Raw genomic sequence first — 57671 nt, forward strand, 5'->3', positions numbered from 1 at the left:
CCCACTGTAACAGTACCAAAAGTAGAAGATAACCTTTCAACATCTAAGGTGATATGTACAAGTTGGATTGATGGAATAAAAATAAGTAATAAAGATGAGCTTATTGCAAATAGCATTGAACCCTCTTCAATTATTAGGACTGGTGTGATAAGTGGAATAAGGCAGCTTCTTGAATTTGGATATTTTCATGCTGATCCACATCCAGGAAACATGTTTGCATTGACGGGGAATACTGGCGACTCAGGGCACCTTGCTTATGTAGATTTTGGTATGATGGATACTATTTCCGAGAAAGACCGGCTAACATTAACAGAAGCAATTGTTAATTTAATAAATGCAGATTTCTATTCAGTTGCATTAAATTTTCAACAACTTGGATTCTTAAATAGCTCACAGGATTTAGAACCTATTGTTCCAGTTCTCAAGGAAGTCCTTGGGGGAGCGATGGATAAAGATGTGTTTTCTTTTAATTTTAAAGAAATTACAAATAAGTTTTCAGAGCTTATGTTTGATTACCCTTTTAGAGTACCCGCAAGATTTGCCTTAATTATTAGAGCAGTTATAAGCCAAGAAGGTCTTGCCCTAAAGTTAGATTCTAATTTTCAAATAGTTAGCCTTGCCTATCCTTATGTTGCAAAAAGATTATTAACATCAGATGAAACCGAGATGTTAGAAATACTGCTTCAGGTAATCTTTAATAAAGACGGATCTCTAAGAGTAAGCAGGCTAGAAAATCTTTTTGATGTTCTAATAAAAGACTCAGATTCATCTAACGAAGAACTTCTACCTGTAGCCAGTGCAAGTTTAAAGTTAATACTTGGATCAAGGGGTTCACAGATTAGAAAAAATCTTTTACTAAGCCTAATTAAAGATGAAAAAATAAATATAAGTGAAATAAAAGAACTGATTAAGCTAGTTAAGAAAACATTTAATCCTAAAGCTATTACAAGTAGTGTGATAAAAAGAATAAATCCATTATACTTATAGTTTTGAAACTTTTTCTACCCCCGGTAGGCTTAATTAAGCTTATATATATTGATAAAGCATCAAATATATATCTTTTCAACTAATCTAAGAATGAGAGAAAGAATTCAAAAGTTAATAGCTAGAGCTGGAGTATCCTCAAGAAGGAATGCAGAAATCCTAATAAAGAAAGGCCTGGTCGAGATAAATGGGATCAAGGCTGTTCTCGGTGATAAAGCCGATCCAGAGTTAGATGAATTAATTGTTAATGGGCGGATTATTAATTTAAAAGTTGATGATAAAGTTATTTTATTAAATAAGCCAAAGGGAATAATCTGTACTTCTTTTGACCAGAAAGGCAGGATAACAATTATGGACTTATTCCCCAAGCATTTAAGGAACACTCTTCATTCTGTCGGCAGATTAGATCAATATAGTAGAGGAGCAATTCTTTTGACGAATAAAGGAAAATTAACCCTTAAGTTAACTCATCCTAGATTCTCACATATAAAAAAATATAAAGTATTAATTAAAGGTTTAATATCTGAAACTCTTATAGAAGAATGGAGAAATGGGGTTCTACTAGATGATAAATATACAATGCCTGCAGATGTTAACTTGATATATCATTTCAAAAATAAGAATCAAAGCTTAATTAAAGTAGCTTTAAAAGAAGGAAGGAATCGGCAGATAAGGCGGATTGGAGATAAAATAGGTCATCAAATAATAGACATACAAAGAGTAGCAATTGCAAATATACATTTAAATAATCTTAAAGAAGGTGATTGGAGACATCTCGAAAGAAGAGAATGGGAGCATTTGCTTCTTTGAGAAGAGCAGTGATTATGAGAATTTCAAATCTTGTTAAATCAGAAGAAGAGTCTGAAGATAGACCAAGATCTAATTCAGATGAATCTGATTTTCTAAATGCTTGTAAATTAATTACAGCGCAAAGAGAAAAGTATGGATATAGCATAAATGCTTTATCTAAAAAAACTAGAATCTCAATATACGTTCTAAATTCTTTAGAGAAAGGTCGTAAAAATGGTTTTCCTGAGAAAACTTTTCTCAGGAAAATGTTACAAGAGATAGAGACTGAGTTGTTTTTGCCAAAACTAAGCTTGAATCCAATTCTAAAAAATTCAGAATCGCCAAAAAGAATCATAAAATCAATTGAATTTAACCCACTTAATATTTCTTTATTAAGTTCATGGAAAGGAAGCCTTGCATATTTATTGTTAATTTTCATAGCTATATTTAGCCTGAATAAACAACAACAATTTCTTCTTAAGATAAATAGTAAAACGATTGAGCCTTTAGATAGCTCTTCCCTTTCAAATGATGCTAATATTAAAATTTTAGAAGAAAATGATCTGAATAATAATTAGCTTTTAAATTAAATCCAAAGCATCTTCAAATGATCTATTAAATGCTCTTGAGCTTTCTCCAAACTTAAAAATTGAATTATTAGTAACTGAATCAAAAGACTTCAACCTCCATTGCCAATTGTTTTCTATAGTCCCAGGCGTATTCAACCTTGATTTATCATCCAAATTAAGCAAGTCTTGCATTGGTGCGACAAAGAGCCTGGCTTCAGTAGATAGGCCTATTTTTATAATCTTCCAGCATAGTGATTCTCCATCTTCTGATACTCTCTGCAAAATACGGGTCTTAATTTCTTGATCAATGTTTTGTAACCAACCAAATGTTGTGGAATTATCATGAGTTCCACTATATACAATCCAATTATTTCCTTTTATGTTTTCAGGTAAATATGGATTATCCAAATTGCCATCAAATGCAAATTGAAGGATCTTCATTCCAGGTAATTTAAAATAATCTCTTAGGCACTCAACCTTTGGAGTAATCAAACCTAAATCTTCTGCGACTAAAGGTAATTTACCTCTACAATCTTTCTCAAGAAGACTTAATAGTTTCAACCCAGGAGAAGACCTCCAATATCCTTTCTGAGCAGTTTCATTATTACCTGGAACAGCCCAATATGAATCAAGAGCTCGAAAATGATCTACCCGTAATAAATCAACTTGTTTTAGATGTCGACTAACTCTATTTCTCCACCATGCAAATCTAGATGACCTGTGTTTAGCCCATCTATATACAGGAGTCCCCCACAACTGACCTGTATCAGAGAAATAATCGGGAGGGACTCCACTCTGCAGACTAAGATCTCCATTCTTAAACGTTGAGAAGAGAGATTTATTACTCCAGACATCTGCACTGTCCCTTGAAACATAAAAAGGCAAATCGCCAAAGAGTACTACTCCTAGTTCATTTGCTAATTTTCTTAATGCATTCCATTGCCTGTCTAAATGCCATTGAAGTAAGCAATGTTCCAATAATTTATGACTAGTCATCAAGTCTTCATTTTTATAATCATTCTTACTAAAAGATGATTCCCATTCCCACCATGCAAGTCCATTATTTTCTCGACGAATTTGCATGTAGATGGCATGGTCTTTTAACCAAAACTGACCTTGAGTCCAATACTTAAACTCATTGTGCCTTTCTATACTTTGGTTATTCCAACAATCTCGTAGATGCTCTCCGATCTTATTACTTCTTAAATCAGCTAAAGCAAAATCTACTTTGCTATTAGTCTCTCCAGCTCCAGGTAATTCATTGACTATAGAAGAAGGAAGGAACCCTTCTTCTACCAAATCGTTAACATCAATAAACCAAGGGTTGTAGGCAAAACTTGAGGGAGAACTATAAGGGGAACCAAGCGCATCTGGAGGAGCTAAGGGCAAGAACTGCCAAACCCCTATTCCATTCCCCGCAAGTAATCGCAACCACTGTCTAGCAGCTAAGCCAAATGTTCCGCAAACAGGGCTATTGGGCAAAGAAGATGGATGCAATAAAACACCAGAGGACCTTGGCTTTTTTAAATTATCTTGTTTCATTAATAGTCATAATAAAAAGAAATGAGCTTTCCTATAATTATTAAAAACATAAATATTTAAAAAAGAAGTATTTATCTCTAATGCGACAACTTTTAGGAAAATTCCCAGGAAAAACAATACATATATTTGGAGTTGCCATAGGAGGTTTTTGGTTAACAGGAGTAGTCCTTAACTTTTTCCCACTTGAACCTAAGCAATCAATAAATCGAGATGTTCAAGAAGATATAAGTGTTTTATATGATAATAATTAAATTATGACACGTTTATAATGTTTGGAAAGATATTCCTATAGTTTAAATTGATAACAAGCTAATTCTTTGCATTAATTTATTTACTATTAATTTAGTCTCTAATGAATATAAATTCTGATCTTTATCTTTATTAACTGGAAGTAGTCCACACCAAGGAAGACCATCTAAAGATCTACTATGACTATTCCAATTCCCGCCTAATTGGATAATACCAATTAATGGTACAGATAGTTGCTTACATAAAGCTACATATGCAGCTGATTGACCAGAGATATGACCATCTTCGGAAGGGGAAGAGAAAAGAATAGTAGGCATTCTCCATGCTCCTAAGGCCTCTATCCAGCTCTCACCATTTTCATTAGTAAAAGCTATATCTCCTATCAACTGAAAAAGTCCTTGCTTTTTATGTATTGAACTGATGATCTTATTAGGCGACTCTTTGCAAAGATATTTTTCAAATTCCCCTCCCCAAAAGGCTGACAGGGATTGAGATCCTACAGAAAAATCAGAATCAATTACTTCTCCGGCTCCTGCCAAAAAAGGCATAAAACAAATCACAGTCCAAAGATAAGGTTATTAATTAATCTGGATAGTGGCAAGGAGAGGCCTACGATAAGATATAACTTTTTCATATGCGGCGTGACCGTGACTAGTTTTCTCACAGCTGCTTCTACTGAAAAAGACAAAGTCAAGCTCGACACTAGAAGGCTAAGGCTTATAAGTGGATCTTCGAACCCTGATTTAGCAAAAGAAATCGCCTCATATCTTGGAATAAATGACGTACCTCTTGTTTCAAAACGATTCGCGGATGGTGAGTTATATGTTCAAATTCAACAGTCCATAAGAGGCTGTAATGTATTTCTAATACAGCCAACATGCGCTCCAGTAAATGACAGCTTAATGGAGCTAATGATTATGGTTGATGCCTGCAAAAGGGCATCAGCGAGCCAAATAACAGCTGTAATTCCATATTTTGGATATGCGAGAGCAGATAGAAAGACAGCCGGAAGAGAGTCCATAACAGCAAAATTAACTGCCAACCTACTTGTGCAGTCTGGAGTAGACAGAGTGCTTGCAATGGACCTTCATTCTGCGCAAATACAAGGATATTTTGATATTCCCTGCGATCACATTTATGGTTCGCCTGTTCTGGTCGATCACCTATCAAAAAAAGACCTTGGAGAAGTTGTTGTTGTTTCTCCTGATGTTGGAGGAGTTGCAAGAGCAAGAGCTTTTGCTAAGCAAATGAAAGATGCACCTCTCGCAATAATTGATAAAAGAAGATCAGGGCATAATGTTGCTGAGAGTCTTACTGTTATAGGAGAAGTTTCTAACAGAACGGCAATATTAATAGACGATATGATTGATACTGGAGGAACTATTTTCGCTGGCGCAGAACTACTAAGGAAAGAAGGAGCTAATAGAGTTATAGCCTGTGCATCTCATGCTGTTTTCTCTCCACCTGCATATGAAAGGTTATCCAAGGAAAATCTTTTCGAACAAGTCATTGTAACCAATAGTATTCCAGTCCCTTCTGACTCACATTTTTCACAATTAGAGATCCTATCAGTAGCTAATATGCTAGGTGAAGCTATATGGAGAATTCATAAAGAAAGCTCTGTAAGTTCTATGTTTAGATAACAAATTAAAGGTGTATTTTATTTCTTACTCTTTTTCTGCTTTTTTATAAATTCCTTAAATTGCTTTTTAGATTTATCAGGTACTTGTTTTGGGCAAAACTTTATAGCACCTTCAACAATTTGAATCTCAGCGCTCATGTATAACTGCTTTGGTGTTAATTTACTATCAGGGATTTCACTAACAAGACCACCATGCTTCTGGTCAATTACATCTGCAAAAGTTGCTGAAGATATCCCTAACGCTTTCGGGAATTCTATTTCTGCCATTCTTGCTCTACAAAAATAATTAATGCTTATCTGTCTATACAAAAAAGTATCTTCTTGTGTAGCCGGATTAACTTGAATCTCTACGTCGTTTTTGTTTTTAGAAGATCTTTCTCTTGCTGTCCCTGAGATGGTTAGCCCCAAAAACGTGATTGGTACAATTGTTAAGGCTATTAAAAAAGCCTTAAAAGAAGGAATAAAAGTTTTTCTCAAAGGTTCTAGTAGAAGCAATATGCCAAAGATTCTAGTTGGATGATCTATGACTCAACTAATAATTACACGATCTATGCAATGTAGTAAATGATCGATGAATACTTATTAGGCGATCAAGAAATTGTTTCATAATCTCTTAAGGTGAATAGAGACAGCAAGACTTTTTAACTCCTTGACTTGGCGCGAAGAAAAAACAAAGGAGCTAAACCTTCTTCTAGTGGCTAGCCGCCATCACCTCTCCAGAGGTGATTTAAAATCATTAATTCAATTTCTAGAAAGCGAAGATACAGGTTTTCAAATCAATTTAAAAATCTTAGAACCCAGTGATAATCCTGAAATACTCGAATTACATAAAATTATCGCTGTTCCAGCTCTAGTAAAAATTGCACCTTATCCAAAACAAATATTTGCGGGAAGTTCACTTTTTGAACAATTAAAGACTTGGCTTCCAAGATGGAAACAAGAAGGATTTGTTACGGCCAATGATCTTGCTTCTAATTCGATAGAGATAAATAGCGAAAGTCGCACACAAAAGGAACTTCAACTAGAGGATGAAGTTTTATTCCTAAGACAAGAAAACGAAACTCTCACGGACAGAGTTCAATCTCAAGAACGCTTACTAAGAATGGTTGCCCATGAATTAAGAACTCCACTAACGGTTGCGACCTTAGCTGCTCAAAGTCAGAAACTTGGGCAAATATCTATTTCAAAATTTCAAGATGTCCTGAAAAGGCGCTTAGAAGAAATTGAACTACTTTCCAAAGATCTTCTTGAAGTAGGAAGTACCCGATGGGAAGCATTATTTAATCCTCAAAAGATAAAGCTAGCAAGCATATCTGCTGAAATAATTCTTGAGCTAGAAAAGCTTTGGCTAAAAAGAAATATAGAGATCCATACAGATATCCCCTCTGATCTTCCAAATGTTTTTGCTGATCAAAGAAGAATTGGCCAAGTCCTCTTAAACCTTATTGAAAATGCTCTTAAATATTCAGAGGATGGTGGAAAAATTTCTATAACAATGCTTCATAGAACCAATCAATGGGTTGAAATAAGTATTTGTGACAATGGACTAGGAATTCCTCAAGAAGAGCAAAAACGTATTTTTCTAGATCGCGTACGACTACCACAAACTTCAGAGAGGACTTCAGGTTTTGGAATTGGTTTATCAGTTTGCAGAAGAATTGTTGAAGTACATGGTGGAAGAATTTGGGTCGTTTCTGAAATAGGAAAAGGAGCTTGCTTCTTTTTTACTCTTCCTGTCTGGCAAGGAGCAGATAAGACAGAAGGAACCTTGACGAGTGGTGATGTTGGAACTTAGTTTTCAGGTGTGATCATTGTCACAAGTAGAATGGTTAACAGTCTTGGCCCCATCGTCTAGAGGCCTAGGACACCTCCCTTTCACGGAGGCGACAGGGGTTCGAATCCCCTTGGGGCTACTTAGTTTTTCAGTTTAAACTCAGAAGGAATTTTAAAAGTTTGTTTCTTTTGTAGATACAGCTTTATTCCGTATAACTATTAATTTCACCTTCTGTTTTTATTTGAAAAGTCTTTAATGCGCAAAAAAATCTAGAAATTCTGACTTTTATAAAATATAGAAACAAAAGCTTCCTTCTTAGAAAGAACTAGTTGATTTACCAAAGTCCACCTAAGAATATGAATTATTTTCATAGGAGAAAAAATGCCCAAAAAGATGTAAAAAGACTAAATGAAAGAAAATTATCAAGTTGTGCCAATCTCAAAAGGTGAACTTTCGAATGAGCTTTTCTACTAAAGGATCAAAAAAATTGGTATCCTCTCTATCTAATATCAGTTATTGATGGCTTACTCTGAAATAAAAGTAATTGCAGGTGGTCTTGCTCACATACCAATAATAATTGGTTTTTTTTATTTCATACAGAACAAAGTATTCGCTAGGAAAACTGAAATTTCAAAAGCCTCAAACACAAAAACTGAAAGGACTACCACCACTAGTAAAAAGGATTTAAATTCATCACCAACGACCTCTAACTCTTCAAAGAAGTTAGAAAAATCTAAGCCCGCAGAAATCTCAAAGAAGTCTGTTGAAAAACCTTTAAATCCAAAGACTTCTAATGAAAACTCAAGCTCTCCTAGCCAGGAATCTTCCTACAAGGAATCTCCATCTTCAAACAAGTTGGATCAATAGGCATTATTTAAGTTAACTTCATTTAAAAAATCCCATGTATATCACTTTCGCATCATTGCTAAGCACTCCAGCTCCTACAGCAGTTTTAGCTGGTATTGGTTCTATTTTACTTTTTGCAATTGTAGGGCTCGTTGTTGGTCCTGACTATGATGGAATGAATGCTCCAGCCATAAAAACAAAAAAACAAGTAAATAAATCTCAAGAGAAAGAAACAGTTTCCAAAAATTCATTATCCAAAGAAGATTCAGTATCTAAGCCAATCAAGAAAAAACCACATGCTGACGTACCCATAAATACTTACAAACCAAAAGCACCTTTCTTAGGTACTGTCACTGAGAACTACACAGCCCTAAAAGAAGGAGCAATTGGAAAAGTCCAACACATTACATTTGATCTATCAGATTCAGATCCTTTTCTAAATTATGTGGAAGGTCAAAGCATTGGAATAATTCCTGCAGGTGAAGATAATAAAGGTAAACCGCATAAACCAAGGCTATATTCAATAGCCAGTACAAGGCATGGTGATAATTTCGCTGGCAATACAGTTTCCTTGTGTGTTCGCCAACTTCAATATGAAAAAGATGGTGAAACTATTAACGGGGTTTGTTCTACTTATCTTTGCAATCTTTCAAAAGGAGACAAAGTAAAGATCAGTGGTCCAGTTGGGAAGGAGATGCTTCTTCCTGAAGAAGAAGATTCGAACATTATTATGTTTGCCACTGGAACAGGCATTGCTCCAATGAGAGCCTATCTACGTAAAATGTTTGAACCAATGGAAAGAGAAAAAAATAATTGGAACTTCAAAGGTAAAGCCTGGTTATTTATGGGAGCACCAAAAACAGCAAATCTTCTATACAACGATGACTTTGAACATTACAAAAAGCAATTCCCTGAAAACTTAATTTATACAAAAGCTATAAGCAGAGAGCAAAACAATTCGAAGGGGGGAAGGATGTATATACAAGACAGGGTGTTAGAGCACTCTGAAGAAATATTCAATATGATTGAAAATCCAAAAACACATATTTACTTATGTGGATTGAAAGGTATGGAACCTGGAATAGATGAAGCCATGACTACTGCTGCAGCGGCCAAAGGACTTAACTGGTCAGAACTAAGGCCTCAACTAAGGAAAGCTGGTAGATGGCATGCTGAGACTTACTAAAGAAGCAATGAATTTAGGAAGAATTTGATTTCAATCAACCAAAATTAAATTTTGGGCATCCGAGAATAAAATGTAGCTATATAGCCAATAGCTCTTTGAATTGTTAGAAAGATAGGTTCCATCGGCTGATGGTTAATTACTAAATGAATACGCCGATAACAAATCCTCTTAGAGTTGGGCTAAGGCAAGAAAGAGTTATTTCTCCACAATGCCTAGTTATTTTTGGAGCAAGCGGAGATCTAACCCATAGGAAATTAGTGCCGGCCTTATTCGAGCTTTATAAACAACGCAGATTGCCCAGTGAATTTGCAGTGCTTGGTTGTGCACGCAGACCATGGACTGATAATGAATTTAGATTAAAAATGGCAATTACTTTAAAAGAAAAGATTGAAGAAAGTCCATTAGATTGGGAAGAATTCTCCTCTAAGCTCTTTTATGAACCTGTAGATCTACAAAAACCAGAGGATGTTGTAAATCTTGGGCAAAGACTAGAAGGAATAGACAGATTGCAAGCCACACATGGAAATAGAACTTTCTATCTTTCAGTAGCTCCTAAGTTTTATGGGCCTGGATGTAAAGCACTTTCTTCTGCAGGCCTATTAAATGATCCCAAGAGGAGCAGAGTCGTTATCGAGAAACCTTTTGGAAGAGACTACAGCAGTGCTAGAGCTCTTAATCAACTAGTACAAGGCTGCTGCCAAGAAAGCCAAGTTTTTAGAATCGATCACTATCTAGGCAAGGAAACAGTTCAAAATATTCTTGTAATGAGATTTGCTAACACAATTTTTGAGCCCATTTGGAATCGAAATTATATTTCAAGTGTTCAAATTACAAGTTCAGAGACGGTTGGAGTTGAAGATAGAGCTGGGTATTACGAAAGCTCAGGAGCCTTGAGAGATATGGTTCAAAATCATATGACTCAAATGCTCGCTCTTACCGCTATGGAACCACCTGGACATTTTGACCCGGAGGCCATTCGAAATGAAAAAGCAAAAGTACTACATGCAACAAGATTGGCTGATGAGTTAAAGCCTTGGAATTGCTGTGTTCGAGGTCAATATGCAAAGGGTGGCAATCAAAAAAACCCTTTACGTGGATATAGAGAAGAGCCTGGAGTAGATCCAAGCAGCACAACAGAGACTTATGTTGCAATGAAAGTCTTTATTAATAATTGGAGATGGCAAGGAGTACCTTTTTTTATACGCACAGGGAAGAGACTCGCAAAGCGATTAAGTGAAGTTGTGCTTACTTTTAGGGAAGCACCAGTACATCTATTCGACTCCGCAGGAGGAAGTCCTACTTCAAATCAATTAATTCTGAGAATTCAACCTAATGAAGGTGCTGAATTTAAATTCGAAGTAAAATCTCCTGGATCTGGAATGAAAAGCAGGCCAGTTGAAATGGAATTTTCATATGATCAGTCCTTTGGAGAGCCTTCCGATGAAGGTTATGTAAGGCTTTTAGCGGACGCAATGCTTGGAGACCCAACTCTTTTTACCAGAAGTGATGAAGTAGAAGCTGCATGGCGACTCTATACGCCTCTATTGGAATTAATTGAAGATGTTCCATGGCAATTGCCTGTTCACCAATATGAATCACGAACTTGGGGACCAGCAGAAGCAGATGCTCTTCTTGCTAGAGACCGACTTCTTTGGCGAAGGCCATAACTCAAAGCCTTATTCATAATTTCATAAATCCATGTCACCACAATTAACTGTCCAAACTCCACTTCAACTACCGCCTTCAGAAATCCCGAGTTATCTAGATCAACTTTGGTCACATGATGAGATTGGGAAACAAGGAGCCAATACTTTTACGTTACTCGTATGGCAACCTGCATGGATGGAGCAAAAACTAATTAGGAGCGGAAAAGTTAAAGGACCTATCCTTGGCAATCAACGTATTGAGATAATAGAAGCAGCACGAAACATAATAATTAAAGAAAATCTTCCTCATAGCACCTGTCCCTTAGATATAAGCGTTTATAACTCACTCTCAAAAAATGAATCAAAAGAAAAAGCAGAAGATTTAAGAGGACAATATATTGACAAAGCTATTAGCGAGTTACAACCAAGAAGATTAATTACTCTTGCTCCAACATTAGATAATGACATAGCATTAGAAACTCTTGTTGCAGCTTATTGTCCACTCCCTGAAGATGGTGATGGAAACTCTGCTTGTGGAGATGTTGTTGTTCTTCGTGGTAACAATAAATCTTTAAATAATGGACTTGGAATTCTCAAAGACTTAATACCAGAGGAACTGCCATCATGGCTTTGGTGGAACGGAAGTCTTGATGAAGCACCAGATCTTCTACAGAAATTAGCTTTATCAAACCGTAGACTAATAATTGATAGTGCTCTTGGTAAACCCACAAGATGCCTTGAGTTACTTAATCAGAAATTAAATAATGGTCAGGCCGTTAATGATTTAAATTGGCTAAGGTTAAGGGGGTGGAGAGAAACTTTAGCAATGGTATTTGACCCTCTCGATCGGAGGGCATCTCTTACAGGAGTAGTTAATTTAGATATTGATATCGAAGGCAAGCATCCGGTTCAAGGTCTCTTGTTAGCCTCATGGATATCTGATCGTCTTGGATGGGAACTAAAGGATTGCACTACAAATAACAACAATCTAATTGAAGCAAGCTTTTCGAGAAAAGATGGTAATACAGTTAATTTTCGCCTCATGCCTTTACCTATTGGGAATCCAAGCATTCATCCAGGTCAAATAGTTGGATTAAGGCTGATTTGCAAGAGCGAGCAAAACAGTCAAAAAGACATTTGTGTAATACTTGCATCCGAATCTGGTGAGTGCATGAGATTAGAAGCCGGTGGGATGGCTAGCATGGAACTCATTGAAGAAGTAGTGCCAAATCAACATGATTCTGTCGAGATGGATGTTGCTCGTCTACTTGGTAGTAGTCGTGGAACATCAAGTCCACTTCTTGAAGCAGCAACACCCATCGCCTTTAACATGCTGAAATCAAGTAAGTTATGTAAATAGATTATTTAAGATTTCTGAAATAATAGAAAGAATATGGCATGTATTATCTCTGCTCCATCTACCGGAAGTGGAAAAACCATTCTTAGTCTCCTTCTTTCTGCTTGGGCAACACATAATGGACATAAAATTCAAACATTTAAGGTTGGACCAGATTATTTAGATTCTCAACTCCTTACAGCAGTATCTAAGCAGCCTTGTAGGAACCTAGATCCAATTCTATGTAACAGGTCATGGGTAAATCAAAGCTTCTATAATTTTGCAGGGCTATCCCAGCTATCCCTGATTGAAGGAGTTATGGGATTATTTGACGGAATTGGATCTACCAAAAATGGCAGTACCGCAGATGTAGCAAAACAACTTAACCTACCAATAGTCTTAACAATTAATGCAAATGGGCAAGCCGCTTCTATAGCTGCGTTAATAAAAGGATTTAGAGATGAAGACCCCAATATAAAATTAGCAGGAGTTGTACTCAATAAAGTAAATACTGAACGACATAAGGATTTATTAATAGAAGTTTTAGACTCAATAAACGTAAAAATGCTGGGACATCTTCCTGACTCTCAACATCTCAACTTACCTAGTAGACATTTAGGTCTTAAACCTGCACATGAAATACAAGATTTAGAGGCACGCATTAATTATTGGGTAAAACTAGCAGATGAATATTTAGATATAAGAGCCTTTGAAGAAATCCTTAAAGCACCTAGACAAATTAATAACAATTCTTTTTTCGAGCAATCACTCAATAGAATTAGCAAAACAGCTATAAAACAATATCCAATAGCCATAGCCAATGATAAAGCTTTTCACTTTCGATATCCTGAGACAATTGAATTTTTAGAAGCTTCAGGGATACAGATACTTAATTGGATGCCAACAGAAGATCAACCCCTGCCCAAGGAAGCCAAAGGGTTAATTATTCCAGGAGGATTTCCTGAAAAATATGCTGAACAAATAAGTAAAGCAAAGCAAAGCAAAGGTTCTATTAAATCAATTTTCGGGAAATATCCTATTTATGCCGAGTGTGGTGGCATGCTACTTCTGGGAGATTCTCTTTCAGATATAAACGGAAAGAATCATCCTATGACAGGTTTATTGCCTTTCAATGCGCAAAAAGGTCATCTAAGTATTGGATATAGAAAGATCCATAGCCTTAGAGATACGATAATACTCAAGGGAAAAGATCATTTAATTGGTCACGAATTTCATTATTGGCAGATCAAACAAACTCTTCGCAAAGCAAGTAATATGTCCACTTTCGATTTCCCATGGGAGCTTGAAGGCTGGAATATGGCCAGAAGGAAAGAAGGCTGGTGCAATGAATATTTGCATGCAAGTTGGATACATTTGCATTGGCCGAGTTCACCTAATGTGCTAACTCACTGGTTAAACTCTATAATCAGAGCCGATTCCAACCCTTAATCCAATTTAATTGGAACTATTAGCTTTAGCAAAATAGTCTGTTATTAGGAAAGATAAGATTTAAATTGTGTTTCCCAAGTAGACCTAGACGCATTGTTTTGAGAATCTCCAACAAGCCATACTTGATTACTTGCCCTACTTATGGCGACGTAAGTCAATTGTTTCCTTAAGCAAAGGTCTTGTGGCCAAAATACATCTGAAGCAACAAAAACATTCTCAAAAGTGCTCCCTTGGCTTCTATGTACGGTTAAGACAGAAGCTGGGCCAACTGAGGCAAAAGCATCTCTTATAAAAAAGAATTTTCGCCAATATTTTTTGCCTTCTTTACTACCAAGCTCTTTTGCTATTTTACTTAGTCTCTTTAAAAGAAAATCAAGTTTTTGTCTTGAGTTCGTCCCCATATGGGGAAGTAGACGTAAAGAAAGTTCTCGTTCTCCACATTTAACTTTTGCAATTTGAGTATTTACCAGAGAGGTTTCAAATAAATCATCATTATCTAATCCGAAATTCTTAAGATCACAATCTTCAGGAGTAATATCAAGAACAATCATCTCTCTATTAGAGCTAATAAGCATATCTGGATCTTCCCCTTCATCTTGGCCATCAGAAGATGCTGATGCGGCTGCCATTATAGCCTTCCTAGTAATCAAAACCTCACCTGGCAAAACTGGCATTTGATCAGCCATGTCACCATGAATAGCACGTCTTGCATGAGGGATCAATCTTTCTAGGACTCTGTTGGTATAGCACAAAATTCTAGCTTCATCTGGATTGTCATTTTCTGAAGCTGATCTTAATGACGATTTAGCATGATCCAACCAACTGATTTTATTCAAAATTCTTACTAAGCTTTTAGACGATTTAACAGGGGGTATAAGAGGAGGAATCTGACACGGTATTGTGCCATCTCTAACACAATTAGCCAATCGTAAAATAGGGCCTTGATGACGAACTACTTGAGATAATTGTACAGAGGTACTTCTCTTCATTGAAAATACTGAGCTATGAGATTCTCCAACAGGAGGTAACTGCTCTGGATCTCCTACAAAAACAAGGCGTGTACCAGATGAGTGTGCACATCTAAGGACTATCTCAAGAAGATTCTGATCAATCATTGAGGACTCATCAATAATGACTAAGGCTAATTCGTTCAAAGAAGTCAATGTCTGATCTGTCTCTTCACAAAGTTCGATATCACCCTTTCTTTTAAGTTTAAGACGAAGAAGTCTATGAATAGTAGAAGGATACCAAGTAGGTCGTAGCCCCTCTTCATCCAGAGCTTTTTTCAAGACCCCAACTGCCTTATGAGTTGGAGCAGCAACAGTCCAACAAAGATTTTTATTTTCCACTAATTGTAAGAACTTCATAGAAAGAAAAGTTTTACCACTTCCAGCAAAACCACTCATCACGAATGGTTTATCTCCTACTGATTCAGTGAGCCATGAACTGAATAGTAATAAGCCCTCCTTTTGATCGCTAGTTAAATTAGCCCCCAAGTCACCATCTATATGAGTTTTCAAGCTAAAGCAAATTTTAGAGTCTGAAATAGGTCAACAGGTGATCCTATATAGACAATTCCTATTAAAGCTACAGTTGGTCCAAAGATACTTCCTACTAGTACTTCTAGTCGAGTATGCCCCAAGCTTTCTTTTAATGGGTTTAAAGGATCCTGGTCAGTTTCTTTAACCAACTTATTAACTGTTGCAGCCGTTATACCAGCCGATCTTCTAATGCCACTAGCATCGTACATAACAATAAAAGCAATTACCGCTGCGAGTGAAAAGACTGGATCATTAAAACCTAATTTTAGACCAATTCCAGCAGCCGTACCTGAAACCAACGCAGAGTGACTTGATGGCATACCTCCTGTTTCGATAAGAACAGCAGGTCTCCATTTGCCATTTTTGAATACTTCAAAAAAAAGTTTCGAAACTTGAGCTAATCCGCAAGCAATCAACGCCCAAACTAAAACTTCATTAGTTAATAAGTCATAAAACATAGATATCGAAGATTCAATAAAATTCATCTATCTCTATTTGTTATGTAATCAGCTAATGCTAGAAGGGGTGCTGATTTCTCTTTCCAAGGATTCAGCGCGTCTTTCGCCGCCTGAACTAGCTCATTTGCTCTTTCTTTAGATTTTTCTAGTCCTATTAGCTTGGGATAAGTTGTCTTGTCTGCAATTAAGTCTTTGCCAGCAGTCTTTCCTAGGACCTCGCTACTAGCAGTGACATCTAAGATGTCATCAATAATCTGAAAAGCAAGTCCAATTCCTTTTGCATAAACGTCAAGAGCATCTAAAAGATCTTGCTTTGCTCCCCCAATCAATGCTCCACAAATGAGACATGCTCTTAATAATGCTCCGGTTTTATGAAGATGTATATATTCCAAAGTATCTAAATCAACTTCTTTCCCCTCACTTTCTAAGTCCACAACCTGACCGCCAACCAATCCCGGAGCACCAGCAGCCAAAGACAGCTCTCCAACAACCATTAAAAGTCTATCTGCTGGAACATCTGAAGTGCGAATTGCAACCATCTCAAAAGCTCTTGTAAGCAAGGCATCTCCTGCAAGAATTGCTATTGCATCACCATAAACTTTGTGATTAGTAGGTCTTCCTCTTCGAAGATCATCATTGTCCATAGAAGGAAGATCATCGTGAATTAATGACATCGTATGAATCATTTCTAAAGCCACTGCTGTGGGCATAGCTTTCTCTGAATCTCCACAAGCAAGCTCGCAAGCAGCCAAACAAAGGATTGGGCGAAGTCTCTTACCTCCTGCAAGCAATGAGTATCTCATGGCATCTCTTAGTAACTCTGGGTTCTCTGGGCCCAGAGAATCATCCAAAGCTGCTTCTATAAGATTCTTCGAATTTGCCAAATAATCAGCAAAGTCAAAAGAGGAAATGACCGCCTTAGGCATATTGCAAATTAATTTTGATAAATTCTCTCAGGACTTGTACCTTATGGGAGAAGATCACTAAGAGTAAATGACAAACCGCAATGTTCTTGCCAAAGACTGACTGTATTTACTAAAAGCATTGAAACCGTCATAGGACCTACGCCCCCAGGGACAGGAGTAATAGCGCTTACTTTAGATTCAACCTTCTCAAAATCAACATCTCCACAGAGTTTTGTTCCCGATTGGTTTTCCATTAAATGGTTTTTCACTCTATGGATTCCCACATCAATCACAACAGCATTATTCCTAACATGTTTATCAGTAATTAAATTGGGTTTACCTGCTGCTACTACAAGTATTTCAGCTTGACTTGTTAATTCAATTAAGTTTTTTGTACGTGAATGAGCTACAGACACAGTTGCATTAGCTTCCTGCAGCATTATTGCCATAGGCTTTCCCACTAAAATACTTCTTCCCACTACTACTGCTCTTTTACCTTCAATGGTTATTTCATTACTTGAAAGCAAAGCCATTATTCCAGCAGGAGTACATGATCTTGGTCCAATTTCACCTTTCAACAATTTGCCTAAATTTAAAGGGTGTAAACCATCAGCATCTTTACTTGGGCTAATAGCTTTCAAGACTAAGTCTTCATTTAATCCTGCAGGTAAAGGCAATTGAATCAGAATTCCGTCTACATTTTGATTTTGATTTAATAAATCAATTTCTGATATTAATTGATCTATTGTGGTTTTCTTATCAAGGTGTAAGACAAAGCTCTTAACTCCAATCCGAGAACAAGCTTTTTCTTTATTCCTTACGTAAACTCCACTTGCAGGATCATCACCAACACGAATGACTGCTAGACCAGGGGGCCTTCCAGCATGATCTATCTCAACATCAATCTCATGAACAAGTCTCTGCTCAATATCTTTGGCGAGTGCTTTACCATCAATTTTAATTCCCATACAACTCAAATAAGCTTAATAACAGCATGTATCGAATAAATAGCTAGCTTTATGTTCTGCTTCCAAGCTCTGTGGCAAAACTTCTCAGAATGAAAAGGTTTCGGAGACATTGGCTACGCAGCCAATCTCCCAGACGTTCTGTACTTCTATGGAACCCTGCAGAGAAGGTTGGATTGTTTTTGGTATGCATTTTTATCGCAATTATCTCAAGCTATAAATTATTAGCTGTTCCTGAATTGAGGCCTGGAGATTTATCTCCATTCGATGCAATAGCACCAAGAGAAGATGTAATTACAGACAGTTCTGCATTGAAAAAGAAACGCTCGGAACTACAAGCTTTAACATTTGTAAAAGTTATAGATAAAAAGGAGACTGAAAATCTTTTAAGTAAATTAAATAATAATCTAAAAAATCTTCAACTTCTAATTGAAAATAATGAGGTTGAAAGAAGTGAAATCAAATTAAAAGCAAAAGAAAGGTATTGGCTTTATAACCAATATAAAGAAAATAAAGAAAAATGGCAGAAAGAAATTATTTTTGTTTCCAAAAATATGCTTAGCCAAGGCTTAGTTAAGAATCTTGCAATAGACCAACTGAAAGACTCAGCTGCACTTCAATTGTCGTTATTTAACCCTGTTAATTCAACCTCCAACTCTATTGGGAGTAAATTAATTGCAAAAACATTCGAAGGCAAAACAAATCTCAAGCATGATCCAACAAGAAGTCAAAAGCTTTTTGAGGAGCAAATAAGTAAGCAAGGTATACCTAAGCATCCTTTAATTAAAAAAGGAGATTTAATCATTCAAAAAGGCGATGTTATAAACCAAAAGGACTTTGATTTTCTGGCTCATTTTGGATTAATAAAAATAACGCCAAGACCCACTGAATGGTTTTATAAATTCACAGAAGCACTAGCAAGTTGTGGGGTTTTGATATTAATAATGAGAAGAGAAAAACCAAGGTTAAAGACACGACAAGCACTTCTTTCATTAGGATTGATATCAATTGTTCAAGTAAGCAAGATTTGGTTTGGAGCAGCAATAAGTCCTCTTGCAATAATCGTGCCACCTACTCTTTTATTATCGCAAGGGATTGGAACTGCTTCGGCTTTAGCTTGGATGTCAATAGCATGCTTCATATGGCCTGCACCTGTAACTGGTATTGAAGAAGGCAGATTAATAATTGCAGCCATCTCAGCTGCTTTGGTTGCATTCCTAGGAAGAAGAATGAGAAGTCGTGCAGAACTACTACAAATTGCAATTTTATTGCCTTGTCTTGCTTTAGGAGGAGAATGGTTTTTTCTTAGAAGTCAATTTTCTTATATAAAAATAAATTCAGTAAATCTATCCTCAGGAGCAGAAAGCTTGATATCAGAGGCATTTGTAGTTGGAGCAATAATAATGTTTACAATCCTTCTTTTACCAATAATAGAAAACACTTTTGGTCTATTAACAAGTGCTCGATTAATGGAACTTGCAGACCAAGAAAGACCTTTACTAAGGAGACTTTCAAAAGAAGCTCCTGGTACATTTGAGCATACGTTAATGATTTGCGGACTAGCTGAAGAAGGAGCCAGAAGCATAGGAGCAGATATTGACCTAATCAGAACAGGAGCTTTATATCATGACGTAGGGAAACTGCATGCTCCCGAATGGTTTATAGAGAATCAAGAAGATGGTGTTAATCCACATGATGCGATAAAAGATCCATTTAAAAGTGCAGATATTTTGCAAGCCCATGTTGATGAAGGATTAAAACTTGCTAGGAGATATCGTCTCCCTGGAGCAATTGCTGATTTTATTCCAGAACATCAAGGGACATTAAAGATGGGATATTTCCTCCATCAAGCAAGACAAAAAGATCCTTCTACATCTGAAAAAAGGTTTCGTTATAGAGGACCTAATCCACAATCTAAGGAAACTGCGATCCTTATGTTGGCAGATGGTTGTGAAGCTGCTCTAAGATCTCTTGAAGCAAAAACCACTGATAATGAAGCCTGCGATACTGTTAGAAAAATAATAAAGTCCCGTCAAACAGATGGCCAACTTTTAGAGAGCAGCTTAACTAGATCAGAAATGGAATTAGTTATACAAGGCTTCGTAAGAGTATGGAGAAGAATGCGTCATAGACGTTTGAAATATCCAGTTAGTACACAAAAGAAATTAATAAATTAACCTCAATAAAAAAAATAACTCAAAAATAACTTTTAAAGTCTTATTTTTCTATGTCCAGGCCTACACCAATAAATTAATGCAATCAAATTAAAGATAGCAATTAATAATGATAATCCACTTAATCCAAATATATCGCCCTCATCAATTAGTCGATATATTCCATATGGCAAAGTTCCTGATACAGCCATTGACAAGGCAACAATTGACATAATTACCCCCCACTGCCTTTCAGCAAAAAGTCCAGAAGCAGCTACTATTCCAACAACTGCGGCTGGCCAACCAAGAAAAATAGCAACCCATAAGTTTGCCCATTGCAAAGGTGGGCCAGAACTTACTACGAAAGCAATAAAAGGAATTGCTGCAATATTTGCCAGTAAGCCTAACCAGGCAAATATCCAGTATCCACTTAAGCTGCTTCTCATTAATAAATGCTTTACTTATACCAAGTTAGTCAAATATCAAGCAAATAATCAATGACGTCAAAAGGTTTTAGTGATTGAAATAACTGTCAGAATTCTAAGTAAAGTCTACAAAGAAGTATTTATTACAAATACTAATAATTACGATAAAGTCATTTATTAAAAATTCTTTAATAGCAAACAGCTGAGGACTAGCTAGTTCTATTAGTAGATATTAATTAAATTGAATTGTTGGGATAGCAAACTGTTCTCCAAGAACCGTTACTAGTCATAACTTCAATTCCTATAGATCTATCATCTAATGAACCACTAAGACCTTGCCCATTACACCAATTCTTTGCAGCCCCCAAAGCCGCATCCATAGAATCATATGGAGCATCTAAAACCTTATGAGGCCTCCCATCTAACCCTATAAGCCTATAAATACTTTGCTTAAACGCCATAAGCCTCAAACAAGTTAACCGATTTATTTTATATGGAAGGCTATGTAGATAGACAAGAGTAAAAACTACCTTCCATCCAAATTCAGCTAGATAGCTTGAGCTGATTGAGATTCAATCAGGTCAAGCTGGGGATGAATAGGAGCTTTCTTATTAACAGAGACCAAACGGTTAAGTGCATTCACATATGCCTGTGCAGCAGCAACAACAACATCAGTATCTGCGGAATGACCAGAAAAAAGATTATTTTTATACCTAACTCTAATTGTCACTTCTCCTAAAGCATCAATACCTTCAGTAACAGACTTAACGGAAAACTCAGTAAGTTCATTTGGAATACCAACTAGTGAATCTAAAGCCCTAACAACAGCGTCAACAGGTCCAGTACCCAAGGATACAGAAGTTTTCTCATCACCTTCTGGATCCATCAAAGTTACTGTAGCAGTAGGCTTCAAGCTAGTTCCACAGCTGACCTGAACTAACCGTAATTCATAAAAAGCATCTGGCTGCTGAACTTGTTCACTCACGATTGCTTCTAAATCCCTATCAGTTATTTCTCTTTTCCTATCAGCTAAATCCTTGAATCTTGCAAAGGCATCATTTAAATCTTCTCTACTTAAATCATACCCAAGCTCTTCGAGTCTTGCCCTAACAGCATTCCTTCCACTTAGTTTCCCAAGTGAGATTTTACTATCTGTCAATCCTATTGTTTTGGCATCGACTATTTCGTAAGTAAGCCTATTCTTAAGTACACCATCTTGATGAATTCCAGACTCGTGAGCAAAAGCATTTGCTCCCACTATTGCTTTATTAGGTTGGACAATCATACCCGTTAAGTTAGAAACTAGTCTAGAAGTTTTAGTAATCTCCTCAGTCCTAATAGCAGTTAATGGTGTAGGGCTTTCAGGCTGTCTTCCAAAGAAGGGATTATAAAAACCTCTCCTAACATGTAATGCCATAACCAATTCTTCTAAAGCAGCATTACCTGCTCTTTCCCCAATTCCATTAATTGTGCACTCTAGTTGTCTAGCTCCATTCTTAATAGCTTCCAAGAAATTAGCTACAGCCAAACCTAAATCATTATGTCCGTGAACGGATAAAATAGCCTCGTCAATATTATTAACATTTTTATTAATACCTGAAATTAAATTTCCAAATTCTGTAGGTGTTGTATATCCAACAGTATCAGGAATATTTATAGTTCCTGCTCCTGCAGAAATCGCAAGTTCGATTACTTGGTATAAAAATTCCGGATCACTTCTGGCTGCATCCTCACATGAGAATTCAACATCATCAACCAAGCATTTAGCATATCTAACCATCTCCGGAACAATTCCCAAGACATCAGATCTCGATTTGCGAAGTTTATGCTCAAGATGAATATCGCTTGTGGCAATAAATGTATGAATTCTTTTTTTAGGAGCAGGTTCAACCGCATCAGCACATGCTTTGATATCAGATTTTGAAGCTCGAGACAATCCACAAATAATTGGGCCTTCTTCTCCTCCTACTACTTCAGCAATTTTTTGTACGGCAGCAAAGTCTCCCTGACTAGCAAAAGGGAAACCAGCCTCAATAATATCTACTCCCAATCTTGCAAGCTGTTGAGCTATAGCAAGTTTTTCCTCCAAATTGAGGCTTGCGCCAGGAGATTGCTCTCCATCTCTAAGGGTAGTATCAAAAATTAAAACGCGGCCGGGATCCTTAGCCATAAATCCATTCCTAATGGTTATTGGTCGGATTGAAGATTAATAATATAAGTCTAATTGATTTCTTCCTTAAGGATAATATCTATTTAAACAAAATAACTTTAGTCAATTTATTTATTTAATTTGAATAAATAAGATAATTGTAAAAAAATCACTTCAAGAACCATTAATAAAAAGTCTTTTCTTTTAAAGAAATTAATTAAACCCCAATAAACAACTCATTAGCATTCTAAAGTGAGGCAAATGGTGTGGTGAAATTTGTCCAACGGTAAATTAGCACTAGTACTCCATGCACATCTACCTTACGTCAGGTCAGCCGCATCAGGTTCTCTTGAAGAAGACTGGTTTTTCCAAGCCCTGATGGAATGCTATCTACCTCTTTTAAAAACCTTAGAAGATGCATCAGCATCAAAAACACAGCAACCGAAAATAACTATTAGCCTTTCACCAACTCTTTTATCCTTGCTAAATGACAAAGAACTAAAAAATCGCTTCCCAACTTGGCTTAAAGCGAGAATAAAACTTCTAGATAATCTTCCAGATATTTATCAAAGCGCAGCAAATAATCTTAAGCAAACTATTTCAACTCAATTAAATGAATGGCAAAATTGTAATGGAGATATAATTAATCGTTTTGCAGAACTTCAAAAACTAAGAGTTATTGATCTTCTAACTTGCGCTGCTACTCATGGATATCTGCCTTTACTTCGGGAAAATCCACAAGCAGTATTAGGTCAATTAAAAACTGCAATAAGAGAACATACTCGTTTAATTGGTTCTCCTCCTCTAGGAATATGGCTCCCGGAATGTGCTTATTACGAAGGTCTTGACTATTTAATGGCCAAAACTGGATTGAAATATGCAATTTTAGACGGGCATGGAGTATTGCATGCAAATCCAAGGCCTAGATATGGGCTTTATGCTCCAATTTGTAGCAAAAATGGAATCGCATTTTTTGGTAGAGATAGTAAATCAACTCTCCCTGTATGGTCATCAATTGAAGGATATCCTGGTCATCCTGAATACAGAGAATTCCATAGAGATTTAGGATGGGACTTATCTATTGAGAAACTAAACGAAATAGGAATTCAAGATCAAAGACCTTTAGGAATAAAACTACATAAAGTTACAGGGCAAAAAATCTCATTAGATCAAAAGAAAGTATATGAACCGGGTAAAGCAAAAAAAATGATAAAGGCTCATGCGAAAGAATATCTACAAGGAAGGAAAAGACAATTATTAGAATTAAATAAGACCATGGGAATTGAGCCTTTGTTAGTAGCACCATTTGATGCAGAACTTTTTGGCCATTGGTGGTTTGAAGGACCTAGTTTCCTTTCCGAACTTTTTCAACAAGCTAAAAAAGAAGGAATAAAATTTACTCGATTAATAGATCAATTATCTAAGACACCAAAGCTCCAATTATGTGATCCTTCGCCATCAAGTTGGGGGCAAGGCGGATATCATAATTATTGGATAAATGAAAGTAATTCCTGGATAGTGCCAGAATGGAATAAAGCATCAATTGCCATGATTAAAAGATCTTCAATTGGTGTTTCAAATGAATCAGATATCAAACTCCTCCAACAAGCCGCAAGAGAACTTTTATTAGCTCAATCATCAGATTGGAGTTTTATATTGAGAGCGGGTACTACAACTCAACTAGCAAAAGATCGGATCAATAAGCACTTGAATAGATTTTGGAAATTAATAAATGCAATAGAAGGGAAAGAAGCTTTATCTTTTAAACACTTATCTGAAATAGAAAAGGAAGATTCTTTATTTCCTTTAATACAAGCAAGTGATTGGAGTGAAATTTAATATTATCCAACTAAAGACCAATCATCCCAAGCCTTACTTTCAAGGGTGCCATATAAAATAATCTAAGCATTACAACTATTAATTTAGGCAAAGGCAAAGTGTTTGCAAGAAAAGCTGACCAATCTTTTTTGGGTAATTTAAAGAAGGCAACAAAAAAATTTCTCAGTAAAGACTCATCAAAGCTCATTAATCTTTTGAGACCAAATTGGTACAAGCGATGTCTTTGGACTAATTCTGGGGTCCAAAGAACTTTCCATCCTTCTTTCGCTAAATCAAGAGAACTAAGGCTTGGGTTTAAATCTATAGCTTCAGCTATAGATTTTGCCAGAGCCGGTGCTCTCCTCAAAAGAGCACCAACCATGTACCCAGAAGCTGGGTGGACCATGCTGGCAGAGCCACCAAATGCTAAGAGAGGTTGATCAAGATAAGGCAATGGCAAGTTCATAGGAAAAAGACAATTTTCCTCATGAAGTATTTCTTTTACTTCTATTCCTCTATGAGAAAGTCTTTCATACAATCTTTTTTCTAAAATATTTTTCGATAGTGGGGGAGCACAAGCTAATGAAGTCTCTTCTACAAAAAAAACATTTTCACCAAAGTCCATAGCATATAAAAATGAAGGGGGTTCTTTTAATTGTTTTTCACTTAAATGATCTGGACGAAAATCCATAAGCACAAATTGATTTTCACCAACCGGAGGAGAACTAAATTTCCCAACTATTCCATAAGCAGCTTGTTGTGCCACTGGTCCTTTATTTGGTCTTTGAATAAAAGGACTTTTATGCCCAATCGCATCAATAACAATTCTCGCTGAATATTTTTCTCCTGAATGACAAATAACTTCAGTTTCTGTTTGAGAAAAAACTATTTTCTCTACAGTTTCTAATCTCCATAGCAGTCCATTACATTTCTCAAGTAACGCTTTTTGTAAAGACAAAGAATCAAACAAGCCATAATCAAAATTATGTTTTATAGGTTCTAAGCCAACTAAATCCTTACCATCCCCAAAATAACTAAGTGTATCTGTCCATCTATAACCTAAAAGAGATTCCATTCCTAATGACTCAAGTTCCTCGGCCCATATCCCATACGTATTAGGCCAAGGTGCCTCTGGCGAATTACTTGCCAAAGCTTCAACTTTTAATCCTTGTTGAACTAATTCCGAAGCAATACACAAAGCCGCCGGCCCTGCTCCCATTACTAAAACATCAGCAAAGTTTTTCAATTTCAGTCAGATGAAGCCTTATTTCCTAGTTCAGCTTCTGTATTTGATTCAACTTCATTTGAATTTTCATTAATCTGTTCTAATTCATGAGGTACTAATACAACCTCTGATAATCGATCTCCAGAGTCAAGTTTTTGTAACCTAACTCCAGTTGCCGCTCTCGATTGCTGTGATATTTGATCAGCACTTGTTCTAACAATTACCCCTTTCTCACTTACTAACAAAAGTTCTTCACCTTTTCCTAAGACCCTTAATCCAACTAACTCATCTCCTTCTATTCTAAATTTGATTGCTCTCAATCCCATACCTGCTCTTTTCTGAAGACGGAATTGAGTAACGGGAACCCTTTTACCAAGGCCATTTGCTGATGCAACCAAAACCCAAGGACCTTCAGAGGAATTTAAATTTGTATTAATTTCAATGTTTTCATCTGAACTGGAATCAATTTGATCAGCAAGTTCTACAGGAAGAACATCCATGCTTACTAGAGAATCCCCGGAACGAAGATTCATTGATCTAACCCCTCTTGCGGTTCGACCTAGTGGTCTTAATTCACTTTCATTTAAACGAAAGTGAATAGTCATACCAGCTTTAGAACCGATCAATACACTATCTCCTGAAACTGCTAAGCGAACCCAAGTCAAAGCATCTCCTTCCTCTAGGCCAATAGCTATTAAGCCATTAGCTCTTATCTTGCTAAAAGCTGATATAGGTGTTCTTTTTATGAACCCACCTTTCGTAAGCATTAAAAGATGCGCATCATCATCAAAGGAAGAAACAGAAAGCAAAGACGTAATAGCCTCTTCTCTTGGGATAGGAAGAAGTTGAACTATAGGAGTGCCTTTAGCTGATCTACTGCACTGTGGGACTCTATAAGCAGGAAGAGCATAAGAAACTCCTCTATCACTAAAAAGTAAAAGGGTATCGTGATCATTACAACTAATAAATAGCTTGACCTCTTCTTCTCCCTGGCTTCGTGTTCCAGCCTTACCACGAGTGCCTCTACTTGTTGCTTCAAATTCACTCACAGGCATACGTTTTAGATAACCTGTTTCTGTTAATAAAACAACTGATCTTTCATTAGCTATTAAGTCAATATCTTCAAGACCTGCACCAAGGTTTAATATCTCAGTACAACGTGGTTTATTAAATTTATCATATAACTTAGACAATTCTTCTTCTATAATGCCAAACACTCTTTCTTCTCGATTTAAAATATCTTTAAAATCTTCTATTTTAATCAATAATTCTTCATGTTCTAACCGTATTTTATCTGACTCTAAAGCTGTTAATCTCCTTAATTGCATTTGTAGTATTGCATCTGATTGTATTTCAGTTAATCCATGATTCTCTTGTAATTTACCTTTAGCTGTTGCTGTATCTGGAGCAGATCTAATTAAATCTATTATCGAGTCTAAATTATCTAAAGCCAAAAGAAGTCCCAAAAGTATATGATCTCTTTCTTCTGCTTTGTTTAATAAATATCTGGTTCTTTTCTTAATAGTTTCTACTCTAAAATCTAAAAAGACTGTAAGCATTCTCCTTAGAGAAAGTGTTAAGGGTTCTCCATTAACAAGTGCAAGCATATTGGCACTAAAGTTACTTTGCAGTGGCGTAAGTTTGAAAAGATTATTTAAGACAACTTGCGGGTAAGCATCTCTTCTTAATTCCACTACTATTCTCATTCCGTCTCTATCACTTTCATCTCTGATATCAGATATTCCCTCAAGTTTCTTGTCATTAACCATGTCAGCAATACGTTCTATAAGCGCAGCTTTATTTGTTTGATATGGCAATTCAGTAATAATTACAGCATCCCTATCAGGCCTACCAGTTACTTCAATTGTTTCAATTTCGGCGACTCCTCTCATTGTTATGGAGCCTCTTCCCGTGGAATATGTTTCATTGATTCCATTCCTTCCAAGTATTTGTCCTCCTGTAGGAAAATCTGGGCCAGTGATGATTTTCAATAAATCCTCTTCTGGTAAATCTGGATTTGATATAAGTGCTTTTAACCCTTCAATTAACTCACCTAGATTATGTGGAGGAATATTTGTCGCCATTCCTACAGCAATCCCAGAAGAACCATTTAGCAAAAGCTGTGGGATCCTTGCTGGTAAAACCGTTGGTTCTTGCTGTGATCCATCAAAATTGTCTATAAATTCAACCGTTTCAGATTCAATATCTTCTAAAAGACTTTCTGTAGTTAATGATTGAAGTCTGGATTCGGTATATCTCATTGCTGCTGGCGGATCATTGTCAACAGAACCAAAATTTCCATGTCCATCAATTAAAGGCATTCGCATGGAAAAGTCCTGAGCCATGCGTACTAATGCGTCATACACAGCAGTATCTCCATGGGGGTGATACTTACCAAGTACTTCTCCAACTACTCGAGCACATTTTCTATAAGGTCTATCACTCGTCAAACCAAGTTCGTACATCGCATAGAGAATTCTTCTATGAACTGGCTTTAAACCATCTCTTGCATCTGGCAATGCTCTACCAACGATGACACTCATCGCATATTCCAAATAGGAACGCGACATTTCGTTACGCAAATCTGTCTGGATGATCCGAGTGTCGGAATCTTGGGGACCAGTGTTATTAGGCCCCATAGGATCAGCCATGAAATAGGGTTTTACCAGACCTAAGAATATCTCGAGAACTCACAACTGGATATGAATTTTGTCCAAACAAGCGCACTATTCTCACTTAATACAAATCAACTGCGGCCTACCAGAGACTTTGCAAAAGTGAAATCACCTTTTCATGTAACTAATGTGGCTTAAAAATCACGATTATTGCGCAAAACGTCATCAGCTTTTATTTATTATTTATCCAGGCTTCCACATAAAAAGCTATCAGTTCACTAGAAAGATCCCATTTAGCATGAAATCAAAATAATGATTTAAATCATATATTCAGAACAAACAATACATTTTACTCATCAGTTGGTAGTTTTACTTGAATTATTTGAGCCAAATGTGAATATTCAACTTGGACATTCAAAACTCGTTAGACGAGCATACGGAATAGATGAGATCGCTCTAGTTCCAGGAGGGCGAACTGTCGATCCGGAAATAACTGACACAAGCTGGGCAATTGGAGGAGTCAAAAGAAATATCCCCATTATTGCCAGTGCTATGGATGGGGTAGTAGATGTTGACATGGCAGTCTCTCTCTCTAATTTAGGCGCCTTAGGCGTTTTAAATCTCGAAGGTGTTCAAACAAGATATGATGAACCTCGTTCTGTATTAGAACAGATAACTGCTGTTAGCAAAGAGGGTTTTGTTCCTCTTATGCAAAAAATTTATAGTCAGCCAATTAAAGAAGAATTAGTAAAGAAGAGAATAAAAGAAATCAAAGATAAAGGCGGTATTGCTTGTGTTAGTGGGACTCCAATAGCAGCTTTACGCTTCAAGGAAATTATTAAAGAAGCTGGTGCAGATATATTTTTTCTACAAGCAACTGTCGTATCTACTGAACATATAGGCCCGGAAGGAAGTGAAAAGCTTGACATCAAAAAACTATGTGCAGGCATGGGAATACCTGTCGCTGTAGGCAATTGTGTGACTCATGAAGTATCTCTAAACCTCATGAGAGCCGGAGCGGCCGCCATACTTGTAGGAATTGGTCCTGGAGCTGCATGTACTTCAAGAGGGGTACTAGGCGTAGGGATTCCTCAAGCGACTGCAATTGCAGACTGTGCATCTGCTAGAGATGAATATCAGAAAGAGACTGGGAAATATATTCCTATAGTTGCTGATGGAGGAATTATTACGGGAGGGGATATTTGCAAATGTATTGCCTGTGGAGCCGATTCAGTAATGATTGGATCACCTATTGCAAGAGCAGAAGAAGCTCCAGGGAGGGGTTTTCATTGGGGAATGGCTACACCAAGCCCAGTACTTCCAAGAGGTACTCGAATTAAAGTTGGTTCCACTGGAACACTTGAAAGAATACTTTTAGGCCCTGCTCTTTTAGATGATGGAACGCATAATCTCTTAGGAGCAATCAAAACATCTATGGGTACACTTGGTGCTCAATCTATAAAAGAGATGCAACAAGTAGAAGTTGTTGTAGCACCTTCTCTTTTAACTGAAGGAAAGGTTTATCAGAAAGCTCAACAATTAGGAATGGGTAAATAAATCTTTTTCAGGATTAAAAGATTTCTCTTTTAGAATTAGGAGTATTATTAATTTGTGTTGGCTCTTGCCCACACACTCCTCACACACCCTTGCCCGACGAGTTCGGGCTTTTTGTTTTTGCCTTGTAACCGTCAAAGTTCACATAACTAATGGCAGCATTCAGATTTTCAGGCAAAATACTATTTATAAATTCACTTCTATAAAACTCAAACGGTATGTCAAGCGCTCCTGCAGTTACTGATTCCTCTTTCGAACAGGAAGTTCTCAAGAGCGACGTACCTGTCCTTGTTGATTTCTGGGCTCCTTGGTGTGGCCCTTGCCGAATGGTTGCACCAATTGTTGAAGAAATATCGAAAGACTTCGATGGAAAAATCAAGGTGTTCAAGCTAAATACTGATGAGAACCCAAATGTTGCAAGCCAATACGGCATTAGAAGTATTCCAACCTTAATGATTTTCAAAGGCGGGCAAAAAGTAGATACAGTTGTTGGAGCTGTTCCAAAAGCAACTCTTTCAGGAACAATCTCTAAGCACCTTTAAATCAAATATTTTCTTTGAAGAAATTCAGTGGGCAAAACATAACCAGATTAGGCTTAATAGATTACGGAATGGGAAATCTCCATTCCGTAGAAAAAGCCTTTAACAGATTAAATCAATCTGTAGTTATCGTTAATAAACCAGCTGATTTAGAGAATTGTACTGCATTAATTTTGCCTGGGGTAGGAGCATTTGACCCTGCGATGGAGAATCTCGCAAAAACCAAATTAATTCCCTATATAAATAATTGGGTGATTGATGGGAAGCCTCTATTAGGAATATGTCTGGGATTACAACTCCTTTTCGAATCAAGTGAAGAGGGATCTTCAAAAGGTCTTGGATTATTTAAAGGAAAAGTAAAAAAATTGCCCAAACAAAAGAATCAAAGGATTCCTCATATGGGTTGGTCAAAACTAAATAAGAAAAAAGAGTGTCCTTTGCTTAAGACAGAAGATGAGCAAAACTGGATGTATTTCGTACATTCATATTCTGCTGATGTTTTACAAGAAGAAGAACTTGCAGCGACAGTCTCTTTTGGAAGCTTTAATATTGCCGCTGTAGTTTGTAAAAATAATATTAGTGCTTGTCAATTTCATCCTGAGAAATCTGGGGTCGCAGGGGAAAGAATGCTCCTTTCATGGCTCAATTGGGTTGAAAGTTATGCCATACGTTGAAAGTGAAAAATCATTTAAAATTAATTGCAGGCCAAAGGATAAAAAGCCCTAAAGGATTAAGAACTAGACCTACAACTTCAAGAGTAAGGGAAGCAATAAATAATATCCTTAGAGAAAAGATTGACTCATGTCATTGGCTTGATATATGTAGTGGAAGTGGTGTAGTTGCGTGTGAAGCGTTACAGCATGGTGCCAGAAGAGTTTTATCTATTGAATCGAATAAAAAAACTGCTGAAATTTGTAAATCAAATTTAATATCAATCTCAGAAGATGTAACACATCCAAATTCGTTAGATGTGATCTGCGATGAAGTTATCTCCACGCTCAAACAAGGGTGCAGAAATAAATCTATTAATTTTATTAAGAGGTTCCCTAAATATGACTACCGTTTTGATTTTGCTTATATAGACCCACCTTATGATTCAAATATTTACTCAGAAATTCTAGACAACTTGTTAGAGGGGAATTGGATGAAGGAAAGATCTATCGCTATTTGCGAGTGCTCAGCTAAAAACATTCCAGAATATTCAAACAAATGGTCAAAACAAAAAATGAGAAGATACGGGAGCAGCGTACTTTTATTTCTTATTCCCAATCTGGCATTGCATTACCCCGTCGATACTGATTCCATGCAGCAACAAATAAACCAAGGATAGTAATGGGCACCAATCCCAATACAATTCCACAAAGAAGTGGTTCAATCATTTCTCGCGATTTCGCAAACTATTAACCACAATTGTTTCATGCCAAAGACGATTTCGTGACAGCTCCGTCATCAACCGCTGCAGTTAATTCATACCTCAAAGCAGGTTTCGTTAGATTTTTGTTGCCATTAATAGTAATTGCATCCATTTCTAGCTTCTTCTGGTTTTTTGGAAGCTATCATTCAGACCCTTTTATTCAGGAAACACTTAAGTCAAAAGGCTCTGTTGATAAAGGAAATAAAATATTTCGCATGAACTGCGTTGGATGTCATGGGATTTCGGCACAAGGCCTGGTAGGTCCGGACTTAAATGAAGCGACCTCAAGACTCAGCGACGGCAAAATAATTAATCAAGTTACTAAAGGTTTAACTCCTCCAATGCCAAGCTTTGAGATTGACTCCGAATCAATGGCAGATCTTTTGGCTTATATGCACTCTTTAAATTAAAAGTATCTATATGGAATTAAAAAATATAAGAGTAGTACTTGTTGAACCTAGCGGTGCAATAAATATTGGGAGCATTGCCAGACTTTGTAAAAATTTCGGAATAAAAGACCTAAGGATGGTCTCACCAAAATGCGACCCAAGCAATCCAGAAGCCATAAGAATGGCAGTCAAAGGAAGAGATCTCCTAATCAACGCAAAAGCACATTTATCGCTTATAAGCGCTATTTCTGACTGTCAAAGAGTGATAGCAACTTGTGGACGTATTGACCATGGAGATATACCTATTCACACAATCAGAGAAGCTTCGGAATGGCTGAGTGAAGCATCCTCTGAGACTTCTATAGCAATTGTTTTTGGGAGAGAAGATAGAGGCCTTACAAACCAAGAACTTTTATTAGCCAACAAGGTTGTCTCAATAGAAACATCTCCTTTGTATCCTTCTCTAAATCTCTCTCATTCAGTCGCAATTATTCTCCACCAATTTTTCTACTCAAATTTCAATAAAAATAAAGTTTTCATAAATCCAGCTTTTCCAATAGAAATTGAAGATTTACTTAAGGATGCAAGGAAGCTTTTATTAGAGATAGGTTTTTTACTAGAACACACATCTAAAGCTCGTATGAGTAAATTGAGAAAGCTCCTTAACAGAGCAGAAATAAAGCCTGAGGAAGTTTCTCTTATAAGAGGTATTTTAAGACAAGTTAGATGGGCTATTAAAAACATGGATGATATTTAAATTTTGTTTTGATTAAATAGTATATTTGTAAAATCATTCTTCAAAGAAACATCAATTGAAAAAAGAAGTAAGAACATTTTTTAATATCTTAATTACCGGAATTGGCATTGGAGTGATTATGGGTACATCCCTTAAACTATATTTAACAACAACAATAAAAAACAATAACTCTATAGATTTAACAAATAAAGAAAACCTAATTTCAAGAAGCAATCTAATTAATAAATATAACAATTACAACAAGGAGATTAAAGAATTATCAGAGAAATGGAATTTGTTGATTAGGGAAGAAAGTTCATTGGAAGGAGGTGCATTCCTTTTGTTAATTGATAATTTTAAATATGCTGGAGCCAATGAAGATAATGCCTATCCGGCTTCAAGCACAATTAAAATTCCACTTTTAGTTTTAGCGATGAAAAAAATAGATAATGGTGAGTTATCTTTAAATTCTCCCGTAAAGCTTGAGAAAGATTTAGTTCAAGGAGATGATAAATGGAAAATCAATAGACCAGCAAATAATATTTATTCAATCCATCAACTATTAATTGAAATGATAAGAGGAAAGAATGATACTGCAACAAATCTAATAGTTGAGAAACTAGGGGGGAGAAAATCTATCAATGAAAAGTTAAAACTAATTGGACTTAAAAATACAGAAATAAACAATCTTTTACCAGACGTAAATCTAAAAAATAAAACTTCTGCAAAAGATCTAGTACTTGCAATTTCATTAGTCGAATCTGGTGATTTTATTAGTTCAAGATCAAGAGATTTATTTAGAGAAATTTTGTTTAAATCTAGCTCCAACAAATTACTTCCTTTAGGGCTTCTCGAGGGACTTAGTGACAAAACAGAAAGTATCGACTCTCAATTACTGTTTAACGGATTTAGGGTATACAACCATTCTGGAGAGATAGGGGGCCTAGCAGGAGATGCTGGGACAATAGAAATGCCAGATTCAAAGAGGGCTGTAGCAGCTTTTCTTGTAAAAGGATCAATCAACAACTCAAGCCCTCAAAGACTTATAAGAAATATGTCAGCGGCAATAGTTGAAATCATTAAACCTATTCGTATCTTAGATTTTGATTAATGCCTAAATAATTTATAATCTTAATTTATCTCCTTTTTTGAAACGAAATAAGGTCTAAGCTACATGCTTATGAAACAATCCAAAACTACACAAAATTTTATCCAGTGAGTTCAACTAGGAAACGAAGGGTCTTTCCTTTCACAGCAGTGATTGGACAGGAAGAAATGAAATTGGCGCTCCTTCTCAATGTCATAGATCCTCGAATAGGAGGTGTAATGATTATGGGAGATAGAGGAACTGGAAAAACTACAACCATTAGAGCTTTAGCAGATCTCCTGCCTGAGATTTCAATTGTTGAAGGAGATCCATATAACAGCTGCCCATCTGACCCTGACCTTCAAAGCAGTGAAGTTCGTCAGAAATTAAGCGATGGAGAAAGCCTTTCAACTGATAGCAAAAAGGTGCCTATGGTCGATTTACCTCTAGGAGCAACAGAAGATCGATTATGTGGAACTATTGATATTGAGAAAGCATTAAGTGAAGGGGTTAGAGCCTTTGAGCCTGGTCTTTTAGCTAAAGCAAATAGAGGCTTGCTTTATGTGGATGAAGTAAACCTTCTAGATGATCACTTAGTTGATGTTCTTCTGGATTCTGCAGCTTCTGGATGGAACACAGTTGAAAGAGAAGGTATTTCAGTTAGGCACCCTGCAAGATTTGTACTTATAGGATCAGGCAATCCTGAAGAAGGAGAATTAAGGCCTCAACTTCTTGACCGTTTTGGTATGAGCGTAGAGGTTTCTACAGTTAGAGAAGCAGAGCTTAGGGTTCAGGTTGTTGATCAAAGAACAGCCTTTGATACAGATCCAGAATTATTTTCCTCAGATAAGCAATCCAAACAAGACGAGCTTCAGAACAAGGTTGTTGATGCTCAAAATAGACTACAAGCTGTAAGCATCGATGATGATCTCCGTCTAAGGATTTCTGCAGTTTGCGGTGAATTAGATGTTGACGGACTTAGAGGAGACATTGTTACGAATAGAGCCTCTAGAGCCTTAGCCGCTTTTGAAGGAAGAGATGAAGTAACAGAAGAAGATATTGCAAGAGTTATTTCTTGCTCATTAAGACATCGACTGCGCAAAGATCCTTTAGAACAAATAGACTCAGGAGATAGAGTAATAAAAGCATTTTGCAAAATTTTTGAGAGGAAAGAAGACAGTAATCTGGAAGATTTTGCATTATCTTTTTCTGACTAAATTTGAGAGTATTAGGAATAGATCCAGGTCTTGCTCGTGTTGGATATGGAGTAATTGACTCGATCCAACATCAACAAAAAATGCTTGATTGTGGAATTATTCAGACAAATAAGGGCGTAAAAGAAGGAGATAGGATGGTTGAGATATGTGATGATCTAACTGAACTAATAAGAAAATGGAAACCTGATATTGCTTCTGTAGAAAAATTCTTCTTTTACCGTTCAAGTACAACTATTAGCGTAGTTCAAGCAAGAGGGGTAGTTATTATGACTCTTGCTCGCCTAAAGATTCCAATAGTTGAATTTCCTCCTATGCAAATAAAGTTAGCAGTTGCAGGTTCTGGGAAAGCGAACAAGTCAGAAGTAATCGAAGCTGTTATGCAAGAACTTAATCTAGAAAAAAAACCCAAGCCTGATGACGCGGCAGATGCTCTTGCTATTGCTTTAACTTACTTAGCATATAAGTAACTTTTCTTCTTGAATTTTAAAAGAGATATGAATATTAAAAAGAGTAAATTGATTAGCAGGAAAAATTTTTCTGCCATAAGAGAAAAGTCATTAAAAAGAAATGAACTAAAAATTTATAATAATGTTGAATACTATCTTAAAAAGAATTTTAGAGATAATAGTTCTAATCTTAAAAAATATATAGGAATTTATTGGCCACTAGCAGGAGAAGTCGATCTTAGGGAACTGAAAGACACAATTAACGCATCTTTTGCTTTACCTTGTTGTGAATTCAAAGGGGAAATGCAATATAGAGATTGGACAAACGAAAAATTAAATAAAGATGCTTGTGGTATTCCAGCACCTTGCAAGGGGAAATTAATTAAACCAGAAGAAATGAGAATCATCTTTGTCCCAGCTTTAGCTATAGACAAAAAAGGCTTTCGGCTAGGTTATGGAGGTGGTTATTTTGATCGTCTAAGAGAAAATAAGTCTTGGAGATCAATTCTTTCATTTGCCGTTCTGCCTGGAGAGTGTGTCTCAAAGGCCCCACTTCCGTTAGACCCATGGGATATTCCATTTGATGGATGGATAACAGAAGACGGAGAACACCAAATAAAAACCTGACCTCTAGTTAGGCTCTTAAAAAAGAATTATTTATGGTAAGGCCTATGAATGAGACCACTAACCCGACAGAGAAAAGCTTTGGAAGCCCATCCCTTGATGGAATTATCCAAAGACTTAAATCAACTTCCGACCCAAAAAGAAAATATGAATATGTGCTTTGGCTTGCAAAAAAATTGCCAGTACTTTCAGAGGAAGAACTTTCTGAATCAATAAAAGTAAAAGGATGCGTATCGCAAGTATATGTTCTTGGTGAGCTAAAAGAAGGGATTATTAAATGGAAAGGATATTCTGACGCTCTTATTACAAAGGGGTTGCTAAGCTTACTAATACAAGGGCTAAATAATCTTTCTCCTAAAGAAGTTATAAATATAGATAATGACTTCATATTAGAAACCGGTCTTAATACAAGCCTTACGCCCTCAAGAGCCAATGGCTTCTTAAATATCCTACTAAACATGAAAAAACAAGCAATCTCTCTTTCTCAAAACCCCTCCTCTTTACTAAATAAAATCTAATCTCCAAAATCTGAATAAGAAAAAAATGAATAAGAAAATTGGGATAGGCCTTCTTGGACTTGGGACAGTAGGAACTGGGGTAGTAAAGATTTTGCAATCCCCTCAAGGAAGAAATCCTTTAGTTTCACAACTCGAGTTAATAAAAATATCCGTAAGGAATAAAGAAAAACATCGCAAAACTACTATTAATTCAACGAACCTAACTGAAGATCCATTTGAAGTCGTTAATGACCCATTAGTTAACGTCATTGTAGAAGTAATGGGCGGACTGGAACCTGCCAGATCATTAATTTTAGAAGCAATCTCCTTGGGAAAGTCAGTTGTAACAGCCAACAAAGCAGTAATAGCTAGACATGGGGAAGAGATTGCAGAAGCGGCTAATAAAGCAGGTGTTTACGTACTTATTGAGGCCGCTGTTGGAGGGGGTATTCCAATTATTGAACCTTTGAAACAATCTCTTGGAGGCAACAAAATCAGGAAAGTAAGCGGAATTATAAACGGAACAACAAATTACATTCTGAGCCAAATGTCTAAAGATGGTTCTGCCTATAAAGATGTTCTATCAGAAGCACAAAAACTAGGATATGCAGAGTCTGATCCAGCTGCCGATGTAGAGGGATTTGATGCTGCTGATAAGATTTCAATCTTAAGTGGTCTTGCTTTTGGCGGGCCTATAAATCGCTCAGAGGTCCCTACAAAAGGCATAAACAATTTAGAAACAAGAGACCTTGACTATGCTTCAAGGCTTGGTTACTCCATAAAACTACTTGCTATTGCAGAAAACTTAAGCCATCAGAATGTCACAAAAAATCTTTATGACCCAGCCCATCTAGCAGCATGGGTTGAACCAACATTAGTTCCCACAGAACACCCTCTTGCAGGCGTAAACGGGGTTAACAATGCAATTCTCATAGAAGGCGATCCCATTGGAGAAGTCATGTTTTATGGACCTGGTGCCGGCTCAGGGCCAACTGCCTCTGCAGTAGTTGCCGACATATTAAATATTGCAGGCATCAAGACAATGAGCACAAAGGATGAACCTTTGGACCCATTACTCCAAGCAGCAAGCTGGAGAGAATGTCATTTAGTCGATTCAACAAGAATTTCCCAGAAAAATTATGTCCGTCTAATAACTGAAGACTCTCCCGGAGTTATTGGTCGAATAGGTAATCTTTTTGGTGATAATAAAGTCTCAATACAATCAATAGTTCAATTTGATGCAAGCGCTGATGGAGCAGAGATAGTTGTAATCACTCATAAAGTTAACAAAGGCGCTATGGAATGCTCTCTTTCAAAGATAAGGGAATTAAAAGAAGTGAAAAGTTTAGGAGCCCATTTAGGTTGTTTGTAAATGAGGTTAAATGTGGCATAGATATGTAAGTATTGCTATCAATAACTTTAAGGAAAGATCATATTGATCTGCTTAGCTTCTTGTTGTTCCTTCAGAACAGTTTATGGCTATACAAAACAAACCTATTGCAAAAAATATTAGTATGACTAGATGTAATATTAACCAGGGAGATTGTGTAAAGATACTAAATGAGAAGGATTTATTTCAAGTTATTGGAATTGATAATTCACATGAGAAGTGTTGGATAAGAAGATTCCCTTTACTTTCAAATGGATCGCCCGTTTTCGAAATACCTACCAGTGAAATAATTAAAAACTAAGAAATAATTATCATCTTGAAATCCTTTTTAAAAAAAATAACTAAGACAAAGAACGGTAATTTATATAAATATTTTATCATATCATTAATTGCATTTATCCAATTATCGTGCACATCTAAAGTCGAGAATAAACGCATAATAGTAGCAAGTGCTGGCAAGATAGAATCTTTAGATCCAGCGCAGGCTAGCACTTTAAGATCTTTGCAATTAATAAGTAGCTTAGGAGATAGGCTTTATATAATTAACTCTGATGGCTTACTCCAATCACAACTAGCAAAAACACTCCCAATAATATCTAATAATGGTCTTACTATAGATATACCAATAAAAAAGGGAATATTATTTCATGATGGGAGTTCATTTGATGCAAATGCAATGGCATTTAGTATAAGGCGCTTCATGAATATAGGAACTCAGAATTATGTTATTGGTGGAAGGATAAAAAATATTCAAACACCTGATAAATATCTTCTTAGAATAAATCTGAATAGACCCTCGAGTTCTATTAAAGGATTGCTTACTTCTATTAACCTTACTCCTATTTCTCCAAAAGCCTACTTAAATCACAAAGATAAATTTTTAAACAATCAATTTATCGGAACAGGACCCTACAAATTAGTACATTTTCAACCAGAGAAACAACGATTGGAACCCTTTCAAAAATATTGGGGAACAAAGCCAAAAAACGAAGGAGTTGATTATATAAATTTTAGAAATTCATCTTCACTTTTTGGAGCCATAAGAAGTGGTGAAGTAGATATACTCTTATCTAATTCGGTGGAAGACGGACAAAGACTTGCATTGCACCGATTAGCAAAAGCGGGGAAGTTAAAAGAATCTATTGGGCCAGCACTTGAAATAGGCTATATAACTTTAAGGAGTGATACCAATCCTTTCAATAGAAAAGTTCTAAGAAAAGCTATTTCCTACAGTATAAATAGAGATTTGATAACACAAAAAGCAAGTTATGGTTTAAGAGAACCTCTATATTCAATTGTTCCACCTGTACTAAAAATAAAAAAATCTTCGCCCTGGCCTAAATATAATCCAGATATTGCTAGGAGTTTATTAACTCAAGAAGGCTTTTGCCTTGGGACACAATTAACTGTTCCATTAACTTTCCGATCTAATGTTCCCGCTGATAAGCTTCTTGCCCTTACTTGGAAAGAACAAATAAATCAAGATCTTTCAGACTGCCTTAATATTGAGATAATCGGAGTCGAAGCTACAACAATTTATAAACAACTTTCTGATGGGACTTTTACATCTGTGATTCTTGATTGGACAGGAGCATACCCAGATCCTGAAGCTTATCTTTTTCCTCTTTTAAGTTGTGAAAGAATTGAAGAAGGAAACTGCAAGAAAGGAGAAGCCGTTTTCAGCGGAAGTTTCTGGGGGGAAAGTGAAGTCCAATCCAAATTGAAGGCATCTGAAAAACTTCAAAAACAAGAAAGATTAGAGAAACTAGATGAAATTGAAAAAATTGCTGCCAACGGATCAGCTTATATACCTGTTTGGCTTGTAAAGCCAAGAGTCTGGGCGCAATCAAATATAAATCAACCACAATTTGATGGGAGCGGTCTAGTTCTTTTAAACCAGCTTAAGAAAAATACTCAGTGAATCGACAAAACGCACTATTTAAATACATTCTTTCAAGAATAGCTATAACACCTCTGATGATTTGGATAATTGCAACTATGGTATTTGCGTTATTGAGAATTGCACCTGGTGATCCTGTTGATGCAATACTTGGAAATCGCGCAAATGAAACAGCGAGGGAATTACTAAGGTCAAGGCTAGGATTAGATCAACCTTTATTAAATCAATATTTGAGTTTTCTAAATAATATCTTACATGGGAACTTAGGCGAATCATTAAATACTCAACAGCCCGTTACTGAAATCATTTCAAAGGCACTACCTGCAAGTCTTGAATTATGTTTTACATCATTATTTATTGCATTATTAATTGGTCTGACAATTGGATTTAGTGGGATTGCAAAACCAGAGGGCAAAACAGATTTCATTGGAAGATTTTATGGTATCAGTACGTATGCTCTCCCTCCTTTTTGGGCCGCAATGATTATGCAAATTGTTTTTGCAGTCATTCTAGGTTGGCTACCTATAGGCGGAAGATTTCCAGCGAGCTTAATAGAACCTGAAGGAACAGGTTTCCTAATTCTGGACAGCATTCTATCGGGTAATTGGTTGGCATTTAATGGTGCAATAAGACATATTATTTTACCTTCCTCTACTCTAGGGATTCTATTAAGTGGAATATTTAGTCGCTCATTAAGACTTAACTTAGGGAAAACAATTCAAACAAATTATGTTGAAGCAGCAATGAGTAGAGGGTTAAGTTTTAGAAAAATAGTTATTAATCATGCTTTACCAAATGCATTGCTTCCAGTGTTGACGATTGCAGGACTAACAATTGCATCGCTAGTTGGAGGAGCCTTACTTATAGAAGTAACTTTCTCATGGCCTGGAATGGCCTTAGGTCTCCAAGAAGCTATTAGTCAACGTGACTACCCTGTTGTCCAAGGAATTGTTGTTACTGTAGCAGCCTTAGTTGTATTAATAGGTATTATTGTAGACATATTAATTGCATTCATAGACCCTAGAATTCGCTATTAACTTTTCAATAGTTCCTTAACTAAGGGTCTATCTAATAAATGAAATCGAGTTCCATTATAAATTATATTTAATTCTGCTGGTACAGCTTCTTCCTCTTCTAGATTATCAAGAAATTTAATTATCTCATTAGCTATTAAGCTCTGAACTGATAAGGGATGCAATCCTACTAAAGAACCTTTTAACTTAAAGATATCATCGCCAATCTCATTATTAATTTGACCTTTTACTCTTACCGGAGAAAAATGACTTGCTCCTTCAATTAACAAAACACGATTTAATGGATTAGGTTTTATCGACAGCAGAAGGCCTAGTTGTTCTGAAATAGCTGGGGTAACCAAATCAAAAGTTCCACCAACTAGGAAAACAGGAACATCTATTGAGTTAGTTGAATATTTAGGCCAAAGCAAACTTCCAAAGCTATTGATACCGACTATCGCCCTAAGATTTTTGATTGGCTTCTGAGAAGGTATTGCAAAATCCGTAAATTGACACTGCAGTAACTCTGAAAGATTTGTCAAAGAGAAGTCATTAAGTGCTTTAGAGCAGCTTTCTTTAAGACTTCTTTGAGGCTCTGCTCCTGATGCTAGAAACGCTGTTAAAGATCCAAGTGAATGCCCCATTAATACAATGTTTTTCCCAGGTACTTTTAGAATTCCTTGCTCAATTCCAGAAAGGACTCCTTGCAGATCTGCTAATCGTTCGGGAATGACTTCAAGACCAGGCACAGGCAGTGATCCATCTAAAAGAGCTTTAATAGCTTCCGAGTCACTTCCTGGGTGCTCAATTAAAACAGTAGGCCAACCATGGTAACTAAGTATTCGAGAAAGCCATCTGAAATGATCTTGATCACCTCCTAGGCCAGGCATAAATACAATCAAATTTGATCTTGTCAAAGAATTATTCGCAGGCTTCCAAATTTCTATGTTTAAAGGTTTATCTCGATGAGAGACTTCTAAAGGAATATTCCTTAAAAAAGATTCTTTTAAGTCCTTTTTAAAGAGTTTAGGACCAATTGAATTAACGGATTCAGAGGGTTTTTCGGATATTGAGGAAAGATCAGCTACTAGCTTCTGCTGCAACTTCAATTCTCTTCTCCATCTATTAGCTACTTTTACAACGCCATCAAGGTCTAGATGAATAACCTCGGCAGGAAGAGATTGAAAAAGATACAACACATTTAATTGACGAGAAGATTCAAGCATCTTCTCAAGGGTATTAAATATCTCTATACCTGATTTATCTTCATCAAGGCGGACCAATTGGCCTATTTCTTCAAACAACTTTCTGCCATACCAACTTCGTAATAGCTGTAATGCAACTTCTTTTTCTACAGAAAAAGGTGTTTGAAGAAAATTGGCTAAAGAAGTTCTACTTTCAAACCCAAGCAAGTTCAACCAAGTAGCAAGTTCAGAATTATTTTCACCTTGATGGATAGCCCAATCATTCAGTTCTTTTATTGAAATAGGTATAGACATATCCTCAAAATGAACTTCAAACCGTTCCGCGGCTTTAAAAGAAATTCCCCGATCAATACCCGTCAAAAGGATACTTATACTCCCTAGAAATATTATTCTTGTAATTAAGCGAACTAAAACCAACGCTAAATCTCAAAGAATGGTGGAACCAATTTCCTCCTAAGCTTCGACTAATAGCCAGAGGAAGGCTTTTTGCATCAATAGGTGCAGGAGGTGTTCTTTATTTAAGCCCTTTGCTTTTCAATGAGCTAGGTTTTTCTTCCTCTCAAATTGGAGGAGGAATAACAATTGCGGCAACCTCAGGCACAATTGCAAGATTAATAGCAGGGTTTTGTCTTGATGAAGGTGTTCATTTCTCTAACTTATTAAAAATTGCTGCCTTATTTGCAATCTCTGCAGATATTTTCTTATTTAATTCATACGACATTAACAAATACTTCCAAGGCCAAATTCTTTTAGGGGCTGCTGCTGGAATCTATTGGCCAGCAGCAGAATTAGCGATTCCCATAAGTTGCAATGACTTTCCATCCGCCAAGGGCTTTGCTCTAGCAAGAACAGCAGACGCCTTAGGGATAAGCTTAGGTTCTACTATTGGAACAATTTTCTCATGGATTTCAAATATTAGATTTATTTATTTAATAGATATATTCTGTATGATATTACTTATAAATATTGTCTCACTAAATTTACTAAGGAAAAGGTCTTTAACCTTAGAGAGTAATATTTTTTTAGTTAAAAATAATACATTATCAGAGCAATTATATAGAGTGAGGGAAGTCATATCAGATCTTGGGCCAATACTTTTTTTAAGCATTTTTTGCACATCTATATTCGCGTTATTACAAAGCGGGCTTCCACTTGATTTAGCAGAAGGCGGTATATATAGACTTCCTTTAAGCAAAACATCAAGTGGTGTACTTCTATCTACCCAATTAATCTTTATACTCTTTTTTCAATGGCCTATAGGAAACTGGTTGAGCAAAAAAAGTACTAGATATGGACTGAAATTCAGCTTGATATGTTTAAGTTTCGGAAGTTTTTTACTTGCATTCTCTAGTTTTTTTACAAATTCAATAATCTTAATTGTATTTGCTCTTGTATTCATTGCTTTAGGTCTAACAGCTTTCCTTCCAACAGCAACAGAAGGTGTTATCAGAGCATCTTCCACTTCAAACAGAGGAATTGCCATGTCACTGTTTTCTCAGTGTTTTGGTTTAAGTGCTGTATTGGCACCAATCTCTGCTGGCCATATTATTGATAAGCAAGGAAATGGAATGCTACTCTGGCTTTTATTATCATTTATTGCTCTTTTATTGATACCATCAACTAATCTGATAAATAAATTAAAAGTTGACAGCACTAATTAAATAGTAAAATAAAAATTATGCTTTTTCAATTTCAATAAGACGTCTCTCTCTGAGGAAAAGAAATAATGGGGCTGCAAATGCAAAAGCAATTAGAAAAGAAGCTATAACAATCCATAGATTCTTCATAGATAGTCTTTTTGCCTCACTAAAGATCCATACAGTCACCGCACCAGCTCCTACCAATAGATCTCTACTTAATGATTGTGCTGCTGGATTTATATTGGCTAGTGAAAAGAAGTTAACAATGTCGAAAGCTCCATAGGTGATAACAAAGTCAATATTTGCAAGTGTAGGTAAAATAAAACCTAATATCGCAAAAAACAAATAAACATAGCTTAGAAAATGACGAGATGAGAAATTCATTGTTGAACCTTTTAGTTATATAAAGATAATTGCTATAATCAAAAAGTGTTGAATAAAGTAAGAATGATTTTATTCTTAAACACACAAACTAGAGATACTTTGCTATATGAAAATTTGGGAATTAGATAAATTAAAAAACTTGCCAAGTTTAAAACTAGCAGTAGTTGGACATGTTGAGTTTGTAAGATTTCTTTCAGTCGATCAATTGCCAAAAGCCGGTTCAATTAGTCATTCAAGAAGTTACATAGAGGAACCAGCTGGCGGTGGAGCTATTGCTGCGGTTCAAATGCAAAATCTAACCCAAGCGCAAGTACATTTTTTTACTTCTCTTGGCAAGGATTCAATAGGAGAAAGATGCTATGAACGCTTAAAAGAATTTGGCCTAACACTCAGAGTGGCTTGGAGGGAGAAAGCAACTAGACAAGGAATTAGTTTTGTCGATTCAAGCGGAGAAAGAGGTATCACCGTAATAGGAGAAAGACTTCAGCCAAACTCAAGAGATGATCTTCCTTGGGACGAACTTTCTGGATTTGATGGAATATTTTTCACAGCAGGTGATGCAAATGCAATGAAGCTATCTAGAAAAGCTAAATTTCTATCGGCCACTCCAAGAGTAGGCATAGATGAAATAAATAAATCAGCTGTACAATTAGATGTTCTAATTGGAAGTGGGCTCGACATAGGTGAAAAATATAATATCGATGAGATAAAAATAAGACCAAAGATGAGGATTTCCACAGAAGGAAGTAAAGGTGGAGAAGTATGGCCAGGAGGACGTTATAAAGCAGTTAATTTAAAGTCAAAAGTAATTGACACTTATGGGTGTGGAGATAGGTTTGCGGCAGGTGTAACTACTGGAATGGCAGCAGGATGGAACGTTAAAAAAGCTTTAAGTCTTGGAGCCCATTGTGGAGCAAATTGCACTTCTTACTTTGGTCCTTACATAAATGAAATTTAATTAATAATATTCTCTATGAACAAAACAAACCATCAGAAAAAATTAACCAAAGAGAAAACGAATAACTTAATTCAAGTTAAAACCAGGAAGGGGGAATCAATGGCGAATATAATATTAATATATTTAACCATAATAATATTATTTATTGAATCTGTATATATCCTAATTAAAGGAATAAAGAGAGGTATATTCAGAAAAGAAGTACTTACACAAAAAAGTAAACTGGGTTTTGATATAATAATAAAAGGTTAACCTAGATTAACACGAGCTACTAGTTACTTCTTGTTAAAAACTATATAATTACTCACGCTAGAGTTGTAATTGAAATAAGTTAATGCTTTAATTGATAGAGGTCTTAATAATAAAAGTGAAGGAAATCATCATTATTATTATTTTATTTACAATAATAATGCTTATCTCTCAATCAAGCAAAAATCAATACATACTTAAAAAGAATTTATTTTTAAAAAGATTCAAGAATAAAGGTAATTTGAGAGAAAAGTTATCAGAAAGATTTTCATATTCACTTATGGGAGATCCAGATTCAGATATAAAAATTGGATCTTGGTATAGTGAAATAGAGCTAAGAGAAAAAGCTGATATTCACCGCGCAAGGCTAAGTAAATACGGCAGGTCAAAGATGAATGGAGAAATGCTTTATGTTGGTCCCAAAGGAGGAGTATATAAATACAATTCAGATGGCAAGAAAAAATATTTGTAATTAAAGATTTATATAAATCAGCGCACTTAAAATCTATTTAATATTTTGCGCTATCTCCTTATATTCTATAAAATCACGATTTGCCCAATGATTAAAATCAGCAAAACTTAGTTTTTGTTTTTTACCTTCTTTAAGTAATCCATCTCGGTCAGAACTAGAGTTTATCTCAAAGAAAGAGCCTTTTGATATCTTTTGTCTATAGCGCTTAGCAAGCTTTTCTATAGAGAAACCTTTTGGAGAAGGTCGAGGAGGCCAGAAATTATCCAAATAATTTCGATAAATTACTTATTTATAGGAATAGCAATTAAATAAAACAAATGCAATAGCTTTTTGTAAGTAATCGCTAAAAAAGATGACTATTAAAAAGATATTTATTATTTAAGATTAGGCTCCGGGCATAGCAGGTTTGTAACCCCCACTGGAATCTGCCGCACACTCTAGGCTTTCTCTAGTGCCAACTCCTGTTATGGGGTTTATGCCCTCAGCTATTTTGCATAGATTTTTCTGGTCATCACTATCAAGGATTGCAAAAGTAAAGTCTGCACCCTCAATTCTTGCACCAGCAAAACTGCTCCCTGAGGCAATCATATTTACAAGAATCGCATCTCTTAGATCTGTTTTTTGAAAGTTGACCCTATCAGAAAGTGTATCTGTAAGATTTATTCCTTTTAAATTTGCTCCTTTCAGATCAGAAAGGGTTAAAACTGTTCCATGCAAATCTACGTCACTAAAATTTGCATCACGCGCAACTGCTCCAGCAATAGAAGATTTAGATAAATCTTGGCCGTGCAAATCAAAGCCTGTTATATCAGCACGGACATAATTAGGAACTTCATCTCCTGCTCCAGTTTTCTCAAAGGATGCAAGGGCATAAGAGGTCAATGGAATACTGAATAAAATCAGTAAAGCCATGACTAATGAAAGAAAGCTTTTTATTTTTAGTTCAAAAAACATTTTAATTAAGCCTTTAATTAACTCTGCCTAAAACAGATCATAAGAAGACAAATAAAAAATATAAAGGTAAATGGAGTTACTTTTGCAAAAGGTAAAACAATTATTTCTTAAACCCAGTCTCTTACTAGAGGGGCCTTCCTGAAAGATATTGATGTATTGAAGGGTTCGTCCAATAAAGGCTTACGCATACCATCAGCAAAAGATTCAAACCAATCAATATTGAACCCATCATCACTACTTGCTGGTTACTTGGTTCAAGCTCATCAAGCTGTTCTGCTACTAAGGTATTTATCTTGTCTTTCATTAAATGATATTGTTTCATTGAATACTAATCTAACGAACATATATTTTTTTTGTGGCTAAGGCTGGGAAATCTACTGCAATTCACCCCGCTATCAGTTTATAGGCGCAATTTTCATAGATATTGATTGATATACCAAGTATATTTCTAAGAGAAGTCCTGCAATAGACAAGAAATGCCATTAATTAAAATTCAGACCTCGCTAAAGTCAATAGATGATTCTGATAAATTTTTAACGGCTCTCTCATCCGAACTAGCAAAATCAACTGGAAAGCCAGAGAGTTATGTGATGACAATTCTGCAAACAAATATTCCCATGACATTTGGAGGATCTAATGATCCTTCTTGTTTTATTGAAATAAAATCAATTGGATCATTAAAGCCTGCAGAAATGTCTAAATCCTTTTGCAGTTTAGTTTCTAGAGCCACAAATATTCCTTCAAATAGAATATACATTGCCTTTGAAGACGTAAGTCCAAGTAAATGGGGATTTAATGGAAATACCTTTGGATAATTAATAGAGAATTATTTTTCGATTTAATAAGGCAACTCATCAAATAAAAAAAAATTCTTGATCTTAAAGAAAAGATAGAAGAATGTTGCTAACTACTTGATTAAAGCTAATTAGGTGTGATCTTTGGAAAAGATTAAAACTTCAAATTAATGGGCTATCTATTTCTCCTTATCCTTATCTCCTTAGGAGTGAGTTTCGCTCTTTTAAAACTTAACAAAGGTGAAACCGCCTCAGAGATAAAAAGCCTCCTCATTGAAATATATAAGCGTGCAAAAGAACTTTTCATTAGTATAAAAAATCTTTTTACCTATATAAAAAAATTAATTGATAAAGAGTCCAATTCCTCAGAAAAAATTTCTATTCCTGAAGATAGTTTAAACAGAAAAGAGAAGAGTGTTGCCACTCCAGTACAAGTCGAACTAGATAAGGAAACTGATGCCACTCCAGTACAAGTCGAACTAGATAAGGAAACTGATGCCACTCCAGTACAAGTCGAACTAGATAAGGAAACTGATGCCACTCCAGTACAAGTCGAGCTAGATAAGGAAACTGATGCCACTCCAGTGCAAGTCGAACTAGATAAGGAAACTGATGCCACTCCAGTACAAGTCGAACTAGATAAGGAAACTGATGCCACTCCAGTACAAGTCGAACTAGATAAGGAAAATATCAATAATTCAATTGAATCAACCGAAAAATCAGAAAGTAATGATGACAGTCTTTCAAGTTCTAATAATGCAAAAGAAGGGATTAGTGAAACTGAAAGATATAATGATTAAAAGTTAAAACCAGGAATTAAAGTAGATGGTTGAACTAACATTAATCGCCTTACTGAATACAATAGGTGATAATTTTTGCAAATATCGCTCCGAAGGAAACGATAACTACAAATCATTACTACTATCATACAGTGATGCAAGTGAAAAGCATGGCCTCAAAGAGGTTAGAAAAGTAATAAAAGAATCTAGCAATATCTCAATAGCTGCAGTAGCAGTAGCAGTTAGCAAATGCCCACAACATTTATAATAAATGCATTATATATCTCTAAATAATTTTCATTCTTTTTTTTAAATACTCTCGATAAGTCTACTCTATAATATATCTTCTTCTAAGCAGGATTTCAAAGAGGTCTGAAAGAAGTTTATTTATTTTTTCTAGTTAAAAAAATCTTGGCTAAACAATCTTTATGCTTATAAATTTTCTTTCTGATTAATATATTTTCACTTTCCTCCTCTAAGTTTGGACTTAATTCTGATTAAATTTCGGAGTCAATATTTTACTGTTTTGATTCATCTATTTTTCTGGCTTACAAAAGCCTAATTAATATTACAAACATAAAAAATTAGTTTTAGCATTAGTAGGTTTCCAATTTTGATTTTTATAGCTATAAATAGAAGTAGTGAAAAGACTATGGATTGGACATATCTTCTGGTTCCCTTCTTAGGAGTTTTGTTTTGCCCCTTTGCATTACTTTATTTTTGGGAGATTCTTAAAAGCAAAAGAAGAAAACTTATTTAAAATTTTACCAACCAAAACTATAAAGATATTTCCATAATTGACAAGGTAAAAATTAAATAAATAGTCTCTAACTATCGTCATAAAATTCATATAAGACCTTTCTCATGTCTAGTTCTTCTTAGCTGAATTCCATTCTCTAAGCATCTTGCTCAATTTCATTTCTATATTCAACTGCTTCATTTGATTTATTATTGTTGGAGGCAGGTACACCATATAAGACATTAAAGATAGTCTTCCTTAGTCAGCTCCATTAATGATAAAAAGTCCCATCTTAGGAAAAAATCAACTTAATTACATTCTTGCTATTTCTATAAAAGATAACAAAAATGTATTGATTAAAATATCTTTTACTAAATAAAAAAAGCCTCGTCTTCTCTACCAAAGACGAGGCTTTTTTATTTAGTAAATTAAATATCTATCGATATTTAAAACTAGGTCTATGCAGTTTTAGTGCCTGTCACATTACCAACCGCATTGGCTATCCGCCTAAAGTCGAAGCCCATTGCTCTTAAAGCATGCCAAATATGACCTTGGATAAAGAAGAATCCAAAATAATAATGGACATTGGATAGAGCAGCTCTAGTTGAGTGTCCAAAGAAAGCATTCCCATCAGAAAGGTCTCCTGTATCAATCCAATAAGGAGATATTCCAAATTTGAAAGCTAATGGCTCTCCATAAAAAGCTTCTGGATAAACTGTTGTATTTGTTGCACACCAGAATGCTGCAACAATTGCCATCCAACCAATTCCTGCTAATGACCAAGACAATACAGCTTCAGCTCCTAAGAGACCTGCTCCTTTGAATTTGTCATAATTACCTAATTGACGAGTAGCTATGTGCCAAGCACCACCACTTATTTCTAGAAAAGCCAAGAAAGCATGCCCTTCCATTACTTCTTCTAGACTGTCAATCTTAAGGAAGTCGTATTGGTGGCTCCAAATTCGACCAAAATCCCCATAACCAGGAAAAACCTGTCTTACTTCACCAATAGCTGGATCATAAATCCCATGCCATCTAGCCCATTCAACAAACCAGATGCAAGCAACACCTAAGAAAATCAAATGATGTCCAAGAATAAAAGTCAATTTATCTGGATTGTCCCACTTAATTTGAAATTTCTTAGTAGTAGGAATTGGTCCACTCTCTAGATCTGCATCAAAAAAGAGTGAATGAGATAAAGCTCCTCCCGCATAAACCAAAGAAGCGATCAGATGGACAATTGCGATAGAAGCAACGTTTTCTCCAGTCCATATGCCTGACTCATCGAAACCAACACCAATTGAAGCCAAGTGAGCAAGAAAAATCGAGCTCTGATGGCCCATTGCAACAGAGGGGTCAAAACGAGCAAGCTCCCAAAGGGTGCTAGCTCCAGCAGCAAAGGAAATCAAGCCAGTGTGCGCAGCATGGGCTGAAATGAATTTTCCTGAGCGGTTGGTGACCCGAGAATTACCAGCCCACCATCCATAGGTGACGTCTGGATTTCCGTAGGTCTGCATAGTTTAAGAGTTCAAGACTACAAATACGTAGAGCAGACTACACGCAATTTGCCTTAGAAAGGCAAAGCTGTGAATAACCGTAATTGACTGCGGCATAAGGGTTTTGCCATGTGCCCCTTATTAGGCTTTCAAAGCAAGGCAAATAAGGCCAATTAAGATAGTCTTTTCAACTGTTTTCAACTAATTTGCAAGATGTTTTTTTTTTTTTGGAAGCTTCGAATTACAACAAAAAAGCCCCGTCAATATGACGAGGCTTTGAAATATTAGGAGTTTTTTTTAGAGATAAATTCTCTAAGAATTATCCGTTAAGAGTCACAGTTGAACTTCCTGCATTAGAAATCGCTGAGCTAACTCTCTTGAAGTCAAAACCCATTGAGCGAATTGCGTGCCAAAGATGTCCTTGGATAAAGAAGAATCCAAAGTAATAATGGACATTTACTAAGGCGGCTCTAGTTGTGTGTCCCCAGAACGCTGCTCCTCCTTCAACGGTATCAACCCAATAAGGAGCTACTCCAAATTTAAAACTCAATACCTCTCCATAAAAAGCTTCTGGATAGACGGTTGTATTTGTAGCCGCCCAAAAAGCCGCAACAATTGCCATCCAACCAATTCCAGCACAAGAGAAGGAAAGAACTGACTCTGCCGATAAAACGTTCTTACCTTTGAACTCAGTGTATTGACCTAGCAATCCAGAGCCCATTTTGGTAGCGATATGGTGAGCACCTCCAGCAATTTGGGCAAATGCAAGGAAGGCATGGCCACCCATTACGTCTTCAAGACTATTAATGCTAATGAAATCAAATTGATGATTCCAAATAGAGGCTAAGTTCAAGTTGTATTCAACCTGGCGAACTGCTCCCAAAACTGGATCGTAGATTCCATGAATTCTGGCCCATTCAACAAACCAGATATTCGCTATTCCAAAAAGAATTAAGTGATGACCAAGAATAAAAGTCAAATTGTCTGGGTTATCCCATTCCAACTTGAATTTTCTTGCTTGCTTAAATGAGCTGTCCTGCATATCCCCCTCAAATTTGACGGAGTGCAATAGACCACCTGCTCCATAAACCATGGAGCCAATTAAATGAACTACCGCAATTGAGACAACACCAGCTCCTGTCCAAGCTCCTGCTTCGTCGAAGCCAATTCCTATAGAAGCTAAATGAGCAAGGAATAAAGAGCTCTGATGCCCCATTGGCATAGAAGGATCAAAACGTGCCAGCTCCCACAGAGTGGCTGCACCAGCAGCGAAAGCAATCAGGCCAGTATGTGCAGCATGTGCAGCAATAAATTTGCCTGAGCGATAAGTGACCCCAGCATTTCCAGCCCACCACCCATAGGTGACGTCTGGATTTCCATAGGTCTGCATAATTTAAGAGAACGAGCAACGAAACCTCCTGCAGATTACAAGCGTCTCAATTCATATGCTTGGAATAGTTAAAGGTCTTTATTTAGTTCTTATTAAATATTTCTAAGCCTTCGAGAAGATCGATCTAAAAACAAGCTTAAGTTGAAGTTGACGAATTAAAAGAATAATTCTTACAAACAGCCGAGAAAGCTTACTGTATAAGGGTTTAGCAAAATCATCGTCTCAGATAGTGATAAAAAAACTGCCCCTCTAAAAATAAAATTAAGGATTATTTGCCTTGAGAAATTTTTAAAGGAGTCGTCTAAAAAAAAAAAAAAAATCTGAAATTGAAACAAAATCAATCTTTTTTCCAATAAAAAAGCCTCGTCTAAGACGAGGCTTTTTTTATTTCTAAAAGGATTTTCTTAAAAAACTTATCGTTTATAAGAAAAGACTAAGAACTTAGGCGGAACTCTTCAGAACTAGAATCGTTGACTATAGCTCCACGTACCTTACTGAAATCAAAACCTAATGCACGAAGAGAATGCCAAAGATGACCTTGAATAAAGAAGAATCCAAGATAATAATGGACATTTGTCAAAGCAGCTCGGGTTGTATGGCCCCAAAAAGCAGCATTTGTTCCAGAAAGGTCAACAGTGTCTACCCAATAAGGGGATATAGAGAACTTGAGTTGAAGTGGTTCTCCATAAAAAGCCTCTGGATAAACTGTTGTATTTGTTGCACACCAGAAGGCCGCAACAATTGCCATCCAGCCTATTCCTGCTAGGGAAAAAGAAAGAATTGCTTCGGCAGATAGCAATTCAGCACCCTTGAATTTACTCCAAGAACCGAGTCTCTTTTTCTCCCAAGGAGTTGATCCTGCAACTACATGCAAGGCTCCTCCTGTGATCTCAACAAAGGCTAAAAACGCATGGCCGCCCATGACATCTTCAAGACTATCTATTGCAAGGAAGTCAAATTGACGCTGCCAGATCATAGACAAGTCCAAGTTGTAATTGACCTGACGGACCGCACCCAATGCTGGATCATAGATTCCATGGACTCTGGCCCATTCAACAAACCATGCACAAGCAACACCAAAAAGAATTAAATGGTGGCCAAGAATAAAGGTTTGATTGTCAGGATTATCCCATTCCAACTTGAACTTTCTTGCTTGAGCAACGCTTGATTCCTGCATGTCGCCTGGGAATAAAAGCGAGTGCAAGAGGCCACCTCCTCCATAAACCATGGAAGCCACCAAGTGAACAATGGCAATAGAGGCAACTCCAACACCTGTCCAAGTTCCAGCATCATCGAACCCAATACCAATTGAGGCCAAATGTGCAAGGAATATTGAACTTTGATGTCCCATAGGCACAGTGGGATCAAACCGTGCGAGCTCCCAAAGGGTTGCTCCACCAGCCGCAAATGAAATCAGGCCTGTATGAGCTGCATGTGCTGCAATGAATTTGCCTGAGCGGTTGGTGACCCCAGAATTACCAGCCCACCATCCATAGGTGACGTCTGGATTTCCATAGGTCTGCATATTGTTTAGGTGAGAAAGTGCAAATACCTCTCTGACTCTACTAGCGCCTCAATTCAATTGGTCAGAATAGTTAAAGGTCTTTATTTGTTTTCAATTTAAATAACAAACTCCTTTACTTTTGAAGCTGATGTAAAATCTGTTTGCGCGGGTTTGGCATAGTGGTCACCTGGGTTATCTATTGCAATCCAACTAAATGATTGATTTATCACACATACTTGATTTCGCAACACAACTTCCTCATCCTTCAGACATTGGCTTAATAAAGCCATCAGGAGGCTTCAATATAGGAGCTGCATTATGCGGATTAGGAGCTGTTTTTGGAATGATTCAATTTTTTTACTATTCCGATGACTCAAAGCGGATAGACCCTTGGGCGAAACAAGATAAATAAAAAAAAGCGGGGTTTTAAACCCCGCTTTTTTTTATTTAATACCAAATTGAAATATCAGAATTGTTTCTTGCTTTTCAGCAAAGGTACCAAATCTAAAATTCAGTCAGTTATATAGGACTAATGATTAGTCTTTTGTTGGATCGTTTGCATCCAAGCCGTAATAAACGAATTGGGACACCTGAACAAGGGCCAGCACACCAAAGGCTGCTGCAACTCCGTTAAAGCCTCCAATTGTGATTGTTCCCAATAAGGTTGTTGCGTGAATCATTGGCACATGAGAATACGACTATAAATAAAACCTAAAAGAAACCAAAAAAGTTAAAAAAAGGAAATCTCGTAGCACGTTGAAAAAATTAGATAACAATATCCTCAAAAAAACTGTTTTAAATTGTTAGGAATTCTTCTATGTGATTATCTTCTTAAATTTAAAAACCAGACAAAAAGGCTTCTAACTCAATAAAATTTCAATCAAGGCCTTGAAACAGTTCCTTATGTACAACCAAGGTGTCATAAGGAGAAGTTCCCGCCTCTGGAGTCAAAGGATCTCCATCTACATTCCATGCGGAACTGCACAAAAGATCTCCATCCCAGCGAACACCAAAAGGATTAATGGATTTTGACCATATCCGAACCGCTTCAAAATGAGAGGGCATATATCCTCCGATTTTCCTACAGCATTCACAAATAATTGATAAAACAGGAGGTTTAGGCTTAAGTCTTAAATCTTTGACCAAACTTGGTTGATTAAATACTCCAATATAACGAATATATTCAATCAATTCAAGATCAGATTCTGACAGGTTTGCCTTAAATAAGGCTCTTTCAAACTCCTCCAAAGGAGTGATAGGTCTAGGCAAGATTTCTCGCATAATTAATTACATGTAAAATTGACAAATCATTTTGACAACAAGGATTTTCAAAGATTGATAGTTTTAATTAAAGAAACATTATTAATATTATTCCTTACCTTTAGTTTCAGTACCTTTAGATTCATTCATAATAACTTCCTTTTTAATCGGCCATCTTGCCTTAAGGTTCATGGGATTCCTGAGGTTTAGCTCAAATTTCTTTCCCTGCATAAGTGAAATACATGCTTTAAATATTGTTCCTCCAATTAAAAGTATCAGAAAAAGCCTTAAAAAGGCTAATAAATTAGAGATGTTATCCATTACAGTAATTCAATAAGGTTTGCAATGTTAGTATTATTTTTCATTTTCATCAATAGTTGATTTAGTCTTAATATTTGATTCTGGCCTTACCCATCTTTTCTCTGTTGGTACTTTTTTCGTAAATCTTCTTAAACCAACAATAATCAGAGAAGCAAAGACGACTGTCCAGAAAAGAGGGATTAAGAGTTCATTTTCCATTTATGAGCCTTTTATTGATTTAGCAACATTTGTAGTTTTACCCTCTAACTCTGATGGTATTTCTAGACCGAACCCCTCAAGCAATTGCTTCAGAAGCACTTTGTCTGACTTATCCTTGCTTTGCAATATTGACTTACTTTTAACACTAAATGCAGAAATCATTAATAAAGATACAACCAAAGCAAGCACAAAAGAAAATAAAATGAGTTTGTCGTAAAACAATTGTTCCAAAGACGCTTATTATCAAAACCATACATCAATCTTTCCATTAATTGCAAAAAAAAACAATAGAGTTTAATAAATTTAGGAAAACCAAAAACTAAGTTTAATTACCTATAAATAAATAATAAATTTAATGATTTTTATTCATCAAGTTTAGTCCTCTGTAATTAGACTAAGCAAGATTAATTAGTTTTTTCACTAAGAATATTTTCTTCTATAGAAAGTTGAAAACAAGAGAAGGGAAGCAAAGCCTAAGGATATAATCATAAAAAGTACTCCTATGAGTGCTCCAAGCGAATAACCGACATTAAAGTATTCTGAACCCTTGATAAGTGATTCAGTGATAGGAGTTTCCATATTAGGATCTTTATAATTATTCAATTTTAAAGCCTTTTTTTATTTCTAATAAGATATTTTTATCTTGGCAGAATATAGAATAAATCATAAAGGTATCTCATTTATCACGAAGATATGTGCCCTAACAAAGCTTTACTAAGTACATTTTAGTAGTAATATCTTCAATTAGATTTCTAAAAAATATCACTAATCTTATATCTTTTCTAAGAATGGATTAACTGGATCAATAATAAGTTATTAAATTATTATTTACTCTATTAATATCATAAGGCTTCCTAAAGGCAAATTAACTACAGCAAAAGAATTAAAGCTATTTTTACGTCTAATTAATAATTTTACTTTTATTTCTAAATTTTCATACATTTTCTTCACTAAAAAGACATAAAAAGCATAAGCTTAATAAAGCTATTAAAAGCAAAGTGAGAAATCCTTCTCAAAATAAAATTCTTGCAGAATCTTCTGCTTGGGTAGCTGTCTTGCTTAATTTTATTCCAGGACTAGGCACAGGGTACATATACCAAAGAAGATGGAAAGCATATTGGATAACTAATTTTGTTTTCGCGGCATGGATTGGACTAAACCTTTTCAGAGATGTTGGTATAGATCCAAATGACCCAATAATTATGAATAGTGGAGGAGGTAATTTGTATGGGATAATTATTTTCGCGACTATTACATCTGCAGAAGCTTGGATGGCTGTAAAGAAGGCAAAAGATAACTTAAGTAATGTTTAGAATATATATAACTAGAGATTCACTATTAAGGTAAATACTCAAGATCAAAGAACGAGAAAATTTGTTTGTCTGAAATAGGCTTGTCTTCTACTATTGATTCAATTGTCCTACTAGTTAAAACCCAGGGACCATTATGATCTAATGCTTTAAACTCATCTAAAAATATATTTTTCTCTTTATAGGGCTTAGCAGTTAAAGGGTCGAGGTATTGACTTGTATATTTCTTGCTTAAATAACCATTAGTTGTATTTGTTACTTCCTTGGTGAAAATATTAATTAATTTAGAATGAATATGTCGATAAACCATAGTGACAATATTATTTTTTATTCTATAAATATCCCCTTCATTTTTCCCACCAACAATAACTTCCATTCCTACTTCATCAAAATCACCTACAGTAAAAGTATTTTCTCCATGTATTAATTCAAAAGGTCGATAAACTCTATGTATAGAGACTTCCCAAAGTTGTGAGCGAATAGACTTTTCAACTAAATCTTCTTTTATTCCATTAACCCTGATTTTAAGATCTCTGTCTAAAGAAAAATCACCCTCTATAAATAAATCTCCTTTACGCAATGAACAAAACCCTTTATAGCCTCTAAATTTATTACCCCAAGTGTATCTATTTTCATATGCTTTCTGGAATTCATCACGGCAATTGCTTCCTTTGATAGGTCGTATAGTTAAGGTCATTTTTATCTAGAAGATTTATCTGGTTTATTTATCAATATTGATTATATCAAGAAATTATATTATGGGCTAAATGCTATCAATCATAAGCTCAGATTAATATTTCTTTATTTATATTTGAATTTAGCTTGCTTAAAAATTAACTTTCTATGATGATATAAAAAAATAAGTAGAGGTCTTCAATGAGAAAACTTAAAATTTATTTAATTTTTAATTGTTCATCAGAAATATTGGCTATAAGTAGTAGATTGA

The 57671-nt window shown here is 36.0% G+C and carries 62 protein-coding genes, 1 tRNA gene and 1 pseudogene (1 of these 64 cut by a window edge); 37 read left to right on the forward strand and 27 right to left on the reverse strand.

All coding sequences use genetic code 11. The features are described 5' to 3' along the window. From SOI85_RS02785 to SOI85_RS02795, 3 genes are all read left to right on the forward strand, one after another. A protein-coding gene (locus tag SOI85_RS02785) for an ABC1 kinase family protein (RefSeq protein WP_320664712.1) crosses the window boundary here: on the forward strand, nucleotides 1–987 show its 3' portion. It extends 660 nt beyond the left edge of the window; 987 of the gene's 1647 nt are visible here — the last part of the coding sequence; its start codon lies beyond the left edge, outside the window; it ends in the stop codon at nucleotides 985–987. A 90-nt stretch (nucleotides 988–1077) separates the two neighbouring features. Then, nucleotides 1078–1794 carry a pseudouridine synthase gene (locus SOI85_RS02790; protein ID WP_320664713.1) on the forward strand — a complete coding sequence of 239 codons (717 nt, stop codon included), beginning with the start codon at nucleotides 1078–1080 and terminating at the stop codon, nucleotides 1792–1794. A gap of 14 nt (nucleotides 1795–1808) precedes the next feature. Next, nucleotides 1809–2351, forward strand: coding sequence for a helix-turn-helix domain-containing protein (locus SOI85_RS02795; RefSeq protein ID WP_320664714.1), 543 nt, complete (start codon nucleotides 1809–1811; stop codon nucleotides 2349–2351). A gap of 3 nt (nucleotides 2352–2354) precedes the next feature. Here the strand turns inward: SOI85_RS02795 and malQ are convergent, their stop codons facing one another. Continuing rightward, nucleotides 2355–3884, reverse strand: coding sequence for a 4-alpha-glucanotransferase (gene malQ, locus SOI85_RS02800; protein ID WP_320664715.1), 1530 nt, complete (start codon nucleotides 3882–3884; stop codon nucleotides 2355–2357). 80 nt (nucleotides 3885–3964) lie between these two features. On the opposite strand from malQ, the gene SOI85_RS02805 reads away from it, so the two are divergent. Further along, complete coding sequence (locus tag SOI85_RS02805; RefSeq protein ID WP_320664716.1) at nucleotides 3965–4135, forward strand: hypothetical protein; 171 nt, start codon at nucleotides 3965–3967, stop codon at nucleotides 4133–4135. A gap of 42 nt (nucleotides 4136–4177) precedes the next feature. Here the strand turns inward: SOI85_RS02805 and SOI85_RS02810 are convergent, their stop codons facing one another. Then, nucleotides 4178–4681, reverse strand: coding sequence for a hypothetical protein (locus SOI85_RS02810; protein WP_320664717.1), 504 nt, complete (start codon nucleotides 4679–4681; stop codon nucleotides 4178–4180). 99 nt (nucleotides 4682–4780) lie between these two features. Between SOI85_RS02810 and SOI85_RS02815 the strand changes: the two genes are divergently transcribed. After that, complete coding sequence (locus tag SOI85_RS02815; protein ID WP_320664718.1) at nucleotides 4781–5776, forward strand: ribose-phosphate pyrophosphokinase; 996 nt, start codon at nucleotides 4781–4783, stop codon at nucleotides 5774–5776. A 17-nt stretch (nucleotides 5777–5793) separates the two neighbouring features. Here SOI85_RS02815 and SOI85_RS02820 read toward each other — a convergent pair whose 3' ends face one another. Further along, complete coding sequence (locus SOI85_RS02820; RefSeq protein WP_320664719.1) at nucleotides 5794–6270, reverse strand: cAMP phosphodiesterase; 477 nt, start codon at nucleotides 6268–6270, stop codon at nucleotides 5794–5796. A 154-nt stretch (nucleotides 6271–6424) separates the two neighbouring features. Here SOI85_RS02820 and SOI85_RS02825 point away from each other — a divergent pair, with 154 nt between their 5' ends. The 7 genes from SOI85_RS02825 (at nucleotide 6425) to SOI85_RS02855 (ending at nucleotide 14012) form a co-directional block, all read left to right on the forward strand. Next, a complete protein-coding gene (locus SOI85_RS02825) occupies nucleotides 6425–7570 on the forward strand; it encodes a histidine kinase (RefSeq protein WP_320664720.1) in 1146 nt (381 codons plus the stop codon). 45 nt (nucleotides 7571–7615) lie between these two features. After that, nucleotides 7616–7688: transfer RNA gene (locus tag SOI85_RS02830), tRNA-Glu, on the forward strand. A gap of 380 nt (nucleotides 7689–8068) precedes the next feature. Beyond that, nucleotides 8069–8416 carry a hypothetical protein gene (locus SOI85_RS02835; protein WP_320664721.1) on the forward strand — a complete coding sequence of 116 codons (348 nt, stop codon included), beginning with the start codon at nucleotides 8069–8071 and terminating at the stop codon, nucleotides 8414–8416. A 154-nt stretch (nucleotides 8417–8570) separates the two neighbouring features. Next, entirely contained in the window at nucleotides 8571–9581 is a 1011-nt protein-coding gene (locus tag SOI85_RS02840; protein ID WP_414477803.1) for an FAD-binding oxidoreductase, read from the forward strand. A 143-nt stretch (nucleotides 9582–9724) separates the two neighbouring features. Continuing rightward, a complete protein-coding gene (zwf, locus tag SOI85_RS02845; protein ID WP_320664723.1) occupies nucleotides 9725–11248 on the forward strand; it encodes a glucose-6-phosphate dehydrogenase in 1524 nt (507 codons plus the stop codon). Between the two features lie 31 nt (nucleotides 11249–11279). Further along, a complete protein-coding gene (locus tag SOI85_RS02850; RefSeq protein WP_320664724.1) occupies nucleotides 11280–12587 on the forward strand; it encodes a glucose-6-phosphate dehydrogenase assembly protein OpcA in 1308 nt (435 codons plus the stop codon). Nucleotides 12588–12620: 33 nt separating this feature from the next. Continuing rightward, nucleotides 12621–14012, forward strand: coding sequence for a cobyrinate a,c-diamide synthase (locus SOI85_RS02855; RefSeq protein ID WP_320664725.1), 1392 nt, complete (start codon nucleotides 12621–12623; stop codon nucleotides 14010–14012). A 44-nt stretch (nucleotides 14013–14056) separates the two neighbouring features. On the opposite strand, the gene SOI85_RS02860 is transcribed toward SOI85_RS02855, so the two are convergent. From SOI85_RS02860 to folD, 4 genes are read right to left on the reverse strand one after another with little or no spacing between them, the layout of a single operon-like run. Continuing rightward, nucleotides 14057–15532, reverse strand: coding sequence for an ATP-dependent DNA helicase (locus SOI85_RS02860; protein ID WP_320664726.1), 1476 nt, complete (start codon nucleotides 15530–15532; stop codon nucleotides 14057–14059). After that, nucleotides 15529–16038: a divergent PAP2 family protein gene (locus tag SOI85_RS02865; protein ID WP_320664727.1), complete on the reverse strand. Its 510-nt coding sequence runs from the start codon at nucleotides 16036–16038 to the stop codon at nucleotides 15529–15531. Before SOI85_RS02865 ends, SOI85_RS02860 begins: the two co-directional genes overlap by 4 nt. After that, nucleotides 16035–16937 carry a geranylgeranyl diphosphate synthase CrtE gene (gene crtE, locus SOI85_RS02870; protein ID WP_320664728.1) on the reverse strand — a complete coding sequence of 301 codons (903 nt, stop codon included), beginning with the start codon at nucleotides 16935–16937 and terminating at the stop codon, nucleotides 16035–16037. The genes SOI85_RS02865 and crtE overlap by 4 nt, the downstream gene beginning before the upstream one ends. A gap of 41 nt (nucleotides 16938–16978) precedes the next feature. Next, on the reverse strand, nucleotides 16979–17884 hold the full coding sequence (gene folD, locus SOI85_RS02875; RefSeq protein ID WP_320664729.1) for a bifunctional methylenetetrahydrofolate dehydrogenase/methenyltetrahydrofolate cyclohydrolase FolD: 906 nt from the start codon (nucleotides 17882–17884) through the stop codon (nucleotides 16979–16981). Nucleotides 17885–17973: 89 nt separating this feature from the next. On the opposite strand from folD, the gene SOI85_RS02880 reads away from it, so the two are divergent. Next, complete coding sequence (locus SOI85_RS02880; RefSeq protein WP_320665101.1) at nucleotides 17974–20058, forward strand: HDIG domain-containing metalloprotein; 2085 nt, start codon at nucleotides 17974–17976, stop codon at nucleotides 20056–20058. A 32-nt stretch (nucleotides 20059–20090) separates the two neighbouring features. Here SOI85_RS02880 and SOI85_RS02885 read toward each other — a convergent pair whose 3' ends face one another. The 3 genes from SOI85_RS02885 to SOI85_RS02895 all read right to left on the reverse strand — a co-directional run bounded on the left by SOI85_RS02885 (nucleotide 20091) and on the right by SOI85_RS02895 (nucleotide 22629). Then, nucleotides 20091–20480, reverse strand: a complete 390-nt coding sequence (locus SOI85_RS02885; RefSeq protein WP_320664730.1) for a hypothetical protein — start codon at nucleotides 20478–20480, stop codon at nucleotides 20091–20093. 215 nt (nucleotides 20481–20695) lie between these two features. Then, on the reverse strand, nucleotides 20696–20920 hold the full coding sequence (locus SOI85_RS02890) for a hypothetical protein (RefSeq protein WP_320664731.1): 225 nt from the start codon (nucleotides 20918–20920) through the stop codon (nucleotides 20696–20698). 86 nt (nucleotides 20921–21006) lie between these two features. After that, nucleotides 21007–22629: a 2-isopropylmalate synthase gene (locus SOI85_RS02895; protein WP_320664732.1), complete on the reverse strand. Its 1623-nt coding sequence runs from the start codon at nucleotides 22627–22629 to the stop codon at nucleotides 21007–21009. Between the two features lie 255 nt (nucleotides 22630–22884). Between SOI85_RS02895 and SOI85_RS02900 the strand changes: the two genes are divergently transcribed. After that, a complete protein-coding gene (locus tag SOI85_RS02900; protein ID WP_320664733.1) occupies nucleotides 22885–24447 on the forward strand; it encodes a glycoside hydrolase family 57 protein in 1563 nt (520 codons plus the stop codon). Between the two features lie 10 nt (nucleotides 24448–24457). Here the strand turns inward: SOI85_RS02900 and crtL are convergent, their stop codons facing one another. Then, the gene (gene crtL / locus SOI85_RS02905; RefSeq protein ID WP_414477804.1) at nucleotides 24458–25678 is read right to left on the reverse strand and encodes a lycopene beta cyclase; all 1221 of its coding nucleotides are present in this window, start codon (nucleotides 25676–25678) and stop codon (nucleotides 24458–24460) included. Further along, nucleotides 25675–28302: a DNA gyrase subunit A gene (gene gyrA, locus SOI85_RS02910; protein WP_320664734.1), complete on the reverse strand. Its 2628-nt coding sequence runs from the start codon at nucleotides 28300–28302 to the stop codon at nucleotides 25675–25677. The genes crtL and gyrA overlap by 4 nt, the downstream gene beginning before the upstream one ends. A 357-nt stretch (nucleotides 28303–28659) precedes the next feature. On the opposite strand from gyrA, the gene SOI85_RS02915 reads away from it, so the two are divergent. The 4 genes and pseudogenes from SOI85_RS02915 to SOI85_RS02930 form a co-directional block, all read left to right on the forward strand. Further along, nucleotides 28660–29823, forward strand: coding sequence for a GuaB3 family IMP dehydrogenase-related protein (locus tag SOI85_RS02915; RefSeq protein WP_320664735.1), 1164 nt, complete (start codon nucleotides 28660–28662; stop codon nucleotides 29821–29823). A gap of 215 nt (nucleotides 29824–30038) precedes the next feature. After that, nucleotides 30039–30362, forward strand: a complete 324-nt coding sequence (gene trxA, locus SOI85_RS02920; protein ID WP_320664736.1) for a thioredoxin — start codon at nucleotides 30039–30041, stop codon at nucleotides 30360–30362. 38 nt (nucleotides 30363–30400) lie between these two features. Then, on the forward strand, nucleotides 30401–31033 hold the full coding sequence (gene hisH / locus SOI85_RS02925) for an imidazole glycerol phosphate synthase subunit HisH (RefSeq protein WP_320665103.1): 633 nt from the start codon (nucleotides 30401–30403) through the stop codon (nucleotides 31031–31033). 2 nt (nucleotides 31034–31035) lie between these two features. Next, nucleotides 31036–31608: pseudogene (locus tag SOI85_RS02930) on the forward strand (RsmD family RNA methyltransferase); the annotation flags it as partial. A 10-nt stretch (nucleotides 31609–31618) separates the two neighbouring features. Here the strand turns inward: SOI85_RS02930 and petG are convergent. After that, nucleotides 31619–31738: a cytochrome b6-f complex subunit V gene (gene petG / locus SOI85_RS02935; protein WP_320664737.1), complete on the reverse strand. Its 120-nt coding sequence runs from the start codon at nucleotides 31736–31738 to the stop codon at nucleotides 31619–31621. A gap of 55 nt (nucleotides 31739–31793) precedes the next feature. Here petG and SOI85_RS02940 point away from each other — a divergent pair, with 55 nt between their 5' ends. The 11 genes from SOI85_RS02940 (at nucleotide 31794) to SOI85_RS02990 (ending at nucleotide 41096) form a co-directional block, all read left to right on the forward strand. Next, complete coding sequence (locus tag SOI85_RS02940; RefSeq protein WP_320664738.1) at nucleotides 31794–32183, forward strand: cytochrome c; 390 nt, start codon at nucleotides 31794–31796, stop codon at nucleotides 32181–32183. Nucleotides 32184–32193: 10 nt separating this feature from the next. Further along, complete coding sequence (locus SOI85_RS02945; protein ID WP_320664739.1) at nucleotides 32194–32919, forward strand: RNA methyltransferase; 726 nt, start codon at nucleotides 32194–32196, stop codon at nucleotides 32917–32919. Nucleotides 32920–32974: 55 nt separating this feature from the next. Then, on the forward strand, nucleotides 32975–34009 hold the full coding sequence (locus SOI85_RS02950) for a serine hydrolase (RefSeq protein ID WP_320664740.1): 1035 nt from the start codon (nucleotides 32975–32977) through the stop codon (nucleotides 34007–34009). A 104-nt stretch (nucleotides 34010–34113) separates the two neighbouring features. After that, entirely contained in the window at nucleotides 34114–35202 is a 1089-nt protein-coding gene (gene bchI / locus SOI85_RS02955) for a magnesium chelatase ATPase subunit I (RefSeq protein WP_320664741.1), read from the forward strand. A gap of 2 nt (nucleotides 35203–35204) precedes the next feature. Beyond that, complete coding sequence (gene ruvC / locus SOI85_RS02960; protein ID WP_320664742.1) at nucleotides 35205–35669, forward strand: crossover junction endodeoxyribonuclease RuvC; 465 nt, start codon at nucleotides 35205–35207, stop codon at nucleotides 35667–35669. Nucleotides 35670–35696: 27 nt separating this feature from the next. Next, a complete protein-coding gene (locus tag SOI85_RS02965; protein ID WP_320664743.1) occupies nucleotides 35697–36275 on the forward strand; it encodes a 5-formyltetrahydrofolate cyclo-ligase in 579 nt (192 codons plus the stop codon). Between the two features lie 44 nt (nucleotides 36276–36319). After that, on the forward strand, nucleotides 36320–36790 hold the full coding sequence (locus SOI85_RS02970) for a SufE family protein (RefSeq protein ID WP_320664744.1): 471 nt from the start codon (nucleotides 36320–36322) through the stop codon (nucleotides 36788–36790). Between the two features lie 25 nt (nucleotides 36791–36815). Beyond that, nucleotides 36816–38141, forward strand: a complete 1326-nt coding sequence (locus tag SOI85_RS02975) for a homoserine dehydrogenase (protein WP_320664745.1) — start codon at nucleotides 36816–36818, stop codon at nucleotides 38139–38141. Between the two features lie 142 nt (nucleotides 38142–38283). After that, the gene (locus SOI85_RS02980) at nucleotides 38284–38460 is read left to right on the forward strand and encodes a hypothetical protein (protein WP_320664746.1); all 177 of its coding nucleotides are present in this window, start codon (nucleotides 38284–38286) and stop codon (nucleotides 38458–38460) included. Nucleotides 38461–38475: 15 nt separating this feature from the next. After that, nucleotides 38476–40080: an ABC transporter substrate-binding protein gene (locus SOI85_RS02985; protein WP_320664747.1), complete on the forward strand. Its 1605-nt coding sequence runs from the start codon at nucleotides 38476–38478 to the stop codon at nucleotides 40078–40080. Beyond that, on the forward strand, nucleotides 40077–41096 hold the full coding sequence (locus SOI85_RS02990) for an ABC transporter permease (RefSeq protein ID WP_320664748.1): 1020 nt from the start codon (nucleotides 40077–40079) through the stop codon (nucleotides 41094–41096). The genes SOI85_RS02985 and SOI85_RS02990 overlap by 4 nt, the downstream gene beginning before the upstream one ends. Here SOI85_RS02990 and SOI85_RS02995 read toward each other — a convergent pair. After that, entirely contained in the window at nucleotides 41093–42694 is a 1602-nt protein-coding gene (locus SOI85_RS02995; RefSeq protein WP_320664749.1) for an alpha/beta hydrolase, read from the reverse strand. The two genes, SOI85_RS02990 and SOI85_RS02995, sit on opposite strands and share 4 nt — an antisense overlap. Nucleotides 42695–42804: 110 nt before the next feature. Here SOI85_RS02995 and SOI85_RS03000 point away from each other — a divergent pair, with 110 nt between their 5' ends. Continuing rightward, nucleotides 42805–43938: an MFS transporter gene (locus SOI85_RS03000; RefSeq protein ID WP_320664750.1), complete on the forward strand. Its 1134-nt coding sequence runs from the start codon at nucleotides 42805–42807 to the stop codon at nucleotides 43936–43938. Between the two features lie 15 nt (nucleotides 43939–43953). Here the strand turns inward: SOI85_RS03000 and SOI85_RS03005 are convergent, their stop codons facing one another. Continuing rightward, nucleotides 43954–44301, reverse strand: a complete 348-nt coding sequence (locus SOI85_RS03005; RefSeq protein ID WP_320664751.1) for a DUF2834 domain-containing protein — start codon at nucleotides 44299–44301, stop codon at nucleotides 43954–43956. A 106-nt stretch (nucleotides 44302–44407) separates the two neighbouring features. On the opposite strand from SOI85_RS03005, the gene SOI85_RS03010 reads away from it, so the two are divergent. Together SOI85_RS03010 and SOI85_RS03015 are read left to right on the forward strand one after the other, a co-directional pair. Continuing rightward, nucleotides 44408–45259 (forward strand): PfkB family carbohydrate kinase, encoded by an 852-nt coding sequence (locus SOI85_RS03010; RefSeq protein ID WP_320664752.1) that lies wholly within the window; start codon nucleotides 44408–44410, stop codon nucleotides 45257–45259. 409 nt (nucleotides 45260–45668) lie between these two features. After that, complete coding sequence (locus SOI85_RS03015; protein WP_320664753.1) at nucleotides 45669–45980, forward strand: hypothetical protein; 312 nt, start codon at nucleotides 45669–45671, stop codon at nucleotides 45978–45980. A gap of 33 nt (nucleotides 45981–46013) precedes the next feature. Here the strand turns inward: SOI85_RS03015 and SOI85_RS03020 are convergent, their stop codons facing one another. The 3 genes from SOI85_RS03020 to SOI85_RS03030 all read right to left on the reverse strand — a co-directional run bounded on the left by SOI85_RS03020 (nucleotide 46014) and on the right by SOI85_RS03030 (nucleotide 47238). Continuing rightward, nucleotides 46014–46247, reverse strand: a complete 234-nt coding sequence (locus SOI85_RS03020; RefSeq protein WP_320664754.1) for a hypothetical protein — start codon at nucleotides 46245–46247, stop codon at nucleotides 46014–46016. Between the two features lie 117 nt (nucleotides 46248–46364). Continuing rightward, complete coding sequence (locus SOI85_RS03025) at nucleotides 46365–46934, reverse strand: pentapeptide repeat-containing protein (RefSeq protein WP_320664755.1); 570 nt, start codon at nucleotides 46932–46934, stop codon at nucleotides 46365–46367. A gap of 124 nt (nucleotides 46935–47058) precedes the next feature. Further along, nucleotides 47059–47238 (reverse strand): hypothetical protein, encoded by a 180-nt coding sequence (locus SOI85_RS03030; RefSeq protein ID WP_320664756.1) that lies wholly within the window; start codon nucleotides 47236–47238, stop codon nucleotides 47059–47061. A 172-nt stretch (nucleotides 47239–47410) separates the two neighbouring features. Here SOI85_RS03030 and SOI85_RS03035 point away from each other — a divergent pair, with 172 nt between their 5' ends. The 3 genes from SOI85_RS03035 to SOI85_RS03045 all read left to right on the forward strand — a co-directional run bounded on the left by SOI85_RS03035 (nucleotide 47411) and on the right by SOI85_RS03045 (nucleotide 48775). Next, the gene (locus tag SOI85_RS03035; protein ID WP_320664757.1) at nucleotides 47411–47749 is read left to right on the forward strand and encodes a phenylpyruvate tautomerase MIF-related protein; all 339 of its coding nucleotides are present in this window, start codon (nucleotides 47411–47413) and stop codon (nucleotides 47747–47749) included. Between the two features lie 188 nt (nucleotides 47750–47937). Next, nucleotides 47938–48528: a hypothetical protein gene (locus tag SOI85_RS03040; protein ID WP_320664758.1), complete on the forward strand. Its 591-nt coding sequence runs from the start codon at nucleotides 47938–47940 to the stop codon at nucleotides 48526–48528. Between the two features lie 25 nt (nucleotides 48529–48553). Next, entirely contained in the window at nucleotides 48554–48775 is a 222-nt protein-coding gene (locus tag SOI85_RS03045) for a hypothetical protein (RefSeq protein ID WP_320664759.1), read from the forward strand. A 929-nt stretch (nucleotides 48776–49704) separates the two neighbouring features. On the opposite strand, the gene SOI85_RS03050 is transcribed toward SOI85_RS03045, so the two are convergent. From SOI85_RS03050 to SOI85_RS03060, 3 genes are all read right to left on the reverse strand, one after another. Continuing rightward, nucleotides 49705–50763 (reverse strand): chlorophyll a/b binding light-harvesting protein, encoded by a 1059-nt coding sequence (locus SOI85_RS03050; RefSeq protein WP_320664760.1) that lies wholly within the window; start codon nucleotides 50761–50763, stop codon nucleotides 49705–49707. 298 nt (nucleotides 50764–51061) lie between these two features. Continuing rightward, nucleotides 51062–52132 (reverse strand): chlorophyll a/b binding light-harvesting protein, encoded by a 1071-nt coding sequence (locus SOI85_RS03055; protein ID WP_320664761.1) that lies wholly within the window; start codon nucleotides 52130–52132, stop codon nucleotides 51062–51064. Nucleotides 52133–52565: 433 nt separating this feature from the next. After that, nucleotides 52566–53657, reverse strand: a complete 1092-nt coding sequence (locus SOI85_RS03060; RefSeq protein ID WP_320664762.1) for a chlorophyll a/b binding light-harvesting protein — start codon at nucleotides 53655–53657, stop codon at nucleotides 52566–52568. Nucleotides 53658–53850: 193 nt separating this feature from the next. Here SOI85_RS03060 and SOI85_RS03065 point away from each other — a divergent pair, with 193 nt between their 5' ends. After that, on the forward strand, nucleotides 53851–54048 hold the full coding sequence (locus SOI85_RS03065) for a hypothetical protein (protein WP_320664763.1): 198 nt from the start codon (nucleotides 53851–53853) through the stop codon (nucleotides 54046–54048). Between the two features lie 124 nt (nucleotides 54049–54172). Here SOI85_RS03065 and SOI85_RS03070 read toward each other — a convergent pair whose 3' ends face one another. From SOI85_RS03070 to SOI85_RS03090, 5 genes are all read right to left on the reverse strand, one after another. Further along, on the reverse strand, nucleotides 54173–54316 hold the full coding sequence (locus tag SOI85_RS03070) for a hypothetical protein (RefSeq protein ID WP_320664764.1): 144 nt from the start codon (nucleotides 54314–54316) through the stop codon (nucleotides 54173–54175). A gap of 196 nt (nucleotides 54317–54512) precedes the next feature. Then, entirely contained in the window at nucleotides 54513–54917 is a 405-nt protein-coding gene (locus tag SOI85_RS03075; RefSeq protein ID WP_320664765.1) for a hypothetical protein, read from the reverse strand. An 87-nt stretch (nucleotides 54918–55004) separates the two neighbouring features. After that, nucleotides 55005–55217 (reverse strand): hypothetical protein, encoded by a 213-nt coding sequence (locus tag SOI85_RS03080; RefSeq protein WP_320664766.1) that lies wholly within the window; start codon nucleotides 55215–55217, stop codon nucleotides 55005–55007. 33 nt (nucleotides 55218–55250) lie between these two features. After that, nucleotides 55251–55415 carry a hypothetical protein gene (locus tag SOI85_RS03085; RefSeq protein ID WP_320664767.1) on the reverse strand — a complete coding sequence of 55 codons (165 nt, stop codon included), beginning with the start codon at nucleotides 55413–55415 and terminating at the stop codon, nucleotides 55251–55253. Beyond that, nucleotides 55416–55646 carry a hypothetical protein gene (locus tag SOI85_RS03090; RefSeq protein ID WP_320664768.1) on the reverse strand — a complete coding sequence of 77 codons (231 nt, stop codon included), beginning with the start codon at nucleotides 55644–55646 and terminating at the stop codon, nucleotides 55416–55418. A gap of 767 nt (nucleotides 55647–56413) precedes the next feature. On the opposite strand from SOI85_RS03090, the gene SOI85_RS03095 reads away from it, so the two are divergent. Continuing rightward, the gene (locus SOI85_RS03095) at nucleotides 56414–56728 is read left to right on the forward strand and encodes a hypothetical protein (protein ID WP_320664769.1); all 315 of its coding nucleotides are present in this window, start codon (nucleotides 56414–56416) and stop codon (nucleotides 56726–56728) included. 25 nt (nucleotides 56729–56753) lie between these two features. On the opposite strand, the gene SOI85_RS03100 is transcribed toward SOI85_RS03095, so the two are convergent. Continuing rightward, nucleotides 56754–57422 carry a DUF3386 domain-containing protein gene (locus SOI85_RS03100; RefSeq protein ID WP_320664770.1) on the reverse strand — a complete coding sequence of 223 codons (669 nt, stop codon included), beginning with the start codon at nucleotides 57420–57422 and terminating at the stop codon, nucleotides 56754–56756. Nucleotides 57423–57671: the final 249 nt, after the last annotated feature.

Origin of the sequence: Prochlorococcus sp. MIT 1223, assembly GCF_034092465.1 — a bacterium.
Classification (GTDB): Bacteria; Cyanobacteriota; Cyanobacteriia; order PCC-6307; family Cyanobiaceae; genus AG-402-N21.

Coding starts and splice junctions, on each gene's coding strand:
- SOI85_RS02790 (WP_320664713.1), top strand. CDS start 1,078: ATGAGAGAAAGAATTCAAAAGTTAATAGCTAGAGCTGGAGTATCCTCA.
- SOI85_RS02795 (WP_320664714.1), top strand. CDS start 1,809: ATGAGAATTTCAAATCTTGTTAAATCAGAAGAAGAGTCTGAAGATAGA.
- malQ (WP_320664715.1), bottom strand. CDS start 3,884: ATGAAACAAGATAATTTAAAAAAGCCAAGGTCCTCTGGTGTTTTATTG.
- SOI85_RS02805 (WP_320664716.1), top strand. CDS start 3,965: ATGCGACAACTTTTAGGAAAATTCCCAGGAAAAACAATACATATATTT.
- SOI85_RS02810 (WP_320664717.1), bottom strand. CDS start 4,681: ATGCCTTTTTTGGCAGGAGCCGGAGAAGTAATTGATTCTGATTTTTCT.
- SOI85_RS02835 (WP_320664721.1), top strand. CDS start 8,069: ATGGCTTACTCTGAAATAAAAGTAATTGCAGGTGGTCTTGCTCACATA.
- SOI85_RS02840 (WP_414477803.1), top strand. CDS start 8,571: ATGAATGCTCCAGCCATAAAAACAAAAAAACAAGTAAATAAATCTCAA.
- zwf (WP_320664723.1), top strand. CDS start 9,725: ATGAATACGCCGATAACAAATCCTCTTAGAGTTGGGCTAAGGCAAGAA.
- SOI85_RS02850 (WP_320664724.1), top strand. CDS start 11,280: ATGTCACCACAATTAACTGTCCAAACTCCACTTCAACTACCGCCTTCA.
- SOI85_RS02855 (WP_320664725.1), top strand. CDS start 12,621: ATGGCATGTATTATCTCTGCTCCATCTACCGGAAGTGGAAAAACCATT.
- SOI85_RS02865 (WP_320664727.1), bottom strand. CDS start 16,038: ATGAATTTTATTGAATCTTCGATATCTATGTTTTATGACTTATTAACT.
- crtE (WP_320664728.1), bottom strand. CDS start 16,937: ATGCCTAAGGCGGTCATTTCCTCTTTTGACTTTGCTGATTATTTGGCA.
- folD (WP_320664729.1), bottom strand. CDS start 17,884: ATGGGAATTAAAATTGATGGTAAAGCACTCGCCAAAGATATTGAGCAG.
- SOI85_RS02880 (WP_320665101.1), top strand. CDS start 17,974: ATGAAAAGGTTTCGGAGACATTGGCTACGCAGCCAATCTCCCAGACGT.
- SOI85_RS02885 (WP_320664730.1), bottom strand. CDS start 20,480: ATGAGAAGCAGCTTAAGTGGATACTGGATATTTGCCTGGTTAGGCTTA.
- SOI85_RS02890 (WP_320664731.1), bottom strand. CDS start 20,920: ATGGCGTTTAAGCAAAGTATTTATAGGCTTATAGGGTTAGATGGGAGG.
- SOI85_RS02895 (WP_320664732.1), bottom strand. CDS start 22,629: ATGGCTAAGGATCCCGGCCGCGTTTTAATTTTTGATACTACCCTTAGA.
- gyrA (WP_320664734.1), bottom strand. CDS start 28,302: ATGGCTGATCCTATGGGGCCTAATAACACTGGTCCCCAAGATTCCGAC.
- trxA (WP_320664736.1), top strand. CDS start 30,039: ATGTCAAGCGCTCCTGCAGTTACTGATTCCTCTTTCGAACAGGAAGTT.
- petG (WP_320664737.1), bottom strand. CDS start 31,738: ATGATTGAACCACTTCTTTGTGGAATTGTATTGGGATTGGTGCCCATT.
- SOI85_RS02945 (WP_320664739.1), top strand. CDS start 32,194: ATGGAATTAAAAAATATAAGAGTAGTACTTGTTGAACCTAGCGGTGCA.
- SOI85_RS02965 (WP_320664743.1), top strand. CDS start 35,697: ATGAATATTAAAAAGAGTAAATTGATTAGCAGGAAAAATTTTTCTGCC.
- SOI85_RS02970 (WP_320664744.1), top strand. CDS start 36,320: ATGAATGAGACCACTAACCCGACAGAGAAAAGCTTTGGAAGCCCATCC.
- SOI85_RS02975 (WP_320664745.1), top strand. CDS start 36,816: ATGAATAAGAAAATTGGGATAGGCCTTCTTGGACTTGGGACAGTAGGA.
- SOI85_RS02980 (WP_320664746.1), top strand. CDS start 38,284: ATGACTAGATGTAATATTAACCAGGGAGATTGTGTAAAGATACTAAAT.
- SOI85_RS03005 (WP_320664751.1), bottom strand. CDS start 44,301: ATGAATTTCTCATCTCGTCATTTTCTAAGCTATGTTTATTTGTTTTTT.
- SOI85_RS03010 (WP_320664752.1), top strand. CDS start 44,408: ATGAAAATTTGGGAATTAGATAAATTAAAAAACTTGCCAAGTTTAAAA.
- SOI85_RS03015 (WP_320664753.1), top strand. CDS start 45,669: ATGCTTATCTCTCAATCAAGCAAAAATCAATACATACTTAAAAAGAAT.
- SOI85_RS03025 (WP_320664755.1), bottom strand. CDS start 46,934: ATGTTTTTTGAACTAAAAATAAAAAGCTTTCTTTCATTAGTCATGGCT.
- SOI85_RS03030 (WP_320664756.1), bottom strand. CDS start 47,238: ATGAAAGACAAGATAAATACCTTAGTAGCAGAACAGCTTGATGAGCTT.
- SOI85_RS03035 (WP_320664757.1), top strand. CDS start 47,411: ATGCCATTAATTAAAATTCAGACCTCGCTAAAGTCAATAGATGATTCT.
- SOI85_RS03045 (WP_320664759.1), top strand. CDS start 48,554: ATGGTTGAACTAACATTAATCGCCTTACTGAATACAATAGGTGATAAT.
- SOI85_RS03050 (WP_320664760.1), bottom strand. CDS start 50,763: ATGCAGACCTACGGAAATCCAGACGTCACCTATGGATGGTGGGCTGGT.
- SOI85_RS03055 (WP_320664761.1), bottom strand. CDS start 52,132: ATGCAGACCTATGGAAATCCAGACGTCACCTATGGGTGGTGGGCTGGA.
- SOI85_RS03060 (WP_320664762.1), bottom strand. CDS start 53,657: ATGCAGACCTATGGAAATCCAGACGTCACCTATGGATGGTGGGCTGGT.
- SOI85_RS03065 (WP_320664763.1), top strand. CDS start 53,851: ATGATTGATTTATCACACATACTTGATTTCGCAACACAACTTCCTCAT.
- SOI85_RS03070 (WP_320664764.1), bottom strand. CDS start 54,316: ATGATTCACGCAACAACCTTATTGGGAACAATCACAATTGGAGGCTTT.
- SOI85_RS03075 (WP_320664765.1), bottom strand. CDS start 54,917: ATGCGAGAAATCTTGCCTAGACCTATCACTCCTTTGGAGGAGTTTGAA.
- SOI85_RS03080 (WP_320664766.1), bottom strand. CDS start 55,217: ATGGATAACATCTCTAATTTATTAGCCTTTTTAAGGCTTTTTCTGATA.
- SOI85_RS03085 (WP_320664767.1), bottom strand. CDS start 55,415: ATGGAAAATGAACTCTTAATCCCTCTTTTCTGGACAGTCGTCTTTGCT.
- SOI85_RS03100 (WP_320664770.1), bottom strand. CDS start 57,422: ATGACCTTAACTATACGACCTATCAAAGGAAGCAATTGCCGTGATGAA.